This is a genomic window from Acinetobacter sp. ABJ_C5_2, assembly GCF_044538485.1.
GTDB lineage: Bacteria > Pseudomonadota > Gammaproteobacteria > Pseudomonadales > Moraxellaceae > Acinetobacter > Acinetobacter nosocomialis_A.
The window spans coordinates 1-57,671 of the sequence record NZ_JBIUCS010000015.1; the positions used below are offsets into that span (position 1 = coordinate 1).

General features: G+C 38.9%; 45 protein-coding genes and 1 pseudogene (1 of these 46 running past the window's edge). 16 read left to right on the forward strand and 30 right to left on the reverse strand.

Annotation, left to right across the window (positions count from 1 at the left end; translation table 11 throughout):
• Nucleotides 1–518 precede the first annotated feature (518 nt).
• Complete coding sequence (locus tag ACH8JV_RS12795) at nt 519–986, reverse strand: hypothetical protein (RefSeq protein ID WP_396521600.1); 468 nt, start codon at nt 984–986, stop codon at nt 519–521.
• 440 nt (nt 987–1,426) lie between these two features.
• Here ACH8JV_RS12795 and ACH8JV_RS12800 point away from each other — a divergent pair, with 440 nt between their 5' ends.
• On the forward strand, nt 1,427–2,986 hold the full coding sequence (locus ACH8JV_RS12800; protein ID WP_396521602.1) for a phospholipase D family protein: 1,560 nt from the start codon (nt 1,427–1,429) through the stop codon (nt 2,984–2,986).
• A gap of 9 nt (nt 2,987–2,995) precedes the next feature.
• Here the strand turns inward: ACH8JV_RS12800 and ACH8JV_RS12805 are convergent, their stop codons facing one another.
• From ACH8JV_RS12805 to adeR, 3 genes are all read right to left on the reverse strand, one after another.
• Nucleotides 2,996–3,583 carry a uracil-DNA glycosylase family protein gene (locus ACH8JV_RS12805; protein ID WP_396521604.1) on the reverse strand — a complete coding sequence of 196 codons (588 nt, stop codon included), beginning with the start codon at nt 3,581–3,583 and terminating at the stop codon, nt 2,996–2,998.
• 94 nt (nt 3,584–3,677) lie between these two features.
• Nucleotides 3,678–4,763, reverse strand: coding sequence for a two-component sensor histidine kinase AdeS (gene adeS / locus ACH8JV_RS12810; RefSeq protein WP_396521606.1), 1,086 nt, complete (start codon nt 4,761–4,763; stop codon nt 3,678–3,680).
• Nucleotides 4,753–5,484, reverse strand: coding sequence for an efflux system response regulator transcription factor AdeR (gene adeR / locus ACH8JV_RS12815; RefSeq protein WP_396521683.1), 732 nt, complete (start codon nt 5,482–5,484; stop codon nt 4,753–4,755). Before adeR ends, adeS begins: the two co-directional genes overlap by 11 nt.
• Before the next feature lie 142 nt (nt 5,485–5,626).
• Between adeR and ACH8JV_RS12820 the strand changes: the two genes are divergently transcribed.
• Both ACH8JV_RS12820 and ACH8JV_RS12825 read left to right on the forward strand, forming a co-directional pair.
• Complete coding sequence (locus tag ACH8JV_RS12820) at nt 5,627–6,793, forward strand: efflux RND transporter periplasmic adaptor subunit (RefSeq protein WP_396521608.1); 1,167 nt, start codon at nt 5,627–5,629, stop codon at nt 6,791–6,793.
• Complete coding sequence (locus ACH8JV_RS12825) at nt 6,790–9,897, forward strand: AdeB/AdeJ family multidrug efflux RND transporter permease subunit (protein ID WP_396521610.1); 3,108 nt, start codon at nt 6,790–6,792, stop codon at nt 9,895–9,897. Before ACH8JV_RS12820 ends, ACH8JV_RS12825 begins: the two co-directional genes overlap by 4 nt.
• Nucleotides 9,898–9,970: 73 nt before the next feature.
• Here the strand turns inward: ACH8JV_RS12825 and ACH8JV_RS12830 are convergent, their stop codons facing one another.
• The 9 genes from ACH8JV_RS12830 to ppk1 all read right to left on the reverse strand — a co-directional run bounded on the left by ACH8JV_RS12830 (nt 9,971) and on the right by ppk1 (nt 17,841).
• The gene (locus tag ACH8JV_RS12830) at nt 9,971–10,207 is read right to left on the reverse strand and encodes a hypothetical protein (protein ID WP_311087620.1); all 237 of its coding nucleotides are present in this window, start codon (nt 10,205–10,207) and stop codon (nt 9,971–9,973) included.
• A 249-nt stretch (nt 10,208–10,456) separates the two neighbouring features.
• Nucleotides 10,457–10,633 (reverse strand): hypothetical protein, encoded by a 177-nt coding sequence (locus tag ACH8JV_RS12835; protein ID WP_396521612.1) that lies wholly within the window; start codon nt 10,631–10,633, stop codon nt 10,457–10,459.
• Between the two features lie 579 nt (nt 10,634–11,212).
• Complete coding sequence (locus ACH8JV_RS12840) at nt 11,213–12,265, reverse strand: dipeptidase (RefSeq protein ID WP_396521614.1); 1,053 nt, start codon at nt 12,263–12,265, stop codon at nt 11,213–11,215.
• Between the two features lie 16 nt (nt 12,266–12,281).
• Nucleotides 12,282–13,436, reverse strand: a complete 1,155-nt coding sequence (gene pqqE / locus ACH8JV_RS12845; RefSeq protein WP_396521616.1) for a pyrroloquinoline quinone biosynthesis protein PqqE — start codon at nt 13,434–13,436, stop codon at nt 12,282–12,284.
• Nucleotides 13,433–13,717, reverse strand: coding sequence for a pyrroloquinoline quinone biosynthesis peptide chaperone PqqD (pqqD, locus tag ACH8JV_RS12850; protein ID WP_032048213.1), 285 nt, complete (start codon nt 13,715–13,717; stop codon nt 13,433–13,435). Before pqqD ends, pqqE begins: the two co-directional genes overlap by 4 nt.
• Nucleotides 13,714–14,472 carry a pyrroloquinoline-quinone synthase PqqC gene (gene pqqC / locus ACH8JV_RS12855; protein WP_396521618.1) on the reverse strand — a complete coding sequence of 253 codons (759 nt, stop codon included), beginning with the start codon at nt 14,470–14,472 and terminating at the stop codon, nt 13,714–13,716. The genes pqqD and pqqC overlap by 4 nt, the downstream gene beginning before the upstream one ends.
• Nucleotides 14,473–14,480: 8 nt before the next feature.
• Nucleotides 14,481–15,392: a pyrroloquinoline quinone biosynthesis protein PqqB gene (gene pqqB / locus ACH8JV_RS12860; protein WP_396521621.1), complete on the reverse strand. Its 912-nt coding sequence runs from the start codon at nt 15,390–15,392 to the stop codon at nt 14,481–14,483.
• Between the two features lie 75 nt (nt 15,393–15,467).
• Complete coding sequence (gene pqqA, locus ACH8JV_RS12865) at nt 15,468–15,542, reverse strand: pyrroloquinoline quinone precursor peptide PqqA (protein WP_001982218.1); 75 nt, start codon at nt 15,540–15,542, stop codon at nt 15,468–15,470.
• Between the two features lie 223 nt (nt 15,543–15,765).
• Entirely contained in the window at nt 15,766–17,841 is a 2,076-nt protein-coding gene (ppk1, locus tag ACH8JV_RS12870; protein ID WP_396521623.1) for a polyphosphate kinase 1, read from the reverse strand.
• A 307-nt stretch (nt 17,842–18,148) separates the two neighbouring features.
• Between ppk1 and ACH8JV_RS12875 the strand changes: the two genes are divergently transcribed.
• The gene (locus tag ACH8JV_RS12875; protein WP_396521625.1) at nt 18,149–19,930 is read left to right on the forward strand and encodes a bifunctional metallophosphatase/5'-nucleotidase; all 1,782 of its coding nucleotides are present in this window, start codon (nt 18,149–18,151) and stop codon (nt 19,928–19,930) included.
• Nucleotides 19,931–20,003: 73 nt separating this feature from the next.
• On the opposite strand, the gene ACH8JV_RS12880 is transcribed toward ACH8JV_RS12875, so the two are convergent.
• Nucleotides 20,004–20,405 (reverse strand): transcriptional repressor, encoded by a 402-nt coding sequence (locus ACH8JV_RS12880; protein ID WP_077163922.1) that lies wholly within the window; start codon nt 20,403–20,405, stop codon nt 20,004–20,006.
• Between the two features lie 140 nt (nt 20,406–20,545).
• Nucleotides 20,546–22,507 (reverse strand): TonB-dependent receptor plug domain-containing protein, encoded by a 1,962-nt coding sequence (locus ACH8JV_RS12885; RefSeq protein ID WP_396521627.1) that lies wholly within the window; start codon nt 22,505–22,507, stop codon nt 20,546–20,548.
• 217 nt (nt 22,508–22,724) lie between these two features.
• Here ACH8JV_RS12885 and ACH8JV_RS12890 point away from each other — a divergent pair, with 217 nt between their 5' ends.
• Nucleotides 22,725–25,874, forward strand: coding sequence for a multidrug efflux RND transporter permease subunit (locus ACH8JV_RS12890; protein ID WP_396521629.1), 3,150 nt, complete (start codon nt 22,725–22,727; stop codon nt 25,872–25,874).
• Between the two features lie 44 nt (nt 25,875–25,918).
• On the opposite strand, the gene ACH8JV_RS12895 is transcribed toward ACH8JV_RS12890, so the two are convergent.
• The 5 genes and pseudogenes from ACH8JV_RS12895 to ACH8JV_RS12915 all read right to left on the reverse strand — a co-directional run bounded on the left by ACH8JV_RS12895 (nt 25,919) and on the right by ACH8JV_RS12915 (nt 30,523).
• Nucleotides 25,919–26,119: a phosphopantetheine-binding protein gene (locus ACH8JV_RS12895; protein WP_373368118.1), complete on the reverse strand. Its 201-nt coding sequence runs from the start codon at nt 26,117–26,119 to the stop codon at nt 25,919–25,921.
• A gap of 18 nt (nt 26,120–26,137) precedes the next feature.
• Nucleotides 26,138–26,788: pseudogene (locus tag ACH8JV_RS12900) on the reverse strand (isochorismatase family protein); the annotation flags it as partial.
• A 20-nt stretch (nt 26,789–26,808) separates the two neighbouring features.
• On the reverse strand, nt 26,809–28,473 hold the full coding sequence (locus ACH8JV_RS12905; RefSeq protein WP_396521631.1) for a (2,3-dihydroxybenzoyl)adenylate synthase: 1,665 nt from the start codon (nt 28,471–28,473) through the stop codon (nt 26,809–26,811).
• 11 nt (nt 28,474–28,484) lie between these two features.
• Complete coding sequence (locus ACH8JV_RS12910) at nt 28,485–29,708, reverse strand: isochorismate synthase MenF (protein ID WP_396521633.1); 1,224 nt, start codon at nt 29,706–29,708, stop codon at nt 28,485–28,487.
• A gap of 44 nt (nt 29,709–29,752) precedes the next feature.
• Nucleotides 29,753–30,523 (reverse strand): SDR family oxidoreductase, encoded by a 771-nt coding sequence (locus tag ACH8JV_RS12915; protein WP_174764941.1) that lies wholly within the window; start codon nt 30,521–30,523, stop codon nt 29,753–29,755.
• A 266-nt stretch (nt 30,524–30,789) separates the two neighbouring features.
• On the opposite strand from ACH8JV_RS12915, the gene fes reads away from it, so the two are divergent.
• The 4 genes from fes to entS are packed head-to-tail and all read left to right on the forward strand — an operon-like array spanning nt 30,790 to nt 40,645.
• The gene (gene fes / locus ACH8JV_RS12920) at nt 30,790–31,989 is read left to right on the forward strand and encodes an enterochelin esterase (RefSeq protein ID WP_396521635.1); all 1,200 of its coding nucleotides are present in this window, start codon (nt 30,790–30,792) and stop codon (nt 31,987–31,989) included.
• Nucleotides 31,990–32,018: 29 nt separating this feature from the next.
• Complete coding sequence (locus ACH8JV_RS12925; RefSeq protein WP_396521637.1) at nt 32,019–32,234, forward strand: MbtH family protein; 216 nt, start codon at nt 32,019–32,021, stop codon at nt 32,232–32,234.
• Between the two features lie 12 nt (nt 32,235–32,246).
• Nucleotides 32,247–39,398, forward strand: coding sequence for an amino acid adenylation domain-containing protein (locus tag ACH8JV_RS12930; protein WP_396521639.1), 7,152 nt, complete (start codon nt 32,247–32,249; stop codon nt 39,396–39,398).
• Nucleotides 39,395–40,645 (forward strand): enterobactin transporter EntS, encoded by a 1,251-nt coding sequence (gene entS / locus ACH8JV_RS12935; protein WP_396521641.1) that lies wholly within the window; start codon nt 39,395–39,397, stop codon nt 40,643–40,645. Before ACH8JV_RS12930 ends, entS begins: the two co-directional genes overlap by 4 nt.
• A 42-nt stretch (nt 40,646–40,687) precedes the next feature.
• Here the strand turns inward: entS and ACH8JV_RS12940 are convergent, their stop codons facing one another.
• Entirely contained in the window at nt 40,688–41,419 is a 732-nt protein-coding gene (locus ACH8JV_RS12940) for a 4'-phosphopantetheinyl transferase (protein ID WP_396521643.1), read from the reverse strand.
• A gap of 413 nt (nt 41,420–41,832) precedes the next feature.
• Here ACH8JV_RS12940 and ACH8JV_RS12945 point away from each other — a divergent pair, with 413 nt between their 5' ends.
• Nucleotides 41,833–42,123: a hypothetical protein gene (locus ACH8JV_RS12945; RefSeq protein WP_396521645.1), complete on the forward strand. Its 291-nt coding sequence runs from the start codon at nt 41,833–41,835 to the stop codon at nt 42,121–42,123.
• Between the two features lie 2 nt (nt 42,124–42,125).
• Entirely contained in the window at nt 42,126–43,730 is a 1,605-nt protein-coding gene (locus ACH8JV_RS12950) for a PepSY-associated TM helix domain-containing protein (protein WP_396521647.1), read from the forward strand.
• 46 nt (nt 43,731–43,776) lie between these two features.
• Here ACH8JV_RS12950 and ACH8JV_RS12955 read toward each other — a convergent pair whose 3' ends face one another.
• The 4 genes from ACH8JV_RS12955 to ACH8JV_RS12970 all read right to left on the reverse strand — a co-directional run bounded on the left by ACH8JV_RS12955 (nt 43,777) and on the right by ACH8JV_RS12970 (nt 46,407).
• Nucleotides 43,777–44,397 carry an ATP-binding cassette domain-containing protein gene (locus tag ACH8JV_RS12955; protein ID WP_396521649.1) on the reverse strand — a complete coding sequence of 207 codons (621 nt, stop codon included), beginning with the start codon at nt 44,395–44,397 and terminating at the stop codon, nt 43,777–43,779.
• Nucleotides 44,398–44,401: 4 nt separating this feature from the next.
• Nucleotides 44,402–45,094: a molybdate ABC transporter permease subunit gene (gene modB, locus ACH8JV_RS12960; protein WP_017400332.1), complete on the reverse strand. Its 693-nt coding sequence runs from the start codon at nt 45,092–45,094 to the stop codon at nt 44,402–44,404.
• Nucleotides 45,091–45,876: a molybdate ABC transporter substrate-binding protein gene (modA, locus tag ACH8JV_RS12965; RefSeq protein ID WP_396521652.1), complete on the reverse strand. Its 786-nt coding sequence runs from the start codon at nt 45,874–45,876 to the stop codon at nt 45,091–45,093. Before modA ends, modB begins: the two co-directional genes overlap by 4 nt.
• A 180-nt stretch (nt 45,877–46,056) precedes the next feature.
• On the reverse strand, nt 46,057–46,407 hold the full coding sequence (locus tag ACH8JV_RS12970; RefSeq protein ID WP_138149957.1) for a winged helix-turn-helix domain-containing protein: 351 nt from the start codon (nt 46,405–46,407) through the stop codon (nt 46,057–46,059).
• A gap of 221 nt (nt 46,408–46,628) precedes the next feature.
• On the opposite strand from ACH8JV_RS12970, the gene antA reads away from it, so the two are divergent.
• The 4 genes from antA to ACH8JV_RS12990 all read left to right on the forward strand — a co-directional run bounded on the left by antA (nt 46,629) and on the right by ACH8JV_RS12990 (nt 51,086).
• Nucleotides 46,629–48,044 carry an anthranilate 1,2-dioxygenase large subunit gene (antA, locus tag ACH8JV_RS12975; RefSeq protein ID WP_396521654.1) on the forward strand — a complete coding sequence of 472 codons (1,416 nt, stop codon included), beginning with the start codon at nt 46,629–46,631 and terminating at the stop codon, nt 48,042–48,044.
• A gap of 2 nt (nt 48,045–48,046) precedes the next feature.
• On the forward strand, nt 48,047–48,538 hold the full coding sequence (gene antB, locus ACH8JV_RS12980; RefSeq protein WP_000076811.1) for an anthranilate 1,2-dioxygenase small subunit: 492 nt from the start codon (nt 48,047–48,049) through the stop codon (nt 48,536–48,538).
• 5 nt (nt 48,539–48,543) lie between these two features.
• Nucleotides 48,544–49,578, forward strand: a complete 1,035-nt coding sequence (gene antC, locus ACH8JV_RS12985) for an anthranilate 1,2-dioxygenase electron transfer component AntC (RefSeq protein WP_396521657.1) — start codon at nt 48,544–48,546, stop codon at nt 49,576–49,578.
• 449 nt (nt 49,579–50,027) lie between these two features.
• On the forward strand, nt 50,028–51,086 hold the full coding sequence (locus tag ACH8JV_RS12990) for an AraC family transcriptional regulator (protein WP_396521659.1): 1,059 nt from the start codon (nt 50,028–50,030) through the stop codon (nt 51,084–51,086).
• A 54-nt stretch (nt 51,087–51,140) separates the two neighbouring features.
• Here ACH8JV_RS12990 and ACH8JV_RS12995 read toward each other — a convergent pair whose 3' ends face one another.
• From ACH8JV_RS12995 to ACH8JV_RS13015, 5 genes are read right to left on the reverse strand one after another with little or no spacing between them, the layout of a single operon-like run.
• Nucleotides 51,141–52,088, reverse strand: coding sequence for a transporter (locus ACH8JV_RS12995; protein ID WP_396521661.1), 948 nt, complete (start codon nt 52,086–52,088; stop codon nt 51,141–51,143).
• Between the two features lie 53 nt (nt 52,089–52,141).
• A complete protein-coding gene (locus tag ACH8JV_RS13000) occupies nt 52,142–52,672 on the reverse strand; it encodes a flavin reductase family protein (protein WP_151762045.1) in 531 nt (176 codons plus the stop codon).
• A 26-nt stretch (nt 52,673–52,698) separates the two neighbouring features.
• On the reverse strand, nt 52,699–53,937 hold the full coding sequence (locus ACH8JV_RS13005) for a styrene monooxygenase/indole monooxygenase family protein (RefSeq protein WP_396521663.1): 1,239 nt from the start codon (nt 53,935–53,937) through the stop codon (nt 52,699–52,701).
• Between the two features lie 43 nt (nt 53,938–53,980).
• On the reverse strand, nt 53,981–54,766 hold the full coding sequence (locus ACH8JV_RS13010) for an SDR family oxidoreductase (protein ID WP_396521665.1): 786 nt from the start codon (nt 54,764–54,766) through the stop codon (nt 53,981–53,983).
• A 12-nt stretch (nt 54,767–54,778) separates the two neighbouring features.
• Nucleotides 54,779–56,029: a dienelactone hydrolase family protein gene (locus tag ACH8JV_RS13015; RefSeq protein WP_396521667.1), complete on the reverse strand. Its 1,251-nt coding sequence runs from the start codon at nt 56,027–56,029 to the stop codon at nt 54,779–54,781.
• A 329-nt stretch (nt 56,030–56,358) separates the two neighbouring features.
• On the opposite strand from ACH8JV_RS13015, the gene ACH8JV_RS13020 reads away from it, so the two are divergent.
• A protein-coding gene (locus ACH8JV_RS13020; RefSeq protein WP_396521669.1) for an MFS transporter crosses the window boundary here: on the forward strand, nt 56,359–57,671 show its 5' portion. 31 nt of this gene lie beyond the right edge of the window; 1,313 of the gene's 1,344 nt are visible here — the first part of the coding sequence; its start codon is at nt 56,359–56,361; its stop codon lies beyond the right edge, outside the window.

Genomic DNA, 57,671 nt, shown 5'->3' on the forward strand with positions numbered 1-57,671 from the left:
ACTTTAATCTTAAGTCATTTTATGGGAATTCTTCATTTTATGAATTTTCCCACATTTCCTGCATTCTCTTACTTCATCATGTGAAATATCAAAGTCGTATTCCCATATGTGCATACAGAAAAACTGTCTAAAATTATGGAGCATAGACACCTCCTTTTAAAAAACTACCACATATGAAAGTTCTTTATAGCTACAGAATACATCTAGACTAAACTGTCTACAAAAGAGCCTTTAACCCTATCTTTTTTTGAAAAATACGAGAAAAGCTCGGGGTCAAAGAAAAGAATGTATTTTAAAATTTCTATATCTCCTTCATGAGTGAAGATAATTAAAAACTAACATTGATTTCTGTATCTGTTTTTATAGCGAACAAGCGAGTTATGTTCACAGTGAAAACTTATGTGAATAGATCCATCAACATAGATTGTTAAGATCAAAAAAACCGCCCCAGAAGGCGGTCGCTGAATTTTGACAGCGATACATAGAAGTGTGGTGGAAACACTTCTATATTCTTTAAGTTATTTTTCTTCGTTTATAATTTTCATGAACGCTTCTGATTTAAAGTAATTAATGATGAGCTCACCTTCATCATCTGTCTGGACCGCTAATGGCTGAGCCTTAGCGCTATCAAATTCACAGTTAAATTTAAAATCTGGAGGAATAAACTTTGAAATAGGAGGAAGTTGAGCCTCCCCACCTGTAGTCATTCTTTCTATAAATCCTGCTAACCATAAAATATATTCATCCTTATTCTTATGGCTAGGCATTAGGCTAATATCAATTTTAACAGTGCATTCATCTAGGGGCTTTGTCAGACATTCTTCAAAGTCAATAAAGTTATATTTCAGCTTAAATTTTGTACCTTTAATCTCTTTACGGATTACGCCTATCAAGTTATTTAAGTGTTCGGTCGGAGTATCAGAGAAAAGATCATTTTCTTTAATTTTCTTATATACCTTTTCAGCAATCATTAAATATTGTGGCATTTCCTATCTCCTTCCTTCTCCCTTCCATTTTTTGGTAGGTTGCTTACTCAGCTTTTTAAGGAAGTATGATAGAAATCATGTGTTTTAATGTAGTTGTTCGTGAACTAAATGTAAGTAATGTGAACTTGTGCATCTCTATTATTTATTAAAGCACAACTTATAAAAATAATGAGAATTACAACACTATTTTATCGATAAAACTCCTAAATTATCGAAATAATTTCTTGCAGTAAAATGCAGCTCACATAATCAAAAATTATCGATTAACAGACCTTTAAGCGAAATTTTAAAATATTATATAAAACATTGTTTTTAATAAACTTTATTTTCATTCTCTTTTAGAACACAACAAAATCATACAGTTATTGTGATTTTTGACATATAAATTGAATATAAGAATGCTCAGATAAGCCTAACTTGGATGCAAATTAAATGCTTACATGATCAATCAGCTATATCAGCAATATAGTAATATGGCCTTAAGTGCTTGGGGTTTTACTGATTTACCTTCTTATACAGATAGATACGATCCTAATGAGAAAGATATAGTGATAAAGACAAATAACTGGTTAAATGATGATGCAGCAGAAGAAAAAACGCGTCAGGGTCTTACCGCCTTTGTAGCCCTTGATGATGCATTTATGAGTATCGCCTCACGTATCTATTTAATTAGAAATGCCAAGGAAACGATAGATCTACAATATTACATTTGGACCAATGATTTTGTGGGTAACCTCATATTGCATGAACTGCTTAAGGCGGCAGATCGAGGTATTAAAGTTCGACTTTTAATTGATGATCAAAACGGCATAAAACTTGATGGCATATTAAGAAGTCTTTCACAGCATACCAATTTTGAAATTAGATTATTTAATCCCTATAAGTTTCGATATCTACGTATTTTTGACTATATTTTTCGGTTCAAAAAAGTAAATCACCGCATGCATAACAAGCTCATTATTGCAGATGCTTCGATTGCAGTAACAGGCGGTAGAAATATTAGTAGTGAATACTTTGAAGCAAGCAGTAAGTTTCAATTTACAGATATGGATATTTTGTTCTATGGGGATGCCGTAAGGCATGCCCAAGCTGTATTTGCCGATTTTTGGGAAAGTACCTTAAGTGTAAATGCAACTGACATTATTGGAACTTGTGCTGAGCATCATTTAAAAGCTTTAAGAGAGCATTATGAACAATTACACCATGAAGACCATAGCCTTACTGAAGATAAGCTTTATGATGCGCAGAGCTATTTAAAAGAGCTTTTAGAACATAACCCTATTCAGTGGTCTAAAGCACACTTTGTAGCAGACTCGCCCAAGAAGATTTTGGGTACTGCAACTGAACATGAAATGCTTTATGGGCAAGTCATGTCTATTATGGGTAAACCTAAGCAGCACTTAGAACTCGCTTCGGCTTATTTTGTACCGACACAACAAGGTACTTATTATTTAAAGCAACTACGAGTTCAAGGAATCAAAATTCGTGCTTTAACCAACTCTTTTGCTGCGAACGATGTTGCGATCGTACATGCTTTTTATAGCCAATACCGCGTAGAAATGCTTAAAAATGGCATTGAGCTTTACGAGTTTAAACCTGTGTTAGAACGGCGGCGTAGAACTTGGTACGAAATTGTAACGGGGAGCGTTATACCGGCAAAGGGTAAAAATAAATCAAGTTTGCATGCGAAATTTTTTGATGTAGATGGCAAAGTATTTATTGGTTCTTTTAACTTTGACCCCCGCTCTACTTACTTAAATACCGAAGTTGGCTTAGTGATCGAATCTAGCCAGTTACAAACCCAAATTTCGGTCATGTTAGATCGGCATTTGCCGCAAGTAGCCTATCAACTAAAACTGAATAGCCAAGGGCAAATTACTTGGCTAGATTATCAGTCCAATGGGCAAGTTATTGAATATGATAAAGACCCGGGAACTAGTCGCTTTCAAAGAACAATGATTAAAGCTGTTTCTTACCTGCCCATTGAATGGATGATGTAATTTTGAATATTACAAGAATCCAATTTCACTAAAGAATTTTTGATAGGCTTCCGCTTTCTTCTCAAGAGCTAATGGATAGGCTCTAGAAGAGGATGGTAATCGATATAAATGAATATTACGGTCTGCAAAGTAAGTTGATGTCGATGTCCCAATTAAAGGTTTTTCAGTGTTTTCAGGTAAAACCGAAATTAAAGTATCAGTGGCTTTGTCGCCTGTCGTCATAATCGTCTGACATAAAGGAATTTGCTGAAGTAAAGCAGCCAAATCTGTTGGAGTCACAATTTCCAGAAATTTATCGGAAGCATTACCCTTGAGGCGTTTAATTTGATAAGCCGTATCGAAAATGGCTATACCTGTTTCAGTTAAGAAATTTCGGATCCGTTCTTCATTAAATGTTTTCTGATTTTCACTAAAAAAATAGGTTTTATCTTGGAAGAAGATTAAGCCAAAAATTCTCCACATGTCATTTTGAAAGTTTGGATAGTAAAAGTCCATCTTCCATTTATTACGGGGCGGCGGAAAACTCCCCAGCATTAATAAACGGGCATTTTCAGGTAAAAATGGTTGTAGTGGATGGGTTTCTATCTCAATTATCATAAAAAATCATTATTTACTTCAAAATTTATAAGTAACTTAACGCATTTTTAGGTTAATCACGAGTCAAGAAATGCAAATTCTGTTAACGAAAGCGTTAAGTTATTTCATTTCCCACTTGTTGAGGAATGCTAATTTTAAAAATGCTGTGTGAATTTTGGTTGATGTAATCAACCTTCCCTTTGTGTGCAATCACCAGCGCTTGTACAACTGAAAGTCCTAAGCCAGTTCCGCCTAGCTCTTTATTTCTTGACTGCTCAAGCCGAAAAAAAGGATTAAATAATTCTTTATGGTGCTCAGCTGAAATACCTGGTCCTTCATCTTCTATTTCTAGCACCCAATCATGTTGATGATATTGGGTAGAAATTTTTAACTTGCCCGGATTTGCATATCGCGTGGCATTATCAAGTAAAGCAATTAAAATTTGTTCTATTCGTCTATGATCACATTTCACTTCTGGTGCTCGAATATTGAAAGCTACTTTAAGTTGAGCAGTTTGTAGTTTTTCTTGAAACATGTGCACGACTTTATAGGCAGTCTCATTAAAATTTATCGTTTCAATATTAAGTCTGAGCTGTTGGTTTTCAAAAAGACTTAGAGTACGTAAGTCTTCCACAAGGTTCGATAATCCTTCAACTTGACTCAGTAAATTTTTAAATAAAGCCGGCTCGGGTTTAAAGACACCATCAATAATACCTTGTAGCCGTCCTTGTAAAATTGTAACAGGTGTTCTTAGCTCATGGGCAATGGCAGCATTCCAGACATGAGCGTTTTGTACAGAAGTTTCAAGCTTTTGAGCCATATCATTAAAATTATGCATCAGTTCAGCAATTTCGGAAGTATGATGCATAGGGCTGTCCACACGTGCAGATAAATCACCCTGACTAATTTTTTTTGCTGCATCTGCTAATAGATTAATCGGCACAATAAAACGTTGAGCAAGCTTGATACCCAAAATAATTGAAAATGCCGTACCAAACAAAAGCACGGCGAATAACCATACGCCGTCTAAATAGTGGAAAAACTCATCGCTTTCTTTTAATTTTTCAAGAGAAATAAGACCAACTTCGATCGCAACATAATAAGTACCATAACCTAATATGAGCGAACTCAACGTAACAATTAGACTGGTAAAGCTAAGTGCAATAATCAGTTGTTTACTAATGCCGGTTTTATTTTTCATGCGGATTATCCAAACGGTAGCCTACTCCACGAACATTAATTAGCATGTTCTCTAAACCTAGCTCTTCCATTTTCTTTCGTAGCTTACTGACATGGCTATCAACAGTACGCTCAAGCGCATCACGATCTGGTAAGCAATGATTCATCAATTCAGAACGGGTAAAAACTTTATGTGGATGAGGTAGCATTAATAGCAAAATTTTGTATTCAGTCAGGGTCAAATTAAGCGCTTGTTGCTTGGTACCTAAATATATATAGGCAGTATGAATTTCGGTATTAACCTCAATACTTTTATAAATCAGATTTCGGTTAGACATTTGCTGATTTTGTTGGGTGCGCCGTAATACTGCTTGTACGCGTGCAACCACTTCATTGGGATTAAATGGTTTTACAACAAAGTCATCTGCCCCAATTCTAAGAGCCATGACTTTATCAATTTCTTGATCTAAAGCAGTTAGCATAATCACAGGTGTAGCTGCTTTTTGCCGAATTTTATTTAGAACTTCCCATCCACTTAATTCGGGCATTTTTATATCGAGTATGACCAAATCAATAGGCTGAGTTGCATGTATTTCAATGGCCTGTTTACCATTCATGGCACGTACGACACGCATGCCTTCGCGTTTTAAATAATGCTCAATAATATCGCCAATATCATAGTCATCTTCTACCACAAGAATAAGCTTATCCTGACAATTAAACGTAAAGGTTGACTCGAACATAGCAATAAAACGCAAGAAAATTTGATTTATGATACGCGCATTTTTCCGTAAATCTCCACACTTTTTCCACATATTAGTGATTTTAGTTACACACACATCAAAAATAATGCCAGCATCTAGAAGTCCATTAGGTGTTACAAAAGTGCAGAAGCATTTTTTAGTTCCATTCATATTCTCAATTAGTCTTGTTTTGCATGGTTGTGGTAAAGAACAAGCGACAGATCAAGCTCAAGCACCAGAAGCTAAAGTCACTGTTTTAGCAATTCAACCGCAGTCTGTGAACTTTAGTGAAAACCTACCTGCACGAGTTCAGGCTTTCCGTACAGCCGAAATTCGTCCTCAGGTAGGCGGTATTGTTGAAAAAGTTCTGTTCACCCAAGGTAGTGAAGTCAAGGCTGGACAACCTTTATATAAAATAAACTCGGAAATTTTTGAAGCTGATGTAAATAGTAATCGAGCTGGCCTAAATAAAGCAGAAGCAGAAGTTAATCGTTTAAAAGTACAACTTGAACGCTATCAACAACTCTTACCAAGCAACGCAATTAGTAAGCAAGAAGTAAGTAATGCCGAGTCGCAATATCGACAAGCGATTGCAGATGTTGCCCAAATGAAAGCTTTGCTGGCTCGTCAAAATCTTAATTTACAGTACGCCACAGTGCGAGCGCCAATTTCAGGCCGTATTGGTAAATCGTTTGTGACCGAAGGTGCTCTAGTCAGCCAAGCTGATAGCAATACAATGGCTACCATTCAACAAATTGACCGTGTTTATGTCGATGTAAAACAATCTATTGGTGAATATGAGCGCTTAAAGGCAGCCTTACAAAGCGGAGAATTATCTGCCAACAATCAAAAAGGTGTGCAAATTTTGAATAGTTTGGGACAACCTTATAACGTATCGGCAAAAATGCTTTTTGAAGATATTAATGTTGACCCTGAAACGGGTGATGTCACCATCCGTATTGAAGTGACCAATCCTGAAAGAAAATTACTACCGGGCATGTATGTTCGCGTCAATATTGAACGCGCTTCTGTTCCACAAGCTTTACTTGTTCCGGAACAAGCTATTCAGCGCAATATGAACGGCGACCCACAAGTTTATATTGTAAATACCAAAGGTGGTGCAGATATACGCCCTGTAGAGCTAGGCCAACAATATCAACAATTTTATCTCATCAATAAGGGATTGAAAGCTGGAGATAAAGTTGTCGTTGAAGGGATTGAGCGTATTCAGCCTAACCAAAAGCTAGCGATTTCAGCATGGAAAGTCGCCTCGGCAGAAAACACGGTGAAGCAAGGAGATGCTAAATGATGTCTCAATTCTTTATTCGCCGGCCTGTTTTTGCATGGGTAATTGCGATTTTTATTATTTTATTTGGTGTACTGAGTATTCCAAAGTTGCCTATTGCACGCTTTCCAAGTGTTGCACCTCCTCAGGTGAACATTACGGCAAGCTATCCTGGCGCTACTCCCAAAACGATTAATGATAGCGTGATTACGCTCATTGAACGGGAAATGTCTGGAGTAAAAAATTTACTCTACTATAGTGCGACAACTGATTCGTCAGGAACTGCTGAAATTACTGCGACATTTAAGCCCGGTACTGATGTCGATATGGCTCAGATTGACGTACAAAATAAGATTAAAGCGGTTGAAGCCCGCTTACCGCAAGTTGTTCGTCAACAAGGTTTAGCAGTCGAAGCATCATCCTCGGGCTTTTTAATGCTGGTCGGTTTAAACTCACCTAACCATCGTTATTCAGAAGTCGATTTAAGTGATTACTTAGTTCGTAATGTGGTCGAAGAACTGAAACGTGTTGAGGGTGTCGGAAAAATTCAGTCTTTTGGTGCTGAAAAAGCAATGCGGATTTGGGTTGACCCCAATAAATTGATTTCTTATGGTCTATCGATTAGTGATGTAAACAATGCGATTCGCAGCAATAACATTGATATTGCACCAGGTCGGCTTGGTGACCGCCCTTTAGTTAGCGGGCAGCTAATTACAGTACCTTTATCTGCTCAAGGGCAACTCGAAACAGTTGAGCAGTTTAAGAATATTAGCTTAAAGAGCAATATTAGCGGTGCTCATATTAAGTTATCGGATGTAGCCGGTGTAGAAATGGGTGCGCAATCGTATAGCTTTGCAATTTTAGAAAATGGTAAACCTGCAACGGCTGCGGCAATTCAGCTCAGTCCTGGTGCAAATGCAGTAAAAACAGCCGATGCGGTAAAGCAGAAACTCGATGAATTAAAAGTAAACTTACCCGAAGGAATGCAATTCAGTATTCCTTATGACACTGCACCTTTCGTTAAAATCTCGATAGAAAAAGTAGTGCATACCTTACTTGAAGCCATGGTGCTGGTTTTTATTGTGATGTATGTATTTCTTCATAATGTTCGCTATACCTTAATTCCTGCGATCGTGGCACCAATTGCCCTGCTCGGCACCTTTACCATCATGCTTTTGACAGGTTACTCAATTAATGTGTTGACCATGTTCGGTATGGTGCTTGCCATCGGGATTATTGTCGATGATGCGATTGTGGTGGTCGAGAATGTTGAACGGATTATGGCAACTGAAGGCTTATCGCCTAAAGAAGCGACCTCTAAAGCCATGACAGAGATTACCAGCCCAATTATTGGTATTACCTTGGTGTTAGCGGCTGTATTTTTACCAATGGCTTTGGCAAGTGGTTCAGTTGGTATTATCTATCGCCAATTTACGATTACCATGTCGGTTTCAATTTTATTCTCGGCATTTTTAGCTTTAACCTTAACCCCCGCACTTTGTGCAACCTTGCTCAAACCAATTGATGCCCACCATCAAAAGAAAGGATTTTATGCATGGTTTGATCGAAGCTTTGATAAGGTCACAAAAAAGTATGAAGTTATTCTTTTAAAAGTTGTTAAACATACGATTCCTACATTCATCATTTTTGTGGGGATTACAGGCCTAACTTTTGCAGGTATTAAATATTGGCCAACTGCCTTTATGCCTGAAGAAGATCAAGGCTGGTTTTTAACTTCGTTCCAATTACCTTCTGATGCAACTGCAGAACGGACTCAAAAAATTGTCAAAGAGTTTGAAGGTCATCTAAATGAACAATCAGATGTAAAAAGCAATATTTCAATTATGGGTTGGGGATTTAGTGGCGCTGGCCAAAACGTTGCGCTCGCTTTTACAACCTTAAAAGATTTTGGTGAACGTGATAAATCTACAACTGACTATACCAACTTTGTTAATGCAGAAATGGCGAAAAGTAAGGAAGGTACAACGATGTCTGTACTTCCTCCAGCCATTGATGAGTTAGGTACCTCTTCAGGCTTTAGCTTGCGTTTACAAGATAAGGCCAATTTAGGAATGCCGGCTTTAATTTCGGCGCAAAATAAACTCATGGAAATGGCCGCTCAAAACAAAAAGTTTTATATGGTTTATCCAGAAGGCTTGCCACAAGGTGACAATATTAGTTTGAAAATAGACCGTGAGAAGTTAAATACCTTAGGTGTTAGCTTTGCTTCTGTTTCAGATATTATTTCGACTTCTATGGGGTCAATGTATATCAATGACTTCCCAAATCAAGGTCGTATGCAGCAGGTCATTGTTCAAGCTAATGCACAATCGCGCATGCATTTAAAAGATATTTTGAACTTGAAGGTTGCAGGCGCAAATGGACAACTGGTGTCTTTATCTGAGGTGGTCACTCCACAGTGGAACAAGTTGCCGCAGCAATATAATCGATATAATGGCCGTCCTTCATTAAGTATTGCTGGGGTTCCTAATATTGGAGTTTCTTCAGGCGATGCAATGCGAGAAATGGAAAAATTGATTGCCAAACTTCCTCAAGGAATTGGCTATGAATGGACAGGTATTTCTTTGCAAGAAAAACAGTCTGAATCGCAAATGGCATTTCTAATTGCTTTATCGATGTTGGTCGTATTCTTAGTGTTAGCTGCACTTTATGAAAGTTGGTCAATTCCCCTGTCAGTTATGTTGGTTGTTCCTTTAGGTATTTTTGGGGCTATTTTGGCTATTATGTTAAGAGGAATGCCAAATGATATTTTCTTCAAAATTGGTCTGATTACTATTATTGGTTTATCTGCCAAAAACGCGATCTTAATTGTTGAGTTTGCAAAAATGCTTAAAGAAGAAGGTATGAGCTTAATTGAAGCAGCGGTTGCGGCAGCGAAGCTACGTTTACGTCCAATTTTAATGACTTCCCTTGCCTTTACTTGTGGTGTGATTCCGTTGGTAATTGCAAGTGGTGCGAGTTCAGAAACTCAGCATGCTCTAGGGACTGGTGTATTTGGAGGTATGATCTCTGCGACTATTCTGGCTATATTTTTCGTACCGGTCTTCTTTATTTTTGTGTTGGGAGCCGCAGAGAAACTATTTTTAAAGAAGAAAACTAATCCATAAAACTGATTGAGGCGAAACAGTTAAGTGTTTCGCCTCAATTATTTCTTTTATATTCATGCTAAAACCAAATTGTTTAAGAGTTTAAGACCTTAAAAACTTTACCTGTTCTTGGATGAGCAAAAGTATTGTCTTGATCTAAATTGATGACTTTGTCTGAAATCACAATCTTGGAAAGCGGTAACCAGTTTTGTTCTATTGCAGTTGAAGCCAAACTTTTTTCAAGTGCATTTTCAAAAATTTGCTCGACCACAATTTCCATACCACACATACTTTTTGCATTAACTTCTTTTAAAATATGACGTTTAGACATTTTAGTCTCCATTTTTTATTCTTAACGTTAAAAATAATAAAGGGTGTTTTGCTACAACATGTAAAATTTAGCATTTGAAGTTTTTTTTTGTTTTAAACATATTTATTTAATAATTAAATGAATAGTGAAATAATTATTTAAAATAGGAGTTATTATTAAACTAGCTTATAAAAAGCTTCCTTATTTTAAGTAAATTTAATTTATAAGAGCATATTTAAAGGGTCCACGTATGAACCCCTTTATTTAACTTTAAACCTGTACAGCATTGTCGAGTGAATTATCATCTTTGTTTTTATTATTATCCTTACTAGTCAATGAGTCAGCATCGTTATCGGTACTAAAGCTCTTACTGTTTTTTTGCTTCTTCTTGTACACGCACATGCCAATAGCAATACCTGTTCCTAGTACTAAAATTGATTTTAACATTTTGCACCTCTTCAGTTGACGGAGAAACTTTTGAGAAATCAACTTAAATTAATAGCACATTCTTTGTTATTTAAGGGCTTTGATTTGAACCGCTTTTGTAAGGTATTTAATTTTTATGTTAATTGAAGAGTGTAATAGTTTCAAAAATAAATTTTAATACAAAGCAAAAAGCCTATTCTAAAAATAGAATAGGCTTTCTACTGTATTTCAGGATTAAGCAGTATTATTAATTGCTTTAAGCAATCTTATTTATCTTTAAATACAATTCCAATGTATTTAATGCTGAACTTTTAGTCAAGATGGGAAAGGGATCATTTGCAATTAATTGGTCATTCTTGTGATGAGATTCACATTTTATAATTGAGCAATAAAAAACGCCCATTTCTACTTCTCATAAAGAAATGGGCGCACGTGAAAACCACTAAAGACCTGAAATACCAAATGTTCTTACATTTAGTAATATCGATTCTAATTAATTTACCGAATGGTTGACAATTAAACCATTTGTACTTTTTTTAGTCATTTCGGCCAATAAAAAATGCAAAATAATTCGCTATTTTCAATATGTTTAGCAATAAATTATTTACTTAGAATGCGATTTAGTACGGTTAACCAGTTAGAAAAACAAATTTTTTCTATAGTCTCATTTGAATAATGCCTTTTTTGCATTGCTTCAATGAGTAGTTGTAGCCCCCTCACATCTTCAATTTCATGGCTAATGAGTGCTCCATCAAAGTCGGAACCAAAACCGACATGATCTTCCCCCATTTGATCTATTAAATATTCAAGATGCTCTAAAAGTACATCAATGGATGTGTTGGCATCACGTTGCCCGTCTTTACGTAAAAAAGCCACATCAAAATTTACCCCAACTATGCCTTTAGAGTCTCTGATCGCTTTGAGTTGGTCATTTGTTAGGTTTCTGGCTTGTGGACATAAAGCATGCACATTCGAATGAGTCGCGACAATTGGCTGCTGAAGAATGTTAGCTGTATCCCAAAAAGCTTTTTCATTCATATGGGAAACATCAATCACCATTTTTTTATCAGCACAGCGTTTTATAAATGCTTTACCATCGTGTGTAAGGCCAGCTCCCGTGTCGGGTGAATGGGGAAACTTAGCATTTAAACCATGTCCAAAACGACTGGATCTATTCCAAAGCGGTCCAATGCTACGAAGCCCTGCATCATAAAATACATCGAGTAAATCTGGATTGTGCTGTAATGCTTCGGCGCCTTCCATATGCAATACAATGGCTAACTTTTGTTTTGCTAAACAGTTCTGAATATCCTGAACAGTTGTGCAAATTTGAATATCGTTAGAATATTCGGCCAGTTGTTTTGCTAAATCGAGTTGTTCCAGACAAATTTGTTCAATTTGCTGTTGTGTGAAGTCAGATGAAGTTTGGTCAAAAAGTTTATAAGGGTGATGCTGCTGAACATAGGCAAAAGGTGGCAAGAAAATAGCAAACATACCGCCAACAAAGCCTGCTTCTTGACAGCGTTTTAAATCGAGATGTCCCGCTAAACGGTCATGAATAAAAGCTTGAGCAGGATTGCGATGATTGCTTAACCACAGGCGCGTTAGTGCATCGTTATGACCATCAAAAACAGGAACTGAGCCATGATTCATATTTACGTTCTCACCGCTATTCATCTGCAATATTTTGAACAGGAATGTTTTGCTGAACCGTAAATTGCTTTGAATTTTTAGTGTTACGGAACACCAGTTTTTCTAGAGAGGAATCAAGTTCACTCTCGGCACGTGCCTGTTCAATCAGCTGATGATATGGCGATTTACCACAGACAGGGTCTGCATTGCTTGCATCGCCTGTTAACATATAAGCTTGGCAACGACAGCCGCCAAAGTCGCGGTCTTTATCTGGACAATTACGACACCCTTCTGGCATCCATGCATCGCCACGGAAGTGATTAAAACCGGTAGACTCATACCAAATTTTTGATAGGCTTTGTTCACGAACATTTGGGAAAGAAATAGGCAACTGTCTAGCGGCGTGACAAGGTAAAGCCAGACCATCTGGCGCTACCGTAAAGAAAATTTTACCCCAGCCATTCATACAAGCTTTTGGTCTTTCTTCGTAATAGTCAGGCACTACAAAAATAAGTTTGCAAGGATGATTTTGCGCTTTTAACTTGTCGCGATATTCATTGGTAATACGTTCGGCACGTATGAGTTGTTCTTGAGTTGGTAATAAACCCTGACGGTTTAAAAATGCCCAGCCATAAAACTGACAAATTGCTAACTCGACTGTATCGGCATTAAGTTCTAGACAAAGCTCGATAATTTTATCAATTTGATCAATGTTATGCCGATGAATCACAAAATTAAGAACCATCGGATAGTCATATTTCTTAACAAGTCGGCACATTTCATACTTTTGTTCAAAAGCATGTTTCGACCCTGCCAAAGCGTCATTAACAACTGGGTCACTTGCCTGAAAGCTAATTTGAATATGGTCTAGGCCAGCTTGTTTTAAATGGGAAATACGCTGTTCGGTAAGTCCCATACCAGAGGTAATTAGGTTGGTGTAGAACCCAAGTTGGTGCGCATGTGCCACAAGCTGTTCTAGATCTTGACGTACTAAAGGTTCACCACCCGAAAAACCGAGTTGTACAGCCCCCATTTGACGTGCTTGATCAAAAACATCAAACCACTCTTGAGTGTTCAATTCATTTTTGTGCTGTGCGTAGTCTAAAGGGTTTGAACAATATGGACATTGTAGCGGACAACGATACGTTAGCTCCGCTAGTAGCCATAGGGGTAAACCAACACCATTGGTCATATAAAATCAATCCAGTGCTGTTGCTGGGCAACTAACATGTAATCAATAACATCGTTGTCAATTTCGGCTATATTGCCAAATTGTTGCTTGAGTTGGGCAATAATGGCAGAAACGTTATTTTTTCCATCAATATACTGTCCAATGGCCCCTGCACTTTCATTTAACTTGATCATGCCTTCAGGATATAAAATCACAAAGCCATTTTGAGCGGGTTCAAATTGAAAGCGGTAACCTTGTCGCCATGTCGGCACAAGATTTACATCAAATTGCTCTTTATTCATTTAAATAGTCCTTTGTGCCATACCCGTTCTTTGGTCACACTGTGATATGGTGCTTCGTTGTGTACGTATGCCAGTGTTAAGGCATCTAAAATGCTCCATAAAATATCCAGTTTAAACTGCAATATTTCCAGCATTCTTTGTTGTTGCTCATGAGTGGTAAATGAATCCAGCGTAATTGTTAAACCGTGTTCAACATCACGGCGTGCTTGACTTAAACGAGAGCGGAAATATTCATAGCCCTTGTCATCAATCCAAGGGTAATGCTGTGGCCATGACTCAAGACGAGACTGATGAATTTGAGGCGCAAATAATTCGGTTAAAGAGCTGCTTGCTGCCTCACGCCATGATGCACGGCGTGCGAAATTTACATAGGCATCTACGGCAAAGCGTACACCCGGTAAAACCAATTCTTCGGAAATAACTTGTTCACGGCTCAAACCAACAGCTTCTGCTAAACATAGCCAAGCCTCTCGGCCACCACCGTCAGGATATTCGCCATCCTGATCAATCATGCGTTGAATCCATTCCTGTCGCACACGTTGATCAGGACAATTTGCCATGATCGCAGCATCTTTGAGCGGAATATTGATTTGATAGTAGTAGCGGTTTGCAACCCAAGCCTGAATTTGTTGTTGAGTGGCTTTTCCTTCATACATCATCACATGAAATGGGTGATAGATATGATAATACTGACCTTTATCAATAATGGCCTGTTTAAATTGTTCAGTCGTTAAAGCTTCAGGTGTTTGTGTCATAGCGCACCTTAGAGTTCGATCTGCATGCCATCATAGGCAACCTCTACACCATTTGCCTTTAGTTCGGCAAACTGAGCGGAGTCTTCATTTAAAATCGGATTGGTATTGTTAATATGAATTAGTACTTTTTTCGGTGTATTGAGTTGGTTCAAATAAGACAGTGAACCACCTTCACCACTAATATATAAATGCCCCATTTCACGGCCAGTTTTTTTACCTACACCCGTTTGTTGCATTTCATCATCGGTCCAAAGTGTACCGTCAATCATGACACAATCAGAACTTTGCATAATCTGCATGATTTGATCGTCAATCTTTCCAAGCCCTGGCGCATAAAACAACTGTTTTTGTGTTTTGTGATCTTTGATGATTAAGGCAATATTGTCGCCCTCATGCGGGTCATGGCGATGTGGCGAGTATGGTGGTGCAGCGCTTTGAATAATTAAAGGTAAAAATTCTAAATTTTCAAAACCATCAATTTTAAAAGCTTGTTTAGGATCAATTTCATTATATTGAAGACCGCCATTCCAGTGCTTCAACATATTAAAGACTGGAAAACCTGTGGTCAGGTCTTGATAGACCATTTCTGTACACCACACATTCAATGGACAGCCTTCACGTAAAGTTAACAGTCCAGTAGTATGGTCAAGCTGGCTATCCATTAAAATAACATTAGTAATGCCAGTGTCACGTAATTTACGCGCAGGTTGAGCTGCTTTAAAGTCAAATAATTGTTGGCGGATATCTGGTGATGCGTTTAATAAAATCCAGTCTATGCCGTTTTCTGAGATCGCAATTGAAGATTGAGTACGTACTTTGGCATTAATCGTACCTGTACGCACACCATGACAATTAGGACAATTACAGTTCCACTGAGGGAAGCCGCCTCCAGCCGCTGAACCTAAAATATAAATATACATAAAATTAATATCTTATTAGAAAGACATAAGCCCTAGAACAAAACTAGGGCTTATGACAGATTTGAATAGAAATAATTAACGTGCTTCAAAGTACATTGTTACTTCAAAACCAATACGTAAATCAGTGAAAGCTGGTTTTGTCCATTGCATAAATTTTTCTCCAGTTAGGATTAATCTTGTGAAATGAATCACTTGATCAAATCTTATAAAGCAATTAAAAATTTATTCTAATTAAAAATGTCACGTTTGTAGATAAGCTTGGCACAAGATATTGTTCGATAATTGTGTTTTTTGTCCAAATTTTAATAACTCCTTATCAATCAAAGGCGATTAAAAGGCCATAGCAGATGTATATTCTGCTATGACGGATGTTTTACACGGCTGAGTTCATTAAGTATTGCTGCGCAATATAAAGCTCTTGCCCCTCTTTAGGCTGACATTGCATCCAAGTTCCATCTGCTTGTAGTTCCCACGCTTGACGATTATCTTTTAGATAATTGTTTAGCCCATCTTCAATCACTTGTTTCTTTAATTTTTTACTTTCGATTGGGAAGCAGGTTTCGATACGCGAGAACAAATTACGTTCCATCCAGTCTGCACTGGCGCAAAACACTTTTGTATCACCATCATTATAAAAATAGTAAACCCGAGTATGTTCTAAATAGCGTCCAACAATTGAACGTACTCGAATATTATCGGACAACCCTGCAACTTGTGGTCTTAAACAGCAAATTGAACGAATAATTAAATCAATTTGTACACCCGCTTGGGAAGCTTTATAAAGCGCGCTAATGAGCTGCGGTTCAGTGAGTGCATTCACTTTAATGATGATATGTGCCTTCTTGCCAGCAAGACGATTTTTAATTTCCTGCTCAATAAGCTCTAGCAACTGAGAGTGCAAGGTAAACGGTGCATGAAAAAGTTTTTTAAGCTTCGCCATTTTGCCCATACCAGTCAGTTCTTGAAAAATCTTATGCACGTCTTCACAAATTTCAGCATCACTGGTAAGCAGGCCAAAATCGGTATAAATTTTGGCATTCACCGCATGATAGTTGCCTGTACCCAAGTGAACATATCTTTTCATTTTGTCTTGTTCACGGCGAACGACCAAAATCATTTTAGCGTGAGTTTTATAGCCAACAATGCCATACACCACAACCGCGCCCGCTTCTTGCAACACGTTGGCTACTTCAATATTGGATTCTTCGTCAAAACGTGCCCGTAACTCAATGACCGCAGTAACTTCTTTTCCATTACGCGCAGCTTCTGCCAAAAGTTGAACGATTTCTGAGTTGGCTCCACTACGGTATAAGGTTTGTTTAATCGCCAAGACATTTGGGTCTTGTGCAGCCTCACGAAGGAACTTGATAACAGGTGCAAAAGAATCAAATGGATGATGAAGTAAAACATCCCCTGCTTTTAACACATCAAAAATTGGCTTTTTACTGTAGAGGAGTTTTGGTAAAACTTGTTGATACGGTTTATAGCGTAAATCTGGCAAATCAAAGTTTGAGATAAAGCGGGCTAAGTTGACAGGACCATCGACGTAATAAAGATGTTCAGCATCTAAATCAAATTGTTCTAATAAATAGTTAGCAATTTCTTCAGGACATTTTTTTGCTACTTCTAAACGAACTGCTTGACCAAAACGGCGTGAAGACAATTCACCCTTTAAAGCAGCTGCCAAGTCTTCTACATCTTCAGAAACTGTTAAATCGGCATTTCGGGTTACACGAAATTGATGACAACCTGTCGCTTTCATGCCGGGGAATAAATCCGAGATGTGCTGATGAATAATAGCCGAGAGCAAAATGTAATGTTCTGCACCACCAGAAATATGTTCTGGAATTTTAACCAGTCTTGGTAAAGAGCGCGGTGCCGGCACAATAGCTAAATCAATTTGACGTCCGAAAGCGTCTTTACCTTCTAAAGTCACAATAAAATTGAGGCTTTTATTGACGAGTCTTGGAAATGGATGTGCAGGGTCTAAACTAATTGGTGTGACTACAGGTTGTACTTCTTTAAAAAAGTATTCTTTAATCCAGTCTTTATGCTTTTCTAATATATCGCCGTGCTGAATAAAGTGAACGCCATAGCCTTGTAGCTGTGGCAACAAGGTATAATTTAAAATGTTATATTGCTCTTCAACGGCTTCATGAGCATTTTTCGAAATTTGCTTTAATACTTCTGCTAATGGCAAACCCTCTGGCCCAGTTGCTTGACTCATTAGGCTAATTTTCTGGATTAAACTCGCCACACGGATTTCAAAAAACTCATCCAGATTACGCGAAAAAATAATTAAAAAATTTAAACGTTCAAGTAATGGGTGTTCAATATCTTTGGCCTGAGCAAGCACTCGCTTATGAAACTCTAATAAAGAGAGTTCTCTATTAATATATGTCTCTAAATTATGCTGGTTTGAGCTAGATAAAGTTGGTAATGATGTCATTCTTGACTCTTATAATTGATAAAAAGTGAACATGAATAAAAAAGATTAATTTAATAATGTATAACCGATTTTATTCACCGGACATTTTGTAACTGTTTTATTGCAAATTCATGAATTTTTTATGAAAACCTTAAAAATTACGATCTATTTTAGCGCCTTATCTATTTCCTTTTGATCATGCTTATCTACCATCATCTTAGCATTATTTTTTTAAAGATCATCTGATTTTGATTAAGATTTAGTTTTCATCAAATATTCACACAGTATGCGTATTTTTTATGCATCTTAATTCACCAATTGATAAAAAATGACGACTTTAAATATATTATTTAAGACAACATCTTTATGTCTGGCGATGGCTTTATTAGCCGGTTGTAATGATAACAATGACAGTGATTCAAATACATCTACGCCACGAAGTAATCAGACTGTCGATATTTTAGCTTTTAATGACTTTCATGGAAATTTAGAACCGCCTAAACGCTACGTTGATGCAGCTAACCCAAATGATGCATCTCAGACAGTACGTATTCCAGTTGGGGGTGTGAGTTACTTTGCAGACGCAATTAAGAAACTTAGAGCTCAAAATCCCAATAATGCTGTTGTTTCAGCAGGTGACTTAATTAGCGCTTCTCCACTCACTTCTTCACTATTTTTAGATGAACCTACCATTGATGTCATGAATGATATTCAAATTGACTTTAATGCTGTGGGTAACCATGAGTTTGACCGCGGTACAGATGAGTTACGCCGTTTGCAAAATGGTGGCTGTCAACAATATACAAGCACAGCACCCTGCCAAATTAATAAAAACTTTAGTGGTGCAAAATTTAATTTCCTTGCCGCTAACGTCGCAATGAAAAACGATGCAAGTAAAACGATTTTTCCAGCGTATAAAGTCAAAACTTATGGCGGAATTCCGGTTGCATTTATTGGTTTAACGCTTAAAGCAACTCCAAGTATTGTGTCTGCGGCTGGTATTAAAGACGTTGAATTTCGTGATGAAGCAGATACGGTAAATGCCCTAATTCCTGAACTACAAAAACAAGGAGTTCAGGCTTTTGTGGTGGTTGTCCATGAAGGTGCAGCACCAAGTACTAAGCTTAATCAAAAAACATGTGATGGTTTAAGTGGGCCTATTTTAGGTATTTTAGATCGCTTAAATCCGGCAGTTGATATTGTTGTTTCAGGTCACACGCATCAATCTTATATTTGTGACTATGCAACTAAAAATCCGGCTAAACCATTCTTACTGACTTCCGCTGGTCAATATGGCACACTGATTACCGATATTAAGATTGAGCTAGATGGTAAAACCGGTGACATCATTAAAAAAGATGCTAAACAAGTTCCGGTTCAAAGTGAGGCTTATACTTCAGGTACCACCACTGTAAACCTTACAGATCTTTATCAAAAATTTAGTAAGACACCAAGTATCGAAGCGATTTTAGACAAATACCGTCAAGCAGTAACTACTATTTCTGGGCGTGTGGTTGGAACGTCTACTGCCGTTGTGAGCCGTACTCAAGTCGAAAGTGGTGAAAGCCCGCTAGGCGATATGATTGCTGATGCACAGCAAGCCTCTGCTCTTAAAGCAAGCGATCAGGGTTCGGACTTTACACTCATGAACCCAGGTGGTGTACGTGCCGACCTACTGATTAACAGCAGTAATCAAATTACCTTTGGTGATATTTTTGCGGTTCAACCTTTTGGTAATTCGATTGTGACGCTGAGCTTAACCGGTAAACAAATTCGAGATGTGCTTGAGCAGCAATGGACTGGTGGAAATGCAAGCTCACCTAAAATTTTACAACCATCTAAAGAGTTAAGTTATCAATATTCAGCAAATACAACTGTTTCACCGAGAGCAAGCAATATTATGATTGCTGGTTCCCCATTGGTTGACACCAAGGTATACCGTGTAACAGTCAATAGCTTCTTGGCAGATGGTGGTGACAACTTTACGGTGTTAAAGGATGGTCAGAACCGTGTTGGTGGTGGTCAAGATATTGATGCCTTTGAGAGCTATGTTGCTAAAAATTCACCGTTAATTATTCCGGCTACGACCCGAATTAAAGTCATCAAGTAATTGATTGAGTGACGTATAAAGGACAGTAGAAGCTGTCCTTTATTTTTTTATATGAAAATTTAGAAGGGATTCTTTATTCAGTATAGAGATTAAGTTCTACACTGCTGATGTCTGCTCCAGTATTTGCAAAAATAATATCCATAACTTCGTGCAATAGTTCCTTCACTTTTTCATGTTCAAAGCTTGAAGTTTCGGCTGTTTTTAAGCAAATCAGATTACAACTCATTTTGTCTTTTCTGAGTTTATAAATACTTTTACTTTTTCCCAAAAACACTCTTTTGACGAGTTTACGATTTTCAAATTCAGATAAAATTCGGTAAATAGTTCCTAGCGTAATTTTATATTCATTTTTAAGTTGTGCATAAATACTATCGGCACTTAAGCCGTGAGGGTTCTGATTTAAAATTTCAAAAACCTGTATTCTCGATTTTTTTATCGGTAGTCCATTTAATAATGATTTTGATATTGTCGTCATGTTAATTAACCTTAAAGTTTAGAAATATAGAAAGTTTTAAAAATTATTTTGTCTATATTTACCTGAAAATTATGGATATTTACTCACTAAAAAGCTCAAAGCCTATTCCCCTATGAATAAGCTTTGAGTCTAGATTTAACTTAGAAACTATAAGTCGCTTTCACAAAGTAATTGCGGCCATAAAGTTTGGTATTAAAAGTTTTGTTTTTATCTTCCAAGTCAACATCGGTCAGGTTTTTTACACCGTAGTCCAGTGTTAAACGTGGCGTAATAGGAGATGTAAACGTGACGTCATAGGTCGTATAAGCTGGTAATTCTTTAGTCGCTGAGTACATTTGTTTGCCGACATAACTCACGCCTGCATTTACACGGAAGTCTTGAACTGGTGCCCAAGAAATAGAGCCATTGGCAAGCCATTCTGGTCGTTCGGTTAAGTCTTTACCTGTAGTTTTGTTTTTCGCGTCTAGATAAGTTGCGTTTGCCTTAACACCTAAATTGTCAGTGAAATCATATCCACCTGTAAGCTCCACACCTTTGAGTTCTGCGCGGCTCACATTGGTCCAGATTTTTCTAAAATCACCTACTAAACGCGGGTCACCATCACTTAAGGTAATGGCTTCAATCAAGTTCTTTACATCATTTTGGAAAACCGTAACGCCAGCATTCCAGTTTGGACGGGTCACAATTAAGGATGCTTCATAGTTGGTACTTTCTTCTGGCGCTAGGTTTGGATTACCTCGAATATGACAGCTGCCACCACATGAAATCATTGAGTAGTTAATATCTAGCTGAGCAGGTGCTGGTACCTTATAAGCTTGTCCCACACCACCTTTAAGTATGACTCCTTCAGCGAGTTGATATGCTAAATAGGCTTTACCCGTCGTTTTACCATCAAAGTCATCAAAATCGTCGTAACGACCACCTAATGTTAAGGTAAGTGCATCATTAATATGGGTATCGTTTTGCACAAAAATGCCATAACTTTTTTGCTGGTTTTTCCCTGTGCCGATATAACTTACGACATCTGTAATTTTCTGATCTTTATAATCAAAACCACTGGTCGTATTATTCATGAGCCAGTCAAAGTTGGCAAAAGCACGGCCAATTAAATTTTCTTGTTTATAGTGACGGCTTTGCGGCGCATCGTACTCACTGTCATAGTCATAGATTTTAGCTGTTTCTTTACCAATATAAGCTTCTGTTTTTCCCCAAGCCCATTTACCACGGTGAGCAATGCCTACATTGGTTCGCTTCATTTCAGATTCTTGAATAGATGTTGCTGCATCTTGCGTCAGCGGGCGTTTATCGTTGTTATAACCCAAATCTAAATCTAGAGTTTGCTGATCATTAATATTCCAGCTTAAAGTACCATTTACGTTTTTGGTGTCTTTTTCTACAAAATATGCACCATCTGGATCTGGCTGGCCTTTTCTATACCACGCATCGCGGTTATAGGCGTCACCTGCCAGAGTAAAACTTAAATTATCGGTTAAACCACCATATAGGTTAAATCCATAACGGTACTGGTTTTTACCATCGCCTCGGTCAGCCCGGTTATATTGACCAAAAATAGAACCGTGTAATTGTCCATCTTCTGCTTTTTTAGTAATGATGTTAATTACACCGCCCATCGCATCTGCGCCATAGAGTGATGACATAGGCCCACGAATCACTTCAACACGCTCAATGCTATTTAAAGGAATTGCGCTCCAGTCAAAGTCATTACCTCGCCACATGGCGCCATTAGATGACATGCGTTTACCGTTTAAAAGAATTAAGGTGTAGTTCCCCGAGGTATTCAGCATTCCCCGTATAACGATTTTATCTTGGCCACTGTTATAGTTATAAACCCCAGCTTGTTTTTGTAAAACATCGGCAAGGCTGAGTGCCGCACTACGTTCAATATCTTCACTTGTGATGACACTAATGGATGCGGGTGCTTTATCTACATCTTGTTCTTTTAAAGCAGCAGAAACCACAATAGTTTTAAGTTTTTGAACAGGTTCATTTGTACCCTGTTGCTCAATATCTGTATTTGCTTGGACTGCGAATGGAAGCAGTGTTGAGAGAGCGACCACCAGCGCCTTTTTCGTTAATGTCATTTCTCGGTCCTTATATTTTATAACGATTACCATATGATAATTGTTATCATTTATGATGTGCCGAGCATGATAGCCTCATGACTTTTATTGTTCAAGATAAAAGTAATTATTATTTATATAATGATAATCATTATTGTTTGTTTGATTTAAAAAAGTTAATATTGCAATTTGGTGTGCCTAAAAACCTATTGAAAACAAGCTTAAAGTAGACATAACAATGCTCTCTCGATTTTTTATTTATCACCCTATTTTTGTATCTGTCATTGCCATCACTATTCTTATTTTTGGTTTTTTCTCTATTCGGGCAATGCCAGTTGAACGTTATCCAAACCTTGCTCCCCCAAGCGTTAGAGTGGTTGCTAACTACCGCGGTGCTTCGGCCGAAACAGTTGAAGAAAGCGTAACGCAGATTTTAGAACAACAAATCAAAGGACTGGATAACTTACTTTATTTCACTTCAAATAGTGAATCTTCGGGAACGGGTAGTATTGATATTCACTTTAAAATTGGTACGGATATCGATAAAGCACAATTACAAGTACAAAATCGCATTAATAGCGCATTAAACCGTCTCCCCGAGCAAGTACAACGGCAAGGGGTAAATATTTGGAAAACTACAGGTGATATGCTGTTAATTGTGGGGCTATACGATGAGACAGGTAAAGCCAGCAATATCGATTTATCGGACTATATGGTCAATCACTTTGAACAGCCGCTTTCACAATTGCAAGGAATTGGTGAAGTTGATGTATTTGGTTCAAGTTATGCCATGCGTATTTGGTTAAATCCAAATCAGCTTAGAAATTATCAACTTATGCCGAGTGATATTGAACAGGCACTTGAAGACTATAATACCCAAATTGCTGCGGGTTCCATTGGTGCCATGCCTTCGGCTTCTGACCAGAATATTTATGCCAAAGTCACTGCGGGTTCTCGGCTAAAAACAGTCAACGATTTTAAATCGGTGGTGGTTAAAGCCAATGTAGATGGTAGTCTGGTTTATTTAAAAGATGTGGCGAGAGTCGAGTTAGGTGCCGAAAACTATGAAAGTATTAATACGCTAAATGGCTATCCTTCTGCTGGTTTGGGCATTTCACTCAGTCCCGATGCAAACGCAATAGAAACCTCTGCTTTGATTAAAGCAAAAATCGAACAGCTTAAGCAGCATCTACCCGCTGGATATAAAATTGTTTATCTGCGGGACAATACGCCGTTTATTGAAGAGTCAATTAAACAAGTCATTATTACTTTGCTTGAAGCCGTAGTTTTAGTCGTCATTGTTATGTACCTCTTTTTGCAAAATTGGCGCGCTACACTCATTCCCACCATTACTGTTCCTATTGTGATTTGCGGCACCTTTGTTGTGTTGTATTTGTCTGGAATGAGCATTAACACCCTTACCCTGTTTGCACTAGTTCTAGCAATCGGATTATTGGTCGATGACACGATTGTCGTAGTTGAAAATGTTGAACGGCTTATACATGAACAACAATTAAGTGTTCGTGATGCATGTTCGGCGTCCATGCAGGAAATTACTGGTGCATTGATGGGTATTACCTTGGTACTAACCGCCGTATTTATCCCCATGGCTTTTTTTAGTGGTTCAACGGGGATGATTTACCGCCAGTTTTCAATCACCTTAGCGGCTGCGATGTTGTTATCTTTATTAGTAGCCATGTTTATTACGCCTGCTTTGTGTGCTGTCTTACTAAAAAAACAAACTCAAAAACCTAAATGGGGACAGAAGCTTGAGACTTTGCTTGAAAAAATTAAAGTTGGTTTTAGTTTTTTAGCAAAAAGTTTAATCAAATTTAAAGCACTTTCATGTCTTGCCGTATTGGCTTTATTGGCTGTGTTAATCATTATTTATCGTACTTTACCGACGAGCTTTATTCCAAATGAAGATCAGGGTTTATTAGCTGTTCCTTATAGTTTGCATAACAGTGCATCTATGAGCCAAACACAAGAAGTAGGTAAACTGGTTAATAACTATTTCTTCGAGCATGAAGCCAAAAATATCAATACCGTACTTGTAGTCAATGGACAAAATTTTTCAGGTAGCGGTCCAAACTTAGGTATGGCGTTTATTTCATTAAAACACTGGAATGAACGTAAAGGCGAAGCTAATACTGCAAGTGCTATACGTGAGCGTGCGCAAAGTTATTTGCAAAAAAACTTACCAGCCAAAGTCATGGTAGGTATGCCTGCAAGTGTTTCTGGTTTGGGTCAATCTGATGCCTTAGAACTTTGGCTCAGAGATGTAAATGGTCAAGGACGCGATGAACTCATTAAACAATATAAAGCTTTAGAAAAAGAATCTCACAATTACTCTGCGTTTGAAAATTTAAGTCCGCTTGTAGATGAAAATAAGGCTGAAGTTTTTATTCAAATCGACCAGAATAAAGCCAAGATATTAGGGATTGATCAACAAGCGATTCGTTCAACTTTATCGACTGCTTGGGGTGGAAACTATGTGGGAGATTTTGTTGAAAGAGGCAAAATTAAACGAATTATTATGCAAGGTGATGCTGAATTTCGTTCTAAACCTGAAGATTTAGCTTATTGGCACGTCCGTAATAATACAGGTGGAATGCTTTCTCTTGCGCATTTTGGTCAAAGTGAGTGGACTGGTGGCCCAGAAACACTAACAAGATTTATGGGACTTGCTGCAATACAACTTGAAGCAAATGTTAGTTCTGGCTTTAGCTCAGGTCAGGCAATGCAACAGTTAAGTGATATGGTGGGTAAACAGTCTGGTGTAGATGTCGCATGGAGTGGTCTCTCGTTACAAGAACAGCAATCGAGCCAGCAAGCCTTATTCTTATACATTATCTCTATTTTATTTATTTTCTTATGTTTAGCTGCTTTATATGAAAGCTGGAAAGTGCCTCTTATTATTTTGCTTGGGCTTCCGCTAGGAATTACCGGAACTATTGTATTTGCTCAAATCTTTAACTTACCAAACGATGTATATTTCCAAATTGCGTTACTAACGGGTATTGGTTTGTCTTGTAAAAATGCAATTTTAATTGTCGAGTTCGCAACTAAAGCCATAAAACAAGGTAAAGGCTATGTTACAGCCGCATGTGAGGCTTTAGCTCTGCGCTTACGCCCCATTTTAATGACGTCTTTAGCTTTTGGTGCGGGCGTCATTCCCCTTGTCGTTGCTACAGGTGCTGGTGCCGTGAGTCGCCATGAAATTGGTATGAGTGTATTTGGCAGTGTAGTTATAGGAACCTTACTAGTCCCTGTATTTACGGTCTTTTTCTTTGTTTTTGTACATAGTTTACCGGCTTTGCAATGGTCACTTGGACGGGGTTGGTTTAGACGTGTATCTAAATATAGAAAAGATCATCCATCTTTATAGAACAAAAAAAGCAGATCAATGATCTGCTTTTTTATTATTTAATTTTAAGCGACTAGTTTCTCAATCCATACTTCTAATGTAGGTTGTTCCGCTAAATCTTCAAAGCTCACTTGAGCACCATAAGCCTGCCATTTGCCCACCAAAGTCATTAAACGAACTGAATCAAGCCCAAGCATAAGTAAATCATCATTTAACTGAATGTCTGAAGCTGGAATCTGTAGTTGCTCACTTACCGCTTGAACAATCCCTGCTTGGGTTAATGGCGAGGCTGCTTGTTCTAGTTCCCAAGCACGAGTCACTTGTTGAGTTGTCATGACTTGAGCGCAACGTGTACTTGCATATTTTAATGCCATGTCGTGTTCTTCACGGCTAAAGTCAGCGAGTGCATCACCACATAAAAATGGTTGTATGTTGAGCATAAATGCTTCTGCTGCACTCATGAGACAGCCAATATGGGCATAAACACCACAAATAATGAGCTGATCACGACCTGACTCACGCATAAGTTGTTCAAGCGGTGAAAACTTAAATGCGCTATAACGCCATTTTGTTAAAACGGTATCATTTTTCTGAGGCGAGATTTCCGGCAAAATCTGAGTAATATACGGATCATCTTTTAACCCGGTTCCCCAAAAATCGGTCAATAGTTGGCGATGTTCAGGTGTCTGATTACCAGGTTGTGCGGTATAGACCACTGGAATATTAAACTTACGCGCAGTTTCAATCAGTTCTTTGGTATTTTTAATAAGCTCTGGAATAGGCGCTTGAGTTTGGTCATAAAAATCTAAAAAATACTGCTGCATGTCATGGACCAGTAACACTGCGCGATTGGTATGTAACTGCCAATGGGTTTTATTGGGTGTAAACTCATGGGCTTGAGGCATGTTGTAACTGGCAATTTTGGGAATACTCATCAAATTTTTCCTTTTTATCTTTAAGCAAGAACATTGGTTTTAGTTTCAAGTTGTTGACGTAATCTTTTTTTGTCGATTTTTCCAAAGGCTGTATATGGAAACTGTTCGATAAATTCCACTCGATCGGGAATTTTGTAGGTAGCAAGACCATAGTCTTTAAGATGCTGACGAACTGACATAGCAAGACGAATTGGGCTTGGATCATCGGCTTGTGATTGCCATGCAATAAAGGCACAGCTTTTTTCACCCATAATCTCATCAGGCATAGCAACCAGTGCTGCAAGGCGAATTTGTGGATGAGTTAATAAAGCTTGCTCCACTTCTTCAGTCGCAATTTTTTCACCAGCACGATTGATTTGTTCTTTTGAACGCCCTTCTACAACAATGCAGTCATCTTCACGAATACGAACTAAGTCGCCTGTACGATAAAAACCATCTGGTGTAAAAGAACGAGCGTTGTGCTCCGGTGCTTGGTAATAGCCGCGAATGGTATAAGGACCACGAGTGAGTAAATGCCCTACCTGTCCAGCTTCTACGGGTTGGTCATGATCATCTAGCACCAAAATTTCATCATCTGGCGAGATTTTTAAACCTTGGGTATGAATAATTTGTTCTTTTGACATGCCAAAACGGGTGTAGTTCACAAGTCCTTCAGCCATTCCAAAGACCTGTTGCAAATTAACCTTAAACTCATCAATTAAACGTAAGGCAACAGCATCGGGTAAGCGTGCTCCACCGACTTGTAAACAACGTAGAGTTGATAATATTGGATCTTGATCTTTGGCTGCTTTATCCATCCACGGTCGAACTAAAGCAGGAACTAAACAAGCATCTGTCACACCGTGTTTTTTAATAAGTGGAAATGCAGTTTCCGGACTTGGATCTGTACCTAAAACCACAGCGCCACCAGCATAAAAAATGCCCAAAGAACCAGCCGAGCTCATTGAAAAGTTATGTGCCGCAGGTAAAACCATCAATAAACGTGAAGTCTGATTGAGTTCGCAAATTTTGGCACTCTCACGCACACTGTATAGATAATCATCATGAGTACGTGGAATCAGTTTCGGAACACCTGTACTGCCCCCTGAAAGCTGTAAAAAAGCCACTTGATCTGCCGTAGTTGGCGAAATCGCCTCATCTGAAATATGGGTTTCTTTTAATAGATCCTCAATGGCTATAAATTTGCCGGCATTTCCAAGGACAAATATATGTTGTAAACAAGGAGCAGTTTGCTGAAGCTTTTCGGCTAGCTCTCGGTAATCAAATTTTTGTGCACCAAAATCAGCACAGAAATAAGCTTTTGCTTGAGTTTGTTTAAAAAAACTACTGAGTTCCGCATAGCGATGTGCAGGCAAAGACATGATCGGTAAAGCACCAAGCCGAATCAGTGCGAAAAATAGAACATAGAACTGATAGCGGTTTGGCATTTGTACGACGGCTTTATCGCCCGCACGTAAGCCATATTGATATAAATGGCTTGCACAGCAGTCAACTAAATGATCAAACTCAGCGTAACTAACGGCTTTATCACCATCATAAATTGCAATGTTTTTTGCATACTTTTGAGCACTTTCGCGTAAAAAATCACTCAGATTTTGCCCAATCCAATAACCTTTTTTACGGTAAACCTCAGCAAATTCTTCTGGATATGGTACAGCGCCTACTAAATAATTCTTAATTGTCATTTATTTATTCCTTATCGCAGTAATTGGTCTGGTGAAATGTGTAAGCCATCAAGTACGGTACGAAACTTTGCAGCGGTTTCAGTATGTTCAGCTTGTGGTCTAGAAGCTTCAACAATTCCTGCACCTGCAAATAAACGGGCAATATTTTGATAAATGCGAGCACAGCGCACGGTCACAGACCACTCACCATTGCCTTCGGCATCGGCCCAGCCCATGGTCCCTGCAAATAATTCACGGTTAAATGGTTCAAGTTGCTGAATTAGTTCTTTCGCAATTGGACTAGGCTCCCCACAAATTGCAGGTGTTGGGTGTAAACGTTCAATTAAGTCAAAAACATGTGTATCAGCTTGCTTAAGTTCGCCAGTAATGTGTGATGCCAAGTGCCAAAGGCGTTTGGTACGAATGAGGGATGGTTGCTTAGGTACTTTTAACTGCTTACAGAAAGGTGTGAGCTCATCGGCAATCATTTCGATGACGAGTGCATGCTCATGTTGATCTTTTTGTGAAGCAAGTAATGCTCTGGCGTTATTTTGGTCTAGGGTTGGATCGTCATCCCGAGCCAATGTGCCAGCAACCGGTTTACTCCAGATTCTTGTATTTTGCTTTGCAATTAAAAGTTCGGGGCTTGCACCGACAAACCATCCTTCATTTTGAGGATGCCTCGCGACTGCATAGTTATAGCCTTCGGGATTATGCTTGGCTAAGTTATAAAATAAGTCCGAGACAGGAATATTTTGTTCAAATTCAAGTTGTAAAATACGAGCAAGTACGGCTTTATCAAGTTTTTTTGCTTGCATTTGCTGAACTAAATATTCAACCTGCTGTTGGTAATGTTCACCTAAAGGGAAATAATCCGCCTTTTCTAAAGATAAAGAACCAAAATCAATATCAGACTGTGCATAGAGTACTTTCTGATAGATTTTTGCATTTTGCATCAGCATTAAATTGACATCGGCTGCCGAACAAAATGGTAGTCCACCCATAATCTTGACGTCTTTATAACCGTCATTCATTGCAAGTTCTAATTGAGCTCGTGCTTCATCTAACCAATCTTTTAAAAGGCTATTTTTAGCAACTTGAATATCTCGTAATTTTTTATCACTATTGATGGTGTATTCTGGCGTTGTGAAAATAAAACCTGCGTCATTTCCACAATTTAAAATTTCTTGGGCTAATGCAACGCGGCTTTCAGTAAAATTTTCTCGTTGGATAAAATACGGATGCTGTGCCGACATCTCGCAACTCCTTATACAGTTATTTTGTTGTAATGAATGAATGTTTAAACGCCTAAAGTGGCTCCTCCATCAACCACAATTTCTTGCATGGTAATTTGTGCAGCTTGATCAGAAAGTAAAAAGCTGACCGTATTGGCAATATCTTCAGGCTGGGCTAATTTTCTTAAGGGAATGCCTGTACGGTATTGGCTTAAATCTCCATCGATTACCGCAGGCGGAGGTGAATTATCTGTCCAAAGCTGCTGCTGCATTTGAGTTAGAGTAGAGCCTGGTGAAACAATATTAAGCCTTACTTGGTGAGGTGCGATTTCAAGCGCAAGATTACGGCAGTAATGGCTCAGCGCAGCCTTGCTGGTGGCATACATGCCCAGTTGTATACGTGGCATACGTGAACTGTTCGAACTAATCGTGACAATACTTCCCTGCTTTTTTTCACAAAAGTGCTTGGCAAGTTGTTGACTAATTGCGATGGGTGCCATGACATTTACAGCGAAAAGTGTTTGCCAGTCTTCTGTCTTTGCTTCAAGCATAGAACGCATAATCAATACGCCCGCCGCATTCACTAAACCCGTTACGCTATGTTTGTTTAAAATATCTGTAATGAGCTTCGCTGTTGTTTCTTGATCAGTAATATCTTGCTGAAAGCCATGCCAACGCGATATTTCACTGCTTTCTATCTTTTGTGTGATTTCCCATTGTTCGGGATTTTCTTGTCGGTCGATGCCGATCACTTGATACCCTTGCTGCAATAATTTTTTTGTAATAGCAGCTCCAATACCTCTTGCAGCACCTGTGACTACGATGGTAGAGCTCATGTTTTACTCCAGTTTGACTCGAATAGTAAATTCCGCCACATAATTGCAAATAATTATCATTATTATCAAGTGCGATAAATATCAAACATAAGATTACAATCTAAATCAAGTTATTTATTAACCAAGAATTAGACTTATTTTATTGATTTTTAATAATTTTAATAAAATCTGTCTTTTTTTATTGATTATAATGATAATTGTTTTCATTTACTAATGAGAATCATTTTGTTAATTTGACCGCGCTTTCTTGTCGAGATGGACTCAAAATGAAGCCATTTTCTCATCCCTTACATCCCCTATTTCAACAACTCAATGTTGGGAGTGAGGTCTGGTGGAATACCGTTAAAAAAATAGGTAGTCCGCTAGTTAACCTACAAAAAAATAAAGCGCTCTGTACCTTTGTTTGGCGTGGTCCTGAGCCTAAAGAAAGTATCTTTGTCTATATTGATATTTATTCACAAAGCCCTTCTATCTATCAAAAGTGGAATCGTTTTAGCCATATAGCTGGAACAAATGTGTACTTCTTTGAAATAGAGCTGCCCTTAGCTTGGACTGGTAGTTATGTTGTAGTGACCGCTAGTGAAGAAGCGCCAGAAACAGATTGTGCGGCAACACGACGCTCATGGTGGCAAAAGGAGCTTAAACAAAATGCTCAAATTGACTCATTCAATCAACATCAGTTTTATACGGGACATCTGGCCCGATACATCAATCAAATTCAACTCGAAAACACAAAATCTTTAATAAGCAATTGCCCAATTACAAAGACATTTCAATGGTCAAGTCTCTTATGCCAACAGGACTATTTAGTTGACGTTTTTATTAGTCATCAATCAACTCAAGAAGACTTGCCACTCGTCATATTGCTTGATGGCCAAATCTGGAGCCGAGAGCTTTCAATTATTCCCGAAATTCAGCATTTGACTGATTCAAATAAGATTCGTCCAGCAGTTTATGTTTTTGTTCATAGTTTAAATAGTCAACAACGCCAACAAGATTATGGTTGTCATGATGCGTTTAGTCAGGCGGTGGTTGATGAACTCATTGAAATACTCTTAAAAGAATATTCTTTTATTTCTAAAACAGACATTACGTTATGTGGTCAAAGTTTAGGTGGTTTATGTGCTTTACATAGCGCTTTGCTGTTTCCGACCATTTTTACTTCCCTGATTTTGCAGTCTGGATCTTATTGGTGGTCAGATTTTTCAAACAGTATTTTAGGGCAAAAACATAAAGGTAATCTTTTAGAACTGCTTCAAAACCTATCTCGTCCATTATCAAAAACAACTCAAATTTATATCAGTGCCGGCACGTATGAAACCGATATGCGGGACGATGCACTTCAGCTTTATCAACAATTGCAATCATTCAATCAAGTGAGTTTTCACACTTTTTCAGGCGGACATGATGCCGTGAACTGGCGTACTGACTTGCTTAAGGCATTGCAACAAACTCTTTCACTATAACCATTTGTTTCATCAAGGATAACAATATCATGAGCAACTTACAGGAAAACTATATTAATCCTTTCGATAATGAAAATTTGTCTTTTCAGGTTTTAAAAAATCAACAAGGTGAGTTCAGTTTATGGCCTGCTCAACATCAGGTGCCATCGGGGTGGGATATTCAGTATGGACCTGATACGCGGGCTTCGTGTATTGCATATGTAGAAAAGCACTGGCTTGCAATTAACCCCTTTCAACAAGCGTAAAGGAGTATTGTAATGAATCAAGCATTAAACAATGAATTTACTCCGGACCTTTCTCAACCCGCTCGTTTTGAATTGGTATCTACTCAGCTCGGTATTTTTCTTGCCGATCATTTAAGTTCAATTGAAGATTTATATACCATTGCGCATTGTTTGGAATTACCAAAAACTGTCGATATCCCAACGTTTAAAAAAGCAATTCAGATCGGCTTAAATGAAGCCGACACAGTCATTGCTTCGTATTCATCTGACCCATCTCAACCGTTTATTGAGCTTAATAACCAAGTTCAGTTTCAAATTGAAGAATTTGATTTTTGTCATTTAACGCCTAAAAAAGCTCAGCAACGTTTATGGGACTGGATGCCATCAGATCGTCAATGTGCTAAATCACTTAAAGCGGGTGAATCTCAACTGTTTCGTCAGGTGTTATTTACGACCCATGACAAAGTGTATTGGTATCAACGTTATCACCACATCATGCTTGATGGTTTTAGCATGATTAACCTGACTAAACGTATTGTTGAACTCTATCAGCAATTACAAGAAGAAAAAGACCTTCCAATTTCTCCGTTCATTGGCGTTAATGATGTTATTTCTGAGCGTCAGGCTTATGAAAATAGCCATCAATTTAAAATAGACCAAGCTTTCTGGAAGGCATATTGTGAAGATTTACCTAGTCCAGTTAGTTTAAGTACTCATCATTTAGCGGCAAAAACCACAGCGACATTTATTAAGCATCAACTCCGTTTTTCGACAGGAATTTTAGAGCAAATTCAGGCTTTGGCTGCGCAATCTAAATTAGCTTTGAATGACATGATGATGTCATTGTCATTACATTATATTTACAAAATGACCGATAAAGCTGATTTGGTTAATGGTATTCCATTTATGCGTCGTTTAGGTTCAAAGGCGATTCGCTCAACCTTACCGACGGTAAATGTCTTGCCTGTGAAGTTTAAAGTTGCTGAAAAAGACAGTTGGGTAAGCTTGGCTCAACATGTACAAGAGCAATTACGACAAATTCGTCCGCATCAGAAATACGATGCCGAACAAATTTTAAGAGATTTAAATAGTATCGATATTCATGAACGAATGTACGGCCCTATTTTAAACTATAAAGCTTTTGATCAAGACTTGATGTTAGATGGTGAAAAAGTCAAAACACACCATATTTCTACAGGACCAATTGATGATTTTGAGTTTTCTTTTATTGTTCAAGATCATGAACTCATTATCGAACTACGTGCAGATTCGCAGCGTTATACACAAGATGAACTATTTAACCATGGTCAACGCTTAACTTTATTACTTGAACAAGCTCTAATTCGTCCAGAACAGGCATGTAGCAATTTTAATATTACGACACAACAAGAACTTGCTGCCCTAACTCAAAGTGGTATTGGTCCACGTGTTAACCATCCTGAACAATATAATAATGTTCTAGATATTTTTTATGAGCAAGTGAAAAAATATCCTGAACGTACCGCCATTGTGAGTGGTGAACGTCCAAACCTTCAGCATCTTAGTTTTGCTGAGCTTGCGGTACAAGTAAATCAACTCACTCGTTTTTTACAAGAAAATGGGGCCAAAAAGCAAACTGTCATTGCTGGAGCTATTCCTCGTTCGATTGACTCAGTTGTGGTGATGTTATCTGTACTCAATTCTGGTGCGAGTTTCTTACCTCTCGATTTAGATTATCCAATCGATCGTATGCAAATGATGTGTGAAGATGCAAATCCATTATTTGTATTAACGACACAAGCTCTTGCGCAGCAACTGCCACAAAATATTCAGCAGTTATACCTTGATCATGAAGATGTTCAAACGCAAATTCGAAAGCAAGATGCGAGTGATATTGCTGCCGAAAATCGCAAATTTGATTTCCAAGATGTTGCTTATGTGATTTTCACCTCAGGTAGTACTGGCCGTCCTAAAGGGGTAATGAACACACATGGTTCTTTACTCAACCTCATTTTGTCACATAAACCAACCATTTACTGGCCTGTATTAGAAGCTGTAAATGAGCGTTTCCCTGAGCGTCCGTTACGTGCAGCGCATACACACTCTTTCTCGTTTGACTCATCTTGGTTACAAGTTTTCTGGATGTTATGGGGCCAAGAGCTACATATTTTTGATGAAAACATGCGTCGTGATGCTTTTGGCTTAGTGCAAGAAATTCAACAACGACAAATCGATACACTTGATTTGCCTCCATCTTTTTGTGCGCAAATGATGACAAACGGCTTATTTGCTGAAAATCAGCATCATCCAAGTCTTATTTTGATTGGTGGTGAAGCTGCACCGTTAGCTTTATGGCAACAGCTCAATGCTCAGCCAGCACTTTTTGCTCATAATTTGTATGGCCCAACAGAATATACGGTTGATACTTTCCGAGCAGAATTAAAACAGACAGCTCGCCCTGTCATTGGCAACCCTATTGGTAATACACAGGCCTACGTACTAGATCGCCACTTGCAACGATGCTCAACTGGTGTCATTGGTGAGCTTTATATTTCTGGTTTTGGGATTGCCAATGGTTATTTAGGTCGCGCTGACTTAAGTGCTGCCCGCTTTGTAGCGAATCCATTTGAACATGGACAGCGCATGTACTGTACAGGTGATTTAGTCCGCTGGAATAGCGCGGGTAAACTTGAATTTATGGGACGCTGTGATGATCAGATTAAAATTCGTGGTTATCGAGTTGAGATCGGTGAAGTTGAAAATGCACTTTCGATTTTAGCCAATGTTGAAAGCGCAGTCGTGATTGCAGAACCGATTAATAACAGTCATCGTTTACTCGGTTATTGTGTAGTCAAAGACATTGAACTTGATGAAAAAACCAGTGAGCAATTAAGTCAGCAATATTTAAGTCAGTTACGTCAAAACCTGCCTGAATATATGGTGCCATCTGCCCTGACTGTTATGTCCGAATTTCCACGAAATGTAAGTGGCAAAGTCGATAAAAAGGCACTGCCAAAGCCTCAAATTCGTACCCATAGCCGAATGGCCGAAACGCCTGAACAACAACTTTTATGTCAAATTACTGCATCTGTTCTTAAGCTTGACGCAATTGGAATTGATGACGACTTCTTTATGACAGGTGGCGATAGTATTTCGGCCATTATGCTTTGTACTCAACTACGCCAACGTGGTTACGGCTTAAGACCAAGTGATGTATTCCAATTTAAAACAGTCGCCGCTATCGCACCGCAACTCACCCGTTTAGATGAACAACAAGCGGCCGTTTCAAAACCGTTATTTTCAGCAGACCTAGAGCAAAAAGTTCAAGAAAAATATGGCAAAAACAGCACGATTTTACCTTTGCTTCCTTTGCAAAAAGGCATGCTGTTCTTATCTCAAGTAGAAAATCAATCGAACTATAATGCCTTTACTCGTCTTAGTTTAAATGGAGACATTGATCCGGTACGTTTACAGCAAGCGTTGATTACCGTATTAAAACGTCACCCGCAACTAGGTGGGCATTTTGATAGTGAATTAGCTGAAGAACCTGTTTTTATCTATTCACTACATCCTACTCAAGCTTGGCCAGTTCAGTTTTGTTCGGTCACTCCCGATTTGCTTGAGCAAACCATTCAAGAAGCATTGCAGCAACCGATTCATCTCGACCAACCTTATGGTCTGATTCGGGCAACCTTAATTCAACATGCTCCAGAACATTCAGAATTATTGATTATGGTGCATCATCTGTTAACTGATGGTTGGTCAACTCCGCTGTTTTTACAAGACTTTATCAAGGCTTATCAGCAGACTAACCAACAACTGCCAGTGCTTGAATATAGTTATGAAACAGTGATTAAAGCTTTATCTGGACGTGACCATGAAACATCAAAAGTAATATGGCAACGTGATTTAACTGATTTGCAGCCACTTATTTTATTTAATCAAGCACAGCAAGCTGTACAGGAAACTTCATATCGTTTAAGTGCTGAGTTGGGTGCAAAACTTCAACACAAATTACGCCAGCAAGGCATCACGCTCAATGTCTTCATGCAAATGATTTGGGCAATGACTTTAAATATTTATGCTCATCGTGAAGATATTGTATTTGGTACCCCTGTCTCAGGGCGTTCAGCGCCTATCAATGGTTTAGAGCAGCAGATTGGATTGTTTTTAAATACGATTCCGGTGCGTATAAAGCTCAACATGCAGCAAACACTTTGGGAACAATTGACTCAGTTACAGCAATTGCATGTTGAACATTTAGAACATGATGGTTTAGGACTCGGCGCAATTCAGCAATTAGTGGGGCAAGGCAATTTTTTCGATAGTTTGTTAGTCGTAGAAAACTATCCTGATAACCAGTATTTAAAGCAAAAACTTGGGGATGCTTCGATTTCAAAACTCACAAATCGTGGTTATAGCCATTACCCGCTTGCTTTGTTAGTTATCCCTGATCATCAAATTGAGCTATTACTTGAACAGCGTGGTGTAATTGATCAACCAGAGCATTTCCTCGAACGAATGGTTCAGTTGATTGAAATTGCATTAAATGAACCAGAGACGTCTCTAAATCATTATCGCTTGCAGCTGGCTGAAGAGCACGATTTAATCCAGAAAGCAAATCAAACCCAATACTATGTTCGCCAGAGCACGTTACAGCAATTACTCAGAGAACAAGCTCGAATTACGCCTGAACAAACGGCGTTATCTGATGAAAATCATCAGCTCAGTTTCAGTGAAGTGAGTTTGCAAGTTTGTGCGTTAGCGCAGCAATTACAAAGTGCAGGTGTACAGGCTGGTGATATTGTTGCGGTTGCCCTACCAAGATCAGTCAAATTGAGTATCGCTATTTTAGCGGTGATTGAAGCAGGTGCAGCTTATTTACCTATTGATTTACAACATCCGTCTGAACGCATCAAATTTATGTTGCAGGATGCCAAATCTAAACTTGTGATTGGTGAACAAAAAGACCTAGCTGCTATTGCCCATCCATCAATAGCCACCTTTACTTTTAATGAATTGTTTGATGAAACAAAGGTTGATTTAAGCAGCTATAAAACGACAGTGATTACGCCACAGCATCCGGCATATTTAATCTATACATCGGGTACAACAGGCCAGCCAAAAGGTGTTATGGTTTCTCACCAAGCCATTGTGAACCGTATTTTATGGATGCAATCAGAGTATCCACTGTCAGCCAACGATACGATTTTGCAAAAAACGCCATGCACTTTTGATGTTTCGGTATGGGAGTTTTTCTGGTCTTATTTAGTAGGCGCACGATTGGTTATGGCACCTGTAGATGCACACCGTGACCCATTGGCATTGTTAAGTTTTATTCAAAAATACCAAGTAACAACATTACATTTTGTACCGTCAATGTTGGCTGTTTTTGAAAATGCTGCTACCGAAATTTTGTCATCTGCTCAGCGTCAAAGTTTACCAATCCGCCGAGTGTTCTGTAGTGGTGAGGCATTACCAACGGCTTTAGCAAAATCATTTACCGAGCACTTTAGCTGTGAGTTGCATAACTTATATGGCCCAACAGAAGCTGCGGTAGATGTGAGTTATATGGATGCAACACTGGGATTACACCCAGAAGAAAGTAGCGTTGCAATTGGCTATCCAGTCTGGAATACCCAGCTTTATATTTTAGATCAATACTTACGCCCTGTTCCTGTTGGAGTAGATGGTGAGCTTTATTTGGCAGGCCACCAACTGGCTATGGGTTATTTACATCGAGCGGACTTAACAGCAACACGTTTTGTGGCAAACCCATTTGCAGCAGGTCAACGCATGTACCGCACTGGTGATATTGCCCGTTGGCATGCAGACGGCAGTATTCAATATGTGGGTCGTGCTGACGACCAGCTAAAAATACGTGGACAACGTATTGAACTGGGTGAAATTGAACAGCAATTATGCTTAATCAGCAGCCTTGATGTAGTTGTACATCCTATTTCTTCTGAAAAAAATAAAGCTGATGTTCAGTTGGTTGCTTACTTGCAAACAACAGCACCTGTGGATATTGAGAAGTTAAAGAAACAATTAGCGAAACAGCTTCCAGCTTATATGGTGCCTACACACTATGTGCTAGTTGAGAAATTCCCATTAAGTCATAATGGGAAGCTAGATCGTAAAGCACTGCCGCAACCAAAAATTAATCCTACAAATACAGAAAAACAGTATGCCACCACTGCTTTTGAACACGAACTGACACGTATTTTCCAGCAAGTTTTAAATACAGATCAGAATATTGGTGTTAACGAAGATTTCTTTGCGATTGGTGGACATTCCATTTTGGTGATGAAGCTTGCAATTGAGATCCGAAAAGTATTTAAGCGGACCATTCCAATTGGCCAGTTGATGAGTCATGTCACGATTCAACGTTTAGCAGCTTTACTGCTTACACAAGAACGTTTGGCTGAAGTTGAACAAACTGGCATGCAACCTATTTTACCCATCCGTTCTGGCTCTGGGCATCCATTGTTCTGTTTCTACCCGGGTTCTGGTTCGGCATGGCAATATACTGTTCTGAATCGTTATTTGCATTCTGATTTGCCTATTATCGGTTTGCAGTCTCCTCGACCAGATGGCTTATTGGCAAATAGTACAGATATGGATGAGCTGGTTGAAAAACAACTTGAGATTATTCGCAAGCAACAACCAACAGGCCCATATACTTTATTAGGTTATTCACTTGGCGGTACGGTGGCTTATGCGGTTGCAGCGAAGTTAATTGAACAAGGTGAAAAAGTTGATTATCTCGGCTTATTAGACACTTACCCTGCTGAAATTCATCAGTGGTTAGATTTGTCAGTAGAGGAAATGAATGCTGAAGCTGAACAAGAGCAGCTTCAATTCTTTAATGATATTTTAGCCGATGCAGATACGGCATTAAGTGAAGAAACACGGCGTTTACAAGAGGATATTTTTGCGAACTACCGCGATGCCGTCCGTTTATTAAAACCTTATAAAATGCCGCAGTTTAATGGTGAACTACACTTAGTTGTTGCTGAAAAAGACTTGCTGCCGTATATCCAACCAGAACAACAATGGTCACCTTTAGTTAAAAAACTTAATATTGTTCGACTAAGCGAAGCGGACCATACCGATATATTGTCACCGAAGCAGCTTGAAACACTTGGTCCGATTTTAAACCGCATGATTTGTCAGGCACGCGGTTTAGAGGAGCACACGCCATGAGCTTCAAATCTATATTGACCGACTTTAGTCTTTTAAAACGTAATGCTCATTTCCGACATGTATTTATTGCCCGCACATTGTCATTGTTAACGATTGGCATGTTGGTCGTAGCTATTCCAAAACAGGTCTATGACATTACGGGTAACTCGCTTAACGTTGCTGTCGCAATGGCTTTTGAAGGCATTGCCATGTTTATTGGCTTATTACTTGGTGGTTTGCTGTCAGATCGCAAAGACCGAAAATGGCTAATTTTATTGGCACGTGGTGTCTGTGGTTTAGGCTTTGCTGGCCTTGCCATCAACGCCATGTTTGAGCACCCTTCGCTCTATGCGATTTATTTTTTATCGGCATGGGATGGTTTCTTTGGTGCACTCGGTGTAACCGCAATGATGGCGATCATGCCCGTGATTGTAGGGCGCGAAAATATTGTACAAGCCCGTGCGATTAGTATGGTATCCGTACGTCTTGCAACCGTTATTTCACCAGCAATCGGCGGTATTTTAATTGCTGCTAGCGGTGTTGCGACCGTGTATTGGGTCTCAACGGTGGGTACTTTACTTACTGTGTTTTTATTGATGGGGCTGCCTGCGCTTAAACCACAACATGCATCAAATGGCGAAAGTCCTCTTCGCCAATTAGCTCAAGGGTTTAAATTTGTTTTTAAAAATAAAGTAATCGGTAGCACGATTTTAATTGGAACATTGCTGAGTTTTAGCAGTGCTATTCGTATTATTTTTCCACAAATGGCAGATGAAATTTTTCACGGCGGCGCATTTGAACTCGGACTTATGTATTCGGCCGTTCCGTTAGGCTCAACTTTAGGTGCCTTACTAAGTGGATGGACAACAAGGTTACTCAAACCCGGCTTAGTCATGCTCTATACGTGCTTAGGTGTTTTTAGTTGCATGATTATGATTGGACTTTCACCGTGGCTCATAGTGACTTTACCAATTTTATGTGTGTTTGGATATTTGATGTCGATTGCCAACTTGCTTCAATACAGCATTGTGCAAGGACATACACCTGATGAATATTTAGGGCGTATTAATTCAATCTGGCTTGCACAAGATGCGTTAGGCGACTCGATTGCCACTACAACTTTGGGTCTCTTAACACGTTTTTTACCAATATCAGGAAGTATCCTCTTCTTTGGCATATTAAGCTTTGCAGTCGGTTTTATGTTCTTATTCAACTCTCAAGATATGCGTGAAACAGGCTTCCAAGATCCTAAGTTACAAGAAAATTAATCTCTAAATAAAAAAGAAGGCAATTGGTTGCCTTCTTTTGCTTTAAGCAAAATTTCGTGCCTGAGAAACCCAAGTCATAATATGGTCTTGTTCTACAGCCCAGCCACCTTGATATTGTTCCAAGAGTTGATAACGTTGCTGAATTTCCGGCAAAAAAGTTAGCGTTAATTTTTGATTTTCAAAATTAATATCAACGATAGATGCTTCTAAGAAATCAATATATTGCTTTGCAGTGGGATAAACCGCTTTATATAGACTTTCTTTTACAGAGAAAATTAAGCTCACGTAGCGGGCAAAATCAAAAAACTCTGCCGCTTTACCTTTCCATAAATCAAACTCAGATGGCGTTAAAATAAGATGTGCACTCTCTTGAGCAAATTCTGAGGTCACCCAATGCTCGATATCAATTCCCAAATAAAGCGCGCTATTAGATAGCCCAACAATTAACTTATTTTGTGAATGACTAATGCTCCCCAAAACATGAGATGGCCAGATGGGTAAATGTTCATGCATAGAAGTTATTGGCTGATCTAAACCGAAATGATCATTTAAAACAGCCTGAGCTAAGACCCTGCCACATAAGTACTCATTTTTACGTTCGACACGCGCTTGAGCAATTTTTAGTGGATGCTCTAATTGTTGGTCTATATGCAAATGCATTGTTTGCGATAAATATAGCCCATAACAAAATAGCTCTGATGTAAAAAAAATAGGGTTCGAAATTTCATAAATTGATTTACTGATTTGTTCAGGAATGTATAGATAATGACTCACTGTATTCGACTTCAAAATAAATATTTTTAATGAGTTACCTCCTATCTTAACTTACTTACTGTAACTCTATAAATAATTATATTTATCATTTGATAATAATTATTATTTACTTATACTATTGGGTAAATTTTGACTTTAATTTACTTATAAACATCGATTATGAAACTTATAGGACTTTTTTTGACCCTGTTGGGAGCGGTCAGTATCTATTGTAGTCATAGCAACCAAAATCTGTTGTCTCAACATCTTCCTACTTTCTTTAAGTATTTGGGTCTAGTGCTATTAGGCATTGGATTGATTGCGCTCTTTGCAAACTTACCGAAAGTGGTTGCCACTTTTTGCTGGTTCATGCTCATCATTTTTGCATGGTCTTTCCTCCCTTTTATGGCGCTTTTTAAACGGAAACTGATTTCATGAAAGCTAAAATTCAGTCTCCTATCCAGCCAGACTGGTGGAGTAAAACTTTTGCTGGTGGTGTTTTTGGTCTAAGTCTTTCTATCGCGATTGGGAATTTAATTGTTTTATTAGGCCAGCCTTATGTTGCCATGGATTTATTGGTGCAAGTGGGTATGTGGAGTGTTCCTTGGTTTTGGATGCCTATTATGTTTGGCAGTTATTTTTTCACGACCGGACGAAAAGCGATTATCTATTTATTCATTGCCAATGCCCTAGCGTATAGCTGTATTTTTGTCTTACGGGGTTAAACATGAAAGTACGTTCAGACATCATGAAATTAGCAAAAAGCATGCATACTTGGGTGGGTGTATGTGCTGGGATTTTGCTTTTTATCTGTTTCTTTGCTGGTGGGCTCAGCATGTTTCAGCACCATATTAGTAAATGGGCTACGCCAACACAGCAAGTTTTACCGAAAGTCTCACCCGATCAATATAATGAGCTTATTCAAAAAGTACAGACTACCTATCCTGCTGCGCAAAAGAACTTCACACTAAATTTATCGTCCAATGAATTTCACTATGCACCTATTACGTGGAGTGAACATGAACGTGGAGATGGCTTTAATGCGGCTCAGTCTACGTGGATGGCAAGCTTAGATAACAATGGCGAGTTAATTGTTGCTCAAGAAAACTTATCTAAAGCTGGCTGGCTAATTGAACAGTTGCATGAAACAGCAGGCATACCGGGCATGGCCGGCCATCACGGATTAGGTCTCTATGTGATGGGTGTGGTTTCTATCTTATATTTTCTTGCCCTGCTTTCAGGCGTCATTATTCTTTTACCAACCTTGGTAAAGGATTACTTTGTTATTCGCCTTGGTAAAAACAAAAAGCGCTTTTGGTTAGATGCGCATAATGTGATTGGAATTACCAGCTTACCGTTCCACATCATTATTAGTATTAGCGTTATTGTCTTTGCTTTTCATGACTTTTTTTATGATGCGATTGGACAACTTGCACTCAAAGGCCAGCCTGTTTTTCAGCGTTCTCCCCCAGCGCTGATTCAGCCTAAACAAACACAGATTAATGTGCAGCAAATATTAGCTCAAGCTAAAAAAGTAGCGCCTGAATATTCAGTTGACTATATCCAATTTAGTGGTCTAGATAAACCTGAAAAAGCCAATGCACGTATTGCCCTCTATAGCTCAGATCAGATGTTGCGCGGTGCAAATCATGACTTTATGCGTATGAACCCATATGCAGTTGAGCACTTTAATCATAAAGGCATTAACACACAAACTGATGCTGGAAATAAGTTAATCAACGCCATGTTTAGTCTACATTTTGGAAGTTTTGGCGGTACGGGCGTACGCTGGATTTATTTTGTTTTAGGTGTTGGTGGCGCTTTCTTGTTTTATACAGGTAACATCCTTTGGGTTGAAACCCGTGCACGTAAACAAAAGCGTGCTGAAGATCCAGTTCCTGTTCAACGTAAAGATGTAGTGTTCCTTGCGAACTTAACGATAGGTGCATGTTTAGGATGTGTTTTAGCTGTCGTAGGTACAATGTTGGCCAGTCGTTGGCTTTTCGCTACACTCAATATTGAAAGCATGAATCACCTCTTTATGTATGGTTATTATGCGATTTTCCTACTGACTTTGATTTACACCTTTGTGATTGGCTACGCAAAAGCTTTACCACAATTGTTGTTAACCTTGGTTTTGGTGTTATTTGCGATTCCGCTTACATCCCTTTTAGCCTACTTCATTCCTCAAAGTGGCTTATGGGTACATGGTGGAGAAATCTTAGTGGTTGATTTCTTAGCTATCATTTTTGCTTTTGCTTTCTGGCGTTTTTATCAACAAGCTCAAGATCGTCGAAAATCTGCTCCAACGGGCAGTTTATGGGCTAGCTAACAACCATAAATCAACATGGCTGAAACAATGTGTGAAATATGAAAAATTATAAAATCCACATTGTTTCAGTCAGTTGTTTAATTTCTTGAATATCATGACTCACATAAATCATCGGAATTTTTATTTCCTCTTTTACTTTCTGAAAAAAAGGAATAATTTCAGCTTTATGATTCGCATCTAGTGCTGATAATGGCTCATCAAGTAATAACAGCTTAGGTGAATATAACAATGCTCTGCCCAGTGCCACGCGCTGTTTTTCACCACCTGAAAGTTTGATAGGCATACGTTGTAATAAGTGCCCTAACTTTAATAACTCAATAATATAATCTGCTTCAAAGTGACGTTCTTGTTGGGACAGGTGCTTAAGACCAAATAATAAGTTTTGCTTTACCGTTTTATGCGGAAAAAGCTGAGCATCTTGAAAAACCAGTCCAACGTGCCGCTTTTGTGTGCTTAAGTTAATTTTTTGATCTGAATCAAACCATGTTTGATCCTGTATCTTAATGAGTCCACTATGCGGTGTGTTCAACCCTGCAATGGCATGTAAAATCGATGTTTTACCTGACCCAGAGGGACCAAATAATCCAATAACAGCAGCATCTGACTGGAAACTAGGTTCAATATGAAATTGACCCATTTGTAGCTCAAAATGGCAATCAATCATCATAATTTTACCGCCCTAAACGCTTCTTTTGGTAACGATGAAACCACTGTGCAAACCATAGCGCTAAAAAAGCCACGCTTAGCGATAGAACTATTAGCCGTTGAATAGCGGCCTCTGTATCTGGTTGTTGCATTAAGCTATACATAGCTAAAGGCAAAGTACGCGTTTCATTTGAAATATTACCCACAAAGGTAATGGTGGCCCCAAACTCCCCTAAACTACGGCAAAAACATAAAATAGCTCCAATTAAAATGCCACTGCTGGCAAGAGGCAAAGTGACATGAAAAAATGCCCCTAAAGATGAGGCACCTAACGTCTTTGCTGCCATTTCTAAACGCTGATCGACCAGTTCAATCGCTAGTCGAATAGATTGTACCAATAGCGGAAAACCCATCACTGCCGAAGCAAGAACGGCGCCTTTCCAGTTAAATGCAAAATCAATTCCGAGCGGTGCCAAATATTGCCCAATAATGCCGCGACTGCCAAAAACTTGTAAAAGCAAATAACCAGGTACAACTGGCGGTAGCACTAAAGGTAAAAACACCAATGTTTCAATAAATGACTTACCCCAAAACTCTTTACGTGCCAAAAACCATCCCACACAAATTGCAGGAATAATACTGACCACAAGACAACTTGCTGCAACCTTACAAGAAAGTTGCAGAACGCTGAGTTCTTCTGGAGTTAAAGAAAGCATCATGGTTTTGCTGAAGCCAACACACTAAAGCCATATTTTTTAAAGACAGCTTTGGCTTGGTTGCTTTGTAAAAATTGATAGAACTTTGTTGAATTTGGAGTCTTTTTAACTATCCCTATAGGGTAAGTAATTGGCGAATGCGTATTTTCTGGAAATACGCCAGCTACAGTCACATCTTTGCTAATCGCTGCATCGGTTGCATAGACAATCCCAACCTGACATTCACCACGCGCAACAAAATTTAATGCCGCTCGAACATCTTCTGTTTCAACTAACTTAGGCTCAATACGGTTCCACCAACCTAAATTAGTAAAAGCTTGTTTAGCGTATTTGCCTACAGGCACACTTTTGGTATCTCCTGTACAAATCTTTCCAGTAAAGACTTTATTGGGATCAGTGGTTTTATCTAATTTTATATTTAATGGTCTTCCTTTAGGTGTAATTAAAACCAAACGGTTACCTAATAAATTTATGCGGTCATTTGCTGCAACTCGTTTTTTGTTTTGCAGATAATCCATCCACTGGGTATCTGCTGAAATAAAAATATCCGCAGGTGCCCCAGCTTCAATTTGTTTAGCTAAGGTTGATGAACCAGCATACGAAGTTTTAACTTCTACTTTATTCTGTTTTTCGTAAATTTTTTCTAAATCATTAATTGCATTGGTTAAGCTCGCTGCTGCATAAACGGTAACCGATTCAGCCTTGGCTGGAACATTAAAGACTAATCCTATGCTGAGCACCGAACAGGTTAAAGCCAACTTTTTTATCTTCGTATCACTTACCATTATGTTTACCTTTTTGTCGTTTTTTGCAGCGATATATACTCAAGAATATAGCGATAAGCATAGACGATGAAAAGTAGAAATTATTTATAAAGAAAGATATTTTTTCTGAACAATTAAAAATTATAGTTAAGCAAAACTGATTCGCTCTTAAATTCTTTGATTTATAAAATATTTCTCATCTTATTTCTTTAAATAGCTACTCATAATTTGATAATCATGTTCTAAGGCTTGTCGAGCATTGATTTCCATTTGGCGATAATGCTGTAAGACTTTCTGGCCTAAAGCTGTAACAGCTGCCCCACCACCATGTGTTCCGCCTGTTTGAGTTTCAACTAAAGCTGTTTCAAAGCACTGATTCATGGTGTCGACTAACTGCCATGCACGGCGGTAGCTCATATTCATAGATTTTGCAGCTTGTGAGATCGAACCAGTTCTTTCAATTGCTTCAAGTAAATCTGCTTTACCCGGACCAAATGCGATGTTTTGCTCTAAAAGAATTCTAATTTGTAATTTTAAGTTTTGTTCTTTCATAGACTTAGTTCACAAAATTTCATTTTATGCTCCTTAACATTATAAGGAACTTTAATAGGTTAAAACACATAGAATTTTTAAATCTATACTCTTTCCTAAAAAGAGTTCGATCAAAAAATCAAAACTGCACAAAGTGGATAAAGATCTGGAAAAAACGGATAGAGGCAAAGGCTTAATCGCGGTTCAATCAGTTAAAAGCTGATTGATTGGAGGATTGAGCAATGACCTCATCTAATTTAAAACAATGGAATGATTTTATAGATGGATGTATCGACTTCCGTCCTAACGATGGCGTGTTTCGTATTGCACGTAATATGTTTACCGAGCCTGAACTATTTGACTTGGAAATGGAATTTATTTTTGAAAAGGTTTGGATTTATGCATGTCACGAAAGTGAGATTCCAAACAATCATGATTTCCTAACCGTTCAAATTGGCCGTCAGCCGATTATTGTGAGCCGTGATGGTAAAGGCGAACTACATGCCATGGTCAATGCTTGTGAACACCGCGGTGCGACCTTAACACGTGTTGCTAAAGGTAACCAATCTACATTTACATGTCCGTTCCACGCATGGTGCTATAAGTCAGATGGCCGTTTGGTTAAAGTCAAAGCACCTAGCGAGTACTGTGAAGATTTTGATAAATCAAGCCGTGGCTTAAAACAAGGCCGTATTGCTAGTTATCGAGGATTTGTATTTGTAAGCCTTGATAATCAAGCAACAGATTCTCTAGAAGACTTTTTGGGCGATGCAAAACTGTTTCTTGATTTAATGGTTAACCAATCTCCAACAGGTGAACTCGAAGTATTACAAGGCAAGTCATCTTATACCTTTGCAGGCAACTGGAAACTACAAAATGAAAATGGTCTAGATGGTTATCATGTAAGTACCGTTCACTATAACTATGTCTCTACAGTTCAACACCGTCAACAAGTCAATGCATCAAAAGGTGAAGAACTCGATACGCTTGACTACAGCAAGTTAGGTGCCGGTGACTCAGAAACTGACGATGGTTGGTTTAGCTTTAAAAATGGCCATAGCGTATTGTTTAGTGATATGCCGAACCCAACAGTTCGTCCGGGTTACAGCACGGTTATGCCATATATGGTGGAAAAATATGGCGACAAATATGCTGAATGGGCAATGCATCGTTTAAGAAATTTGAACTTGTACCCTAGCCTATTTTTTATGGACCAAATTAGTTCACAGCTTCGTATTGTTCGCCCTGTTGCATGGAATAAAACTGAAGTCATCAGCCAATGTATTGGTGTGAAAGGTGAATCTGCTGAAGCGCGCCGTAACCGTATTCGCCAGTTTGAAGATTTCTTTAACGTATCAGGCCTTGGTACACCAGACGATTTAGTTGAATTCCGTGAGCAACAAAAAGGTTTTCAGGCACGACTTGAACGTTGGAGCGATATTTCTCGTGGCTGTCAGTCTTGGGAATATGGCGCGACCAAAAACTCACAAGATTTAGGCATTCAACCCGTTATTACTGGCCGTGAATTTACCCATGAAGGACTCTATGTAAACCAGCATGGACATTGGCAACGTCTAATGCTTGATGGCTTAAATAAGAAAGCATTGAAAATGCAGGATATTACTTTTGAAAACAATGCCATAATGGATGAGGTGTAACCATGTCACAAGAACTACATTTTGCTGTATCTCAGTTTTTGTACAAAAAGGCAGAGCTTTGTGATGCTTATGACTGGGATGCCTACCTAGAGCTTTACGATGAAGATAGTGAATATCATATTCCACAGTGGATTGATGACCATAATTATGTTCAAGATCCAAATCAGGGCTTGTCTTATATTTATTATGCGGACCGTACAGGCCTTGAAGACCGTGTATTCCGTATTCGTACCGGAAAAGCAGCCTCTGCAACGCCATTACCACGTACTTTGCACAGCATAAACAACATCCGAGTTAAAACATTGGATGATGGATTAATTGAAGCAAAAGTTGCATGGCAAACGCTTTATAACCGTCAAGGTTTAGAAGGCTGTTTTTACGGACACGCTACTTATCTTTTACGCCAAACAGCAGATAGTTTCCGTATTCGTCGTCAGCACAGCATTTTGCTGAATGACAAAATTGATTCCGTTTTAGACTTCTATCACGTTTAAGGGGAATGAAAATGGGACATTCAGTTGCACTTAACTTTGCCGATGGCAAAACCTTTTTCATTTCGGTAAATAACGACGAATTGTTGCTTGATGCGGCAGTTCGCCAAGGAATTAACCTGCCGTTAGACTGCCGCGAAGGTGTTTGTGGCACCTGTCAGGGACAGTGTGAAACCGGCATTTATGAACAAGAATATGTTGATGAAGATGCATTAAGTGAACGTGATTTGGCCGAGCGAAAAATGTTAGCTTGCCAGACCCGTGTAAAATCCGATGCAGCTTTTTATTTCGATCATGATTCTGCGATCTGTAACGCTGGTGACACTTTAAAAATTGAAACCAAAGTGACTGCGGTTGAGCTGGTTTCTGAAACAACAGCAATTTTGCATCTTGATGCGAGCAGTCACGCTGAACAACTTCAGTTTTTGCCAGGTCAATATGCTCGTTTGCAAATTCCAGATACTGAAGATTGGCGCTCATATTCATTTGCAAACAGACCAAACGCAACCAATCAATTGCAATTCTTAATTCGTCTTTTGCCAGATGGTGTGATGAGTAATTATTTGCGTGATCGTTGTCAGGTCGGACAAACCCTGCTTATTGAAGCCCCACTTGGTAGTTTCTATTTACGTGAAGTACAGCGACCACTCGTTTTTGTAGCTGGGGGAACAGGGTTATCGGCTTTCTTGGGAATGTTAGATAACTTAGTTGATCAGCCTAACTCACCTGCCATTCAGTTGTATTACGGCGTAAATAATGAAACCGATTTATGTGAACAACAACGTTTACATGCCTATGCTGAACAGCTACCAAACTTTAGTTATCACCCGATTGTGACTAAAGCAACCGAAGCTTGGCAAGGTAAAGCCGGCTATATCCATGAGCACTTAAATAAAGATCAACTGGCCGAGCAGGCTTTTGATATGTATTTATGTGGTCCACCGCCCATGATTGAAGCCGTGAAAAATTGGTTAGATGAGCAATCTTTGCAAAACTACCGTATTTACAGCGAGAAGTTTTTACAGAGCAATACCTCACGTTGAAGTGTAAATAATTTAAAAACCACTGAAACCTGAAATGATTCAATATACTCTGCAAGGGGTATATTGAATTTTTGCATAAAAATTAAAAGTTAATATATATCAATAAGATAAAACAATAAATTTCGACAAAATAAATTGACCAGCTCACTCGGATTTGCTATAAATTTTGATAGATCTTAAGGAATAAGATCATGATGAGATTAACTTATAGCGCCTTTTATATCCCCCTATTCTATTTCTCGAATTTACTAAATTGATGGACAAAATCCGATGTAAAAATTTGAGAAAATCATATTAATTAGCGGTTAAATTGGTCTGTATTTTGCTTATATCTCATTGTAATTTGCGAGTAACTTAATTTTTTAAGTGCCGTATTTACTTGCTGTGCAGCGAAGTTTTAAAGCTCTTGCAATACAAGTAAATACAGGAGTGAGCCAAAAGGGATAAATATGAACCAAGCCAACTCCCCAGAACTCAGTGGGCGTCATTTTCAAAATGAGTCTATCTTTACCAATCATAATCTGGTGTTTGATCACCACGATTTAAGCGAAACTTGCCGAAATGTAGGCCAAATTTTTAAACCGCATGATCTTAAAATCTCTCAGCAGAAGCGAGATTTCAGTGCAACCATGCACCATGTTAAAACAGGCGCATTGTCTATTAGTCGCTTGGAATATGGCGCGGATGTCATCATTGAACCAGATCACCTTGATAACTTTTACCTAATTCAAATCCCAACTCAGGGCTATGCAGAAATCGAGTTTGGTTCACAAAAGTTTATTTCTTATTCTCAAGTTGCTTCTCTTATTTCACCTCAGCAATCTTTACGTATGCGCTGGCATGCGAACTCACCACAGCTTATTCTAAAAGTTTCAAAGGATGATTTTACGTATCATTGCCGTCAGCACATTGCCGATTCAGAAAATAACTTACTCGTTTTCGACCCAAAATTAGACTTTGCTACACAAAGTGGAGCCTATTTTTTACAACTCGTTAGAACATTGATGGATGCTTTGGCATGCGAGCAACACCCGCTTCATCATCCTTTAGCCTTTAAACAGTTTGAGTCAAATTTGTTTAATGCACTCATTTATGGTCAACCCAATAACGCATTACATAAAATAGATCAGCATAAAGAAAAAACAGTCTCTCCTTATTTCGTGAAGCGTACAGAAGCCTATATTAAACAACATTTACATGAGCCGCTGAATGTCGAAATTTTAGCTGAACATGCAGGCGTAAGTGTGAGAACATTATTTACTGGTTTTAAAAACTATTTGGGCACTACCCCAATGTCTTATTTAAAAGAATTACGTTTTGAACAGGCTCATTTAGAGCTGATGCACAATGAAAATCTCTCGGTTACAGACATTGCATTTAAATGGGGATTTAGCCATTTAGGCCGTTTTTCTCAAGAATATAAACGCCGTTATGGAGAGTTACCTTCGTCTACCCGCCGTTCTGGTCAAAGCGAAGGCTCAGGCTTAATTACTTCAATTTTTTCATAAACTAAAATAGATAAAAGCCTTTTATATTTTAGATATAAAAGGCTTTTTTATGACTTAAAAATGATGAACATAACGAACTTGTAGTCGCGTTCCCTCTGGACGGTTTTCAGCATCTTGCTCAAAATAAGCATTTACGACCAAATGATCATTTTTAGAAAAACTATACATTGCGCCTGGGCCAATAGCCCAAACTTGTTCACGTCGGCCTTTAACTTTTTCACCATCCACTTCAGTATCTATCACTTGTTTTAGCCAATAGCCATTTAGTCCTAAACGGAATTGTTCGGTAATGGCATAATCTGTTGCGAAGTTTGCATGAATTGCTTGCCCAGCTTGCATATCATTTGCTCCAGCAAACGCATAGCTTGGGTCATCATTTTTAAAGTTATAGAGATAATGGATACGTGTTGAAGCGGTCCATTTGGGATTAAACCAATATGTGGCAGCCCAATAAGGATCAAATGAAACAGCGTTATTACTGGGGTTAATATCTTTTTGCTGGTCGTATTCCCCAGTAGGTAAATTCACCTGAAATTCAAAACGATGTACAAACTTCGGCCCTTGTGCACCCATGATTGGATCGAACTGAATAAAAGGTCCAATCATAATGTCCCCAAAGCCACTTTGAGCTTTAATTACAGCATTATTCAAGCCATCATCCATGTCCATTTTGCTGACAAAAGGAACCAGAAAATTTATGCCTAGACTGGCTTTATCTTTTACTCGGACATTCGATAAATAACTAATCTGCTCAACTAGTACTTGATAATTTAAATCTGTTTTAGGTAAACCTAATTTTTGTCCATTGGCATCGACCAGTTTATTACTATCGTAATTTTGAAAATAGGTTTGAGCATACCAACCGGGCCCTGCGGGTAATCCGCCATCGAGAAAGCTAGTCATACCTAAGTTTACGGTCGGTAAATCATAGGCATGAGAAACTAATGGCAAACCTAATAATGTCCCTGCTAAAAAGCCATGCTTAATTAAAGTGCTTTTCATCTTCTTATTTCCTATAAAAAAATCACGACCGGATTGATCGTGATTGTGGTGAATTAATGTGCTAATTCAGGATGTTCTGCGGCAATCCGATACTTTCCTGCGTGGAATACCAATGGTTCACCTTGGCGTTGTTGGTATTGTTCAATTTGACCAATAAAAATCAGGTGATCTCCGCCCTCATACTGATTTACATTTCGGCAAACCAAGGTTGCGAGTGCATCGGACAAAATTGGAACGCCTGCATCGCATTGCTGATGGGCAATACCTGCAAATTTATCTTCAGCACCCCGAGCAAAATGTCCTGAAAGCTGATGATGCTCTTGTGCCAACATGTGAATGGCAAAATATTCAGCCTCTACGAAATCAGACAAACTTGGCGCTGTTTTTGAAAGACTCCACAAAATTAATGGTGGGTCTAAAGATAGCGATGAAAATGAATTGGCTGTCATTCCTATTTTTCGACCATCTTTACCACGAGTTGTAATCACGGTAACGCCAGTTGCAAACTGTCCAAGCAAATTACGGATTTCTCTCGGGTTTTCAGCATTAATTGCTTGTAAAGCTAAAGTTTCAATTGTGTCCATTTTTCATATCTCCCTTTGACTATGACCTAGGCTACTTTTGCTGCGGTTTTTGAGGCCAAGAATGCTTGAGCCTGATTTGCATCAAACCACCAAGGAGCAAAGGCACGAGGGTCATCAAAGTTATTGGCCATAATGGAAGCAATGCTCTGGTTTTGGCTTGCGGCTGCTAATAGCTCAACAACATGGGGCTGCGGTGGTACTAATAAGCTATTGGTCCAAGCCACGACTTTTTCTGCATAAGCCCAATAACGTTCAAAAGTTTGAACCATCCATTGTTCACTAAAGTTTTGATTATCATTGGCTAAAATGGCATCGAAATAGATTTTGCTACACTTAGCAGCGTTGTTTGAGCCTTGACCAGTAATCGGATCATTCACCACCAAGGCATCTGCCATACCAAAAATTTTCTTGCCAGACGGTAAGGTTAAAACGGGTTTGCGTACTGTCGGTGGGAAACGCCCTGCTAAATATCCACCAGCATCGGTTAACTCAACATTTGTGCAGCGTTCATATTCCCAAGGCACAAATTTCTTGAGTAAGTCTAAACTGCACTGCAAATGCTGTTCCGGTGTTTTGACGTCTTGCCAACAGTCCATTGGCCCATTTGGAATACCTTCAAAGACCATGATGTCGCAAGGACCATTCACGGTAAGTGCGGGAAATGAAAAGTATTCGCCGACTTCAGGAATAATGTTAAAAGTGACACGAGAATAAGGTGAAATTGGCTTCATGTTCTTGACATAGGTCAAAGCCAAAGCGCGCTGAGGTTTATCAAAGACACTGCGTGCATCATCACGCTCAAACTGTTTAACGACTTCACCTTTACCAGCGGCGAGTAATACAAGTTCGTAGTCGTTTGCGAGTTGTTCTAACTCTTCTATTCCAACATCCTGAATCACCAATTGACCGCCACGGCGTTCAAATTCTTCCATCCAATATGGCATTTTGACGCGTTGGTCGACCGATTGAGCGTAGCGCTCAAGACGAGCACTCCATTCAAATGCTTTACCACCATTTTCAGGATTAACTAAAGCCAGCCCGATGCCTTCTACCGCTGGACATTGTTCTTCCCAAAAATTTAGTCCCAAGTCACGTTCAGTTTGTAAAGCGGTATGAAACATACACTGGCTTGACATGACTTTACCTTGACGGATTTCATCGGCAGTTCGGTTGGTGATCATGGTCACGTCATAGCCTGTATCTAATAAACCTAAACCAAGCTGTAAACCAGACTGCCCTGCTCCAACAATTGCAATACGGCGCATAATATTCTCCATAATTTTCTAAATGTGCTTTTAAAACGCTGTGCTATTCGGCTAAACGTGGAATAGCAGGCTGTGATCCTTCAGGGCCCATCACTGAATATCCGCCATCGACCGCATAATCTGCTCCGGTGACAAAACTTGCAGCGGGTGACAATAAAAACAAAACAACATTGGCGACTTCTTCGGGATGACCCAATCGGCCTAGCAAGTGATAATCGGCTGCCACGCTATCGGCTTTTTCGCGGTTATTAGCGCTGACTTCTGCAATGACACGAGACCATGTCCAACCCGGTGAAACGGAGTTGACACGAATACCGTCGGCAGCAAAATCCATTGCCATGCTTTGTGTGAGTTGACGTATCGCGGCTTTAGAAACCGGATATAACCAGCGTCCTGTTTGTGCCACTTTGGCCGAGATTGAAGTAAAATTAACGATTGAACCTTGCTGCTTTTTTAGGTCATGGTATAAAGCACGGCTCAGCTCAACTGTAGAGACCAAATTAATATCGAGTGCTTGTAACCAGTCCTGACGTGAAGATTTAAAACCGTCATCTAAGTAAGTACATGCCAAATTCACCAAGTAGCTCACTTCACCTAAATGTTGATGAATATCTGCCACAGCTTGTTGAATAGCCACATCGCTGGTTAAATCGGTTTGAATAAACATCACATCATGGTTAAAGCTTTCTGCAATTGCCTTGCCTTTGGCATCGATATCTAAGATAGCGACATGAGCACCAGCACTCACTAAAGCTTGTACAACAGCTTTACCAATCAGTGTTGCGCCACCGCTCACCACAGCGACTTTTCCTTTTAAATTTATATTCATTGCAAATACTCCTTAATTGATCGGCTTGCCTTCACTACTTGACCAAGATGGCATCAACGTATTTGAAGGAAGATCTTCATCAAGAAGTTTTCGTGCTGTCTCAACACCTGCAACGGGTAAGCCTGTTGGGTCTAATAAACCAATTTGAACGAGTACCGACGCTTGGTCCCAGTAAATATGCTCATGGCACAACTTTGAACCTCTGAACTGGATTACACCTAACATTGGAATTTCGACATATTTACCAGTCGGTTTTACACCTGGTAATAACCAGTCAATTTCAGCATCGTGGGTAAAGCTCATAATGAATTCGTCTACCACTTGCGTTGAGCCAACCGTACGAGAGATCGAAGTGATCTTCATATCTTTCGGGTTCTGGTGAACAAAGTGATATTGATAAAAACGGGCAAGCTGGCTTTGGCCTACACCACCAGTTAAAGTTGGAATATGGTTGACATAAGGTTCTGCGACCATTGTTGCCATGGTTGCTGGGACATCACGCGTATCGAACTCATGCCGAATATGCTCTTCCCATAGCGCCACTAGGTCATATTTCGGCCCAATCGTTTCATGTAGTACTGTTACTGTACGCTCGTGAGCAAAGCGTGCTGAAGGTTTGTGGTAATGGTTGCTTTTTGGTCGTGCAAAGGCATGATCAACACCTTCGTAAACATAAGCTTGTACATTTGAATATCGGTTAGCTGCATCAACAATCCCTTGTCTCGCATCTGGCGGTGTAAATTGGTCCAGTTCTGCAATATGTAAAACCAAACGTCCTTTTACGTTGGCTAACTCATCTAACGCTTTTTCAATGCCTACACCGTAATAACCTACAGCACATGCTACTTCCGAAAGTCGACAACCCGCAAGATAAGCAAGCTTTCCACCTAAACAATAGCCCACTACGCCGAGGCCTGTAGAGGTATCACATTCTGGTCGTGTCTTTAAAAAAGTTAAGCTGTCTTGAATATCTTCAACACCGAGGTTTTCGTCATATTGCTGATAAAGTTCAAAAGCTTTTTGAAAATCTTCTGGTGTGTAACCCAGTTCAATATTAGGTGCTACACGCCAAAATAAATCAGGTACTAAAACGGTATAGCCTTCTTCTGCAAGAAAATCTGCCTTTTCCCGCATTGCTGCATTCACCCCAAAGATTTCCTGACAAAGCACCACACCAGGTCCTTTTCTTGTTTCTGGTGTCGCTAGATATGCACTGAACTGCTTTCCAGATGCAGTTTTAATTTGAATGGTTTGACCAGCCATAGTGTCAACTCCTGACATTGTTATGGCTTTATCTTCTATCTGAAATTTTTTTTAGACTGTCCAAAAGCTGCAAGCATTATCCAATCTCTGCGCAATTATCAAAATCAATCAAACTGGATAAAAATTAAAAACAAAGAAACATCTATATTTCAAAAACTTAAATTAAAAAATTAAATTACTGCTTTTTATCTAATTTGGAAAAAATGGATGAAGATTAGGACTTATAGGATAGTGAAGACTGGCTAAAAATAGTTCAATCAAAGATACAGGTTTTGTAACGAATACATTGAATTACTCAGGGAATTAAATAATTTTAAGAAGGAATACATATGAAAACGATAGATGCGAATACGATTATCAATCGTGAAAAACTGTCTCCCTTACAGTGGGTGGTTTTTATTCTAGGCTTTTTTGTCTTTTTCTGTGATGGTCTAGACACAGGAATTATTGGTTTTGTTGCTCCGGCATTACTAGATGACTGGGGAATTACCAAGCCTCAACTTGCACCAGTTTTAAGTGCAGCCTTAGTTGGCATGTCAATTGGTGCAATCATTTCGGGACCCTTAGCCGATAAATTTGGCCGTAAAGGTGTTATTGTTTTTACAAGCCTTTTGTTTTCCATTTTTACCATTTTGTGTGGCTTTGCCAATTCAACTCAAGACTTAATGATTTATCGCTTTATTACAGGTGTAGGTCTAGGCGCGGCCATGCCAAACATCAGTACCATTGTCTCAGAATATATGCCTGTAAAACGTAAAGCATTTCTTACAGGTCTTGCTGGCTGTGGATTTATGCTGGGTATTTCTTGTGGCGGTGTGTTGTCAGCTTATCTATTAGAAAGCTATGGCTGGGCCAAAGTGATTATTATTGGCGGAAGCATTCCCCTAATTTTAGTGGTTGCTTTATTACTTAAATTACCTGAATCAACTCAATATTTGATTACACGTCATCAGCAAGATAAAGCACAGCGTATTATAGAAAACATTCAAGGTCATTCTTTTCAAGAGCCTGTAAAACTTGTTTTAACTCAAGCAGAAACTGTATCGGATGAAAATCCAGTTAAAGTGGTTTTAGGAAAGTATCTTTGGGGTTCAAGCATGCTTTGGCTCTGCTGTTTTACTAGTCTTTTGGTGTTCTATCTTTTAACAAGCTGGATGCCAACGATTTTAAAAACAGCAGGTTTCAGTACCCACCAGTTTAGTTTAATTGCCGCGATTTTCCCTTTTGGTGGTGTAATTGGCGCAACCATTATGGGATGGTACATGGATAAACTGAACCCAACTACAGTTATTAAATATTCATATCTGATTGCTTTCGTCCTATTCATTGTTGCAGGTTTGGTGAGCTCAAATATTTTCTTATTGGGTCTTACTATCTTCTTAATTGGTGCATTACTCGCTGGTGCACAGTCTTCATTACTGCCACTTGCAGCTATGTTCTATCCAGCAGTATGCCGCGCGGTTGGTGTTTCATGGATGCATGGTATTGGTCGTATCGGTGCAATTTTAGGCGCCTTCTTTGGCTCGCTCATTTTCACTTTCAACCTAGGCTTAAGCGGTATTTTCTTTATTCTAGCAATACCAACCTTCATCTCATTTATTGCACTTAGCCTAAAAGTAATTTATGAGAAATCTAAACACAA

What these genes read in the sequence shown, in the direction of transcription:
- ACH8JV_RS12795 (WP_396521600.1), bottom strand. Translation starts at nt 986, where the DNA reads ATGCCACAATATTTAATGATTGCTGAAAAGGTATATAAGAAAATTAAA.
- ACH8JV_RS12800 (WP_396521602.1), top strand. Translation starts at nt 1,427, where the DNA reads ATGATCAATCAGCTATATCAGCAATATAGTAATATGGCCTTAAGTGCT.
- ACH8JV_RS12805 (WP_396521604.1), bottom strand. Translation starts at nt 3,583, where the DNA reads ATGATAATTGAGATAGAAACCCATCCACTACAACCATTTTTACCTGAA.
- adeS (WP_396521606.1), bottom strand. Translation starts at nt 4,763, where the DNA reads ATGAAAAATAAAACCGGCATTAGTAAACAACTGATTATTGCACTTAGC.
- adeR (WP_396521683.1), bottom strand. Translation starts at nt 5,484, where the DNA reads ATGTTCGAGTCAACCTTTACGTTTAATTGTCAGGATAAGCTTATTCTT.
- ACH8JV_RS12825 (WP_396521610.1), top strand. Translation starts at nt 6,790, where the DNA reads ATGATGTCTCAATTCTTTATTCGCCGGCCTGTTTTTGCATGGGTAATT.
- ACH8JV_RS12830 (WP_311087620.1), bottom strand. Translation starts at nt 10,207, where the DNA reads ATGTCTAAACGTCATATTTTAAAAGAAGTTAATGCAAAAAGTATGTGT.
- ACH8JV_RS12835 (WP_396521612.1), bottom strand. Translation starts at nt 10,633, where the DNA reads ATGTTAAAATCAATTTTAGTACTAGGAACAGGTATTGCTATTGGCATG.
- ACH8JV_RS12840 (WP_396521614.1), bottom strand. Translation starts at nt 12,265, where the DNA reads ATGAATCATGGCTCAGTTCCTGTTTTTGATGGTCATAACGATGCACTA.
- pqqE (WP_396521616.1), bottom strand. Translation starts at nt 13,436, where the DNA reads ATGACCAATGGTGTTGGTTTACCCCTATGGCTACTAGCGGAGCTAACG.
- pqqD (WP_032048213.1), bottom strand. Translation starts at nt 13,717, where the DNA reads ATGAATAAAGAGCAATTTGATGTAAATCTTGTGCCGACATGGCGACAA.
- pqqC (WP_396521618.1), bottom strand. Translation starts at nt 14,472, where the DNA reads ATGACACAAACACCTGAAGCTTTAACGACTGAACAATTTAAACAGGCC.
- pqqB (WP_396521621.1), bottom strand. Translation starts at nt 15,392, where the DNA reads ATGTATATTTATATTTTAGGTTCAGCGGCTGGAGGCGGCTTCCCTCAG.
- ppk1 (WP_396521623.1), bottom strand. Translation starts at nt 17,841, where the DNA reads ATGACATCATTACCAACTTTATCTAGCTCAAACCAGCATAATTTAGAG.
- ACH8JV_RS12875 (WP_396521625.1), top strand. Translation starts at nt 18,149, where the DNA reads ATGACGACTTTAAATATATTATTTAAGACAACATCTTTATGTCTGGCG.
- ACH8JV_RS12880 (WP_077163922.1), bottom strand. Translation starts at nt 20,405, where the DNA reads ATGACGACAATATCAAAATCATTATTAAATGGACTACCGATAAAAAAA.
- ACH8JV_RS12885 (WP_396521627.1), bottom strand. Translation starts at nt 22,507, where the DNA reads ATGACATTAACGAAAAAGGCGCTGGTGGTCGCTCTCTCAACACTGCTT.
- ACH8JV_RS12890 (WP_396521629.1), top strand. Translation starts at nt 22,725, where the DNA reads ATGCTCTCTCGATTTTTTATTTATCACCCTATTTTTGTATCTGTCATT.
- ACH8JV_RS12905 (WP_396521631.1), bottom strand. Translation starts at nt 28,473, where the DNA reads ATGACAATTAAGAATTATTTAGTAGGCGCTGTACCATATCCAGAAGAA.
- ACH8JV_RS12910 (WP_396521633.1), bottom strand. Translation starts at nt 29,708, where the DNA reads ATGTCGGCACAGCATCCGTATTTTATCCAACGAGAAAATTTTACTGAA.
- ACH8JV_RS12915 (WP_174764941.1), bottom strand. Translation starts at nt 30,523, where the DNA reads ATGAGCTCTACCATCGTAGTCACAGGTGCTGCAAGAGGTATTGGAGCT.
- fes (WP_396521635.1), top strand. Translation starts at nt 30,790, where the DNA reads ATGAAGCCATTTTCTCATCCCTTACATCCCCTATTTCAACAACTCAAT.
- ACH8JV_RS12925 (WP_396521637.1), top strand. Translation starts at nt 32,019, where the DNA reads ATGAGCAACTTACAGGAAAACTATATTAATCCTTTCGATAATGAAAAT.
- ACH8JV_RS12930 (WP_396521639.1), top strand. Translation starts at nt 32,247, where the DNA reads ATGAATCAAGCATTAAACAATGAATTTACTCCGGACCTTTCTCAACCC.
- entS (WP_396521641.1), top strand. Translation starts at nt 39,395, where the DNA reads ATGAGCTTCAAATCTATATTGACCGACTTTAGTCTTTTAAAACGTAAT.
- ACH8JV_RS12945 (WP_396521645.1), top strand. Translation starts at nt 41,833, where the DNA reads ATGAAAGCTAAAATTCAGTCTCCTATCCAGCCAGACTGGTGGAGTAAA.
- ACH8JV_RS12950 (WP_396521647.1), top strand. Translation starts at nt 42,126, where the DNA reads ATGAAAGTACGTTCAGACATCATGAAATTAGCAAAAAGCATGCATACT.
- ACH8JV_RS12955 (WP_396521649.1), bottom strand. Translation starts at nt 44,397, where the DNA reads ATGATGATTGATTGCCATTTTGAGCTACAAATGGGTCAATTTCATATT.
- modB (WP_017400332.1), bottom strand. Translation starts at nt 45,094, where the DNA reads ATGATGCTTTCTTTAACTCCAGAAGAACTCAGCGTTCTGCAACTTTCT.
- modA (WP_396521652.1), bottom strand. Translation starts at nt 45,876, where the DNA reads ATGGTAAGTGATACGAAGATAAAAAAGTTGGCTTTAACCTGTTCGGTG.
- ACH8JV_RS12970 (WP_138149957.1), bottom strand. Translation starts at nt 46,407, where the DNA reads ATGAAAGAACAAAACTTAAAATTACAAATTAGAATTCTTTTAGAGCAA.
- antA (WP_396521654.1), top strand. Translation starts at nt 46,629, where the DNA reads ATGACCTCATCTAATTTAAAACAATGGAATGATTTTATAGATGGATGT.
- antB (WP_000076811.1), top strand. Translation starts at nt 48,047, where the DNA reads ATGTCACAAGAACTACATTTTGCTGTATCTCAGTTTTTGTACAAAAAG.
- antC (WP_396521657.1), top strand. Translation starts at nt 48,544, where the DNA reads ATGAAAATGGGACATTCAGTTGCACTTAACTTTGCCGATGGCAAAACC.
- ACH8JV_RS12990 (WP_396521659.1), top strand. Translation starts at nt 50,028, where the DNA reads ATGAACCAAGCCAACTCCCCAGAACTCAGTGGGCGTCATTTTCAAAAT.
- ACH8JV_RS12995 (WP_396521661.1), bottom strand. Translation starts at nt 52,088, where the DNA reads ATGAAAAGCACTTTAATTAAGCATGGCTTTTTAGCAGGGACATTATTA.
- ACH8JV_RS13000 (WP_151762045.1), bottom strand. Translation starts at nt 52,672, where the DNA reads ATGGACACAATTGAAACTTTAGCTTTACAAGCAATTAATGCTGAAAAC.
- ACH8JV_RS13005 (WP_396521663.1), bottom strand. Translation starts at nt 53,937, where the DNA reads ATGCGCCGTATTGCAATTGTTGGAGCAGGGCAGTCTGGTTTACAGCTT.
- ACH8JV_RS13010 (WP_396521665.1), bottom strand. Translation starts at nt 54,766, where the DNA reads ATGAATATAAATTTAAAAGGAAAAGTCGCTGTGGTGAGCGGTGGCGCA.
- ACH8JV_RS13015 (WP_396521667.1), bottom strand. Translation starts at nt 56,029, where the DNA reads ATGGCTGGTCAAACCATTCAAATTAAAACTGCATCTGGAAAGCAGTTC.